The sequence below is a fragment of the Arthrobacter pascens genome, assembly GCF_030815585.1.
Taxonomy (GTDB): Bacteria; Actinomycetota; Actinomycetes; order Actinomycetales; family Micrococcaceae; genus Arthrobacter; species Arthrobacter pascens_A.
Genome location: NZ_JAUSWY010000001.1, coordinates 3,319,606 through 3,374,254, shown reverse-complemented (window position 1 = coordinate 3,374,254; position 54,649 = coordinate 3,319,606). Strand labels below are relative to the sequence as shown.

General features: G+C 62.8%; 57 protein-coding genes and 4 pseudogenes (2 of these 61 running past the window's edge). 28 read left to right on the top strand and 33 right to left on the bottom strand.

The window, feature by feature from the left end; genetic code table 11:
• The 4 genes and pseudogenes from QFZ30_RS15585 to QFZ30_RS15570 all read left to right on the top strand — a co-directional run.
• Positions 1–135: the end of a DUF2182 domain-containing protein gene (locus tag QFZ30_RS15585; protein ID WP_307077710.1), read on the top strand. The gene continues 699 nt to the left of window position 1, outside the view; the window shows 135 of its 834 coding nt (coding positions 700–834); its start codon lies beyond the left edge, outside the window; its stop codon occupies positions 133–135.
• A gap of 73 nt (positions 136–208) precedes the next feature.
• Positions 209–625, top strand: a complete 417-nt coding sequence (locus tag QFZ30_RS15580; RefSeq protein ID WP_307077708.1) for an ester cyclase — start codon at positions 209–211, stop codon at positions 623–625.
• Positions 626–1,172: 547 nt separating this feature from the next.
• Entirely contained in the window at positions 1,173–1,892 is a 720-nt protein-coding gene (locus QFZ30_RS15575) for a serine hydrolase (RefSeq protein ID WP_307077706.1), read from the top strand.
• Between the two features lie 85 nt (positions 1,893–1,977).
• Positions 1,978–2,301, top strand: a pseudogene (locus QFZ30_RS15570) (cupin domain-containing protein); the annotation flags it as partial.
• 237 nt (positions 2,302–2,538) lie between these two features.
• On the opposite strand, the gene QFZ30_RS15565 reads toward QFZ30_RS15570, so the two are convergent.
• Complete coding sequence (locus QFZ30_RS15565; RefSeq protein ID WP_307080297.1) at positions 2,539–2,784, bottom strand: GNAT family N-acetyltransferase; 246 nt, start codon at positions 2,782–2,784, stop codon at positions 2,539–2,541.
• 298 nt (positions 2,785–3,082) lie between these two features.
• Between QFZ30_RS15565 and QFZ30_RS15560 the strand changes: the two genes are divergently transcribed.
• Positions 3,083–3,901, top strand: coding sequence for a universal stress protein (locus QFZ30_RS15560; RefSeq protein ID WP_307077704.1), 819 nt, complete (start codon positions 3,083–3,085; stop codon positions 3,899–3,901).
• Positions 3,902–4,017: 116 nt separating this feature from the next.
• Here the strand turns inward: QFZ30_RS15560 and QFZ30_RS15555 are convergent, their stop codons facing one another.
• The 3 genes from QFZ30_RS15555 to QFZ30_RS15545 all read right to left on the bottom strand — a co-directional run bounded on the left by QFZ30_RS15555 (position 4,018) and on the right by QFZ30_RS15545 (position 6,161).
• A complete protein-coding gene (locus QFZ30_RS15555) occupies positions 4,018–5,199 on the bottom strand; it encodes a TerC family protein (protein ID WP_307080294.1) in 1,182 nt (393 codons plus the stop codon).
• A 197-nt stretch (positions 5,200–5,396) separates the two neighbouring features.
• On the bottom strand, positions 5,397–5,621 hold the full coding sequence (locus tag QFZ30_RS15550; protein WP_307077702.1) for a hypothetical protein: 225 nt from the start codon (positions 5,619–5,621) through the stop codon (positions 5,397–5,399).
• 321 nt (positions 5,622–5,942) lie between these two features.
• A complete protein-coding gene (locus QFZ30_RS15545; RefSeq protein ID WP_307077700.1) occupies positions 5,943–6,161 on the bottom strand; it encodes a hypothetical protein in 219 nt (72 codons plus the stop codon).
• Positions 6,162–6,513: 352 nt separating this feature from the next.
• Between QFZ30_RS15545 and QFZ30_RS15540 the strand changes: the two genes are divergently transcribed.
• Positions 6,514–7,020, top strand: coding sequence for a GNAT family N-acetyltransferase (locus QFZ30_RS15540; protein WP_307077698.1), 507 nt, complete (start codon positions 6,514–6,516; stop codon positions 7,018–7,020).
• Positions 7,021–7,154: 134 nt separating this feature from the next.
• On the opposite strand, the gene QFZ30_RS15535 is transcribed toward QFZ30_RS15540, so the two are convergent.
• Entirely contained in the window at positions 7,155–7,811 is a 657-nt protein-coding gene (locus QFZ30_RS15535; RefSeq protein ID WP_307077696.1) for a VOC family protein, read from the bottom strand.
• A gap of 361 nt (positions 7,812–8,172) precedes the next feature.
• Between QFZ30_RS15535 and QFZ30_RS15530 the strand changes: the two genes are divergently transcribed.
• Positions 8,173–8,742, top strand: a complete 570-nt coding sequence (locus tag QFZ30_RS15530; protein WP_307077694.1) for a hypothetical protein — start codon at positions 8,173–8,175, stop codon at positions 8,740–8,742.
• A gap of 16 nt (positions 8,743–8,758) precedes the next feature.
• Here QFZ30_RS15530 and QFZ30_RS15525 read toward each other — a convergent pair whose 3' ends face one another.
• From QFZ30_RS15525 to QFZ30_RS15510, 4 genes are all read right to left on the bottom strand, one after another.
• Entirely contained in the window at positions 8,759–9,184 is a 426-nt protein-coding gene (locus QFZ30_RS15525) for a DMT family transporter (RefSeq protein ID WP_307077693.1), read from the bottom strand.
• Positions 9,185–9,220: 36 nt separating this feature from the next.
• Positions 9,221–9,541 carry a DMT family transporter gene (locus tag QFZ30_RS15520; RefSeq protein WP_307077691.1) on the bottom strand — a complete coding sequence of 107 codons (321 nt, stop codon included), beginning with the start codon at positions 9,539–9,541 and terminating at the stop codon, positions 9,221–9,223.
• A 72-nt stretch (positions 9,542–9,613) separates the two neighbouring features.
• Complete coding sequence (locus QFZ30_RS15515) at positions 9,614–10,060, bottom strand: MarR family winged helix-turn-helix transcriptional regulator (protein ID WP_307077689.1); 447 nt, start codon at positions 10,058–10,060, stop codon at positions 9,614–9,616.
• 52 nt (positions 10,061–10,112) lie between these two features.
• Complete coding sequence (locus tag QFZ30_RS15510; RefSeq protein WP_307077687.1) at positions 10,113–10,694, bottom strand: TetR/AcrR family transcriptional regulator; 582 nt, start codon at positions 10,692–10,694, stop codon at positions 10,113–10,115.
• A 54-nt stretch (positions 10,695–10,748) separates the two neighbouring features.
• Between QFZ30_RS15510 and QFZ30_RS15505 the strand changes: the two genes are divergently transcribed.
• Positions 10,749–11,474 carry an SDR family oxidoreductase gene (locus QFZ30_RS15505; protein ID WP_307077685.1) on the top strand — a complete coding sequence of 242 codons (726 nt, stop codon included), beginning with the start codon at positions 10,749–10,751 and terminating at the stop codon, positions 11,472–11,474.
• Positions 11,475–11,499: 25 nt separating this feature from the next.
• Here QFZ30_RS15505 and QFZ30_RS15500 read toward each other — a convergent pair whose 3' ends face one another.
• The 3 genes from QFZ30_RS15500 to QFZ30_RS15490 all read right to left on the bottom strand — a co-directional run bounded on the left by QFZ30_RS15500 (position 11,500) and on the right by QFZ30_RS15490 (position 14,607).
• Positions 11,500–12,642: a GmrSD restriction endonuclease domain-containing protein gene (locus QFZ30_RS15500; RefSeq protein ID WP_307077683.1), complete on the bottom strand. Its 1,143-nt coding sequence runs from the start codon at positions 12,640–12,642 to the stop codon at positions 11,500–11,502.
• A 247-nt stretch (positions 12,643–12,889) separates the two neighbouring features.
• On the bottom strand, positions 12,890–14,149 hold the full coding sequence (locus tag QFZ30_RS15495; RefSeq protein WP_307077681.1) for an MFS transporter: 1,260 nt from the start codon (positions 14,147–14,149) through the stop codon (positions 12,890–12,892).
• Positions 14,146–14,607: a MarR family winged helix-turn-helix transcriptional regulator gene (locus QFZ30_RS15490; protein ID WP_307077679.1), complete on the bottom strand. Its 462-nt coding sequence runs from the start codon at positions 14,605–14,607 to the stop codon at positions 14,146–14,148. Before QFZ30_RS15490 ends, QFZ30_RS15495 begins: the two co-directional genes overlap by 4 nt.
• Positions 14,608–14,956: 349 nt before the next feature.
• On the opposite strand from QFZ30_RS15490, the gene QFZ30_RS15485 reads away from it, so the two are divergent.
• The 3 genes from QFZ30_RS15485 to QFZ30_RS15475 are packed head-to-tail and all read left to right on the top strand — an operon-like array spanning position 14,957 to position 17,627.
• Positions 14,957–15,859 carry an ABC transporter substrate-binding protein gene (locus tag QFZ30_RS15485; protein ID WP_307077677.1) on the top strand — a complete coding sequence of 301 codons (903 nt, stop codon included), beginning with the start codon at positions 14,957–14,959 and terminating at the stop codon, positions 15,857–15,859.
• 5 nt (positions 15,860–15,864) lie between these two features.
• The gene (locus QFZ30_RS15480) at positions 15,865–16,848 is read left to right on the top strand and encodes an amino acid ABC transporter permease (RefSeq protein ID WP_307077675.1); all 984 of its coding nucleotides are present in this window, start codon (positions 15,865–15,867) and stop codon (positions 16,846–16,848) included.
• Positions 16,845–17,627: an amino acid ABC transporter ATP-binding protein gene (locus QFZ30_RS15475; protein WP_307077673.1), complete on the top strand. Its 783-nt coding sequence runs from the start codon at positions 16,845–16,847 to the stop codon at positions 17,625–17,627. Before QFZ30_RS15480 ends, QFZ30_RS15475 begins: the two co-directional genes overlap by 4 nt.
• A 154-nt stretch (positions 17,628–17,781) precedes the next feature.
• On the opposite strand, the gene QFZ30_RS15470 is transcribed toward QFZ30_RS15475, so the two are convergent.
• Positions 17,782–18,549 (bottom strand): zinc ribbon domain-containing protein, encoded by a 768-nt coding sequence (locus tag QFZ30_RS15470; protein WP_307077671.1) that lies wholly within the window; start codon positions 18,547–18,549, stop codon positions 17,782–17,784.
• A 261-nt stretch (positions 18,550–18,810) separates the two neighbouring features.
• Positions 18,811–19,281 carry a hypothetical protein gene (locus QFZ30_RS15465; RefSeq protein WP_307077669.1) on the bottom strand — a complete coding sequence of 157 codons (471 nt, stop codon included), beginning with the start codon at positions 19,279–19,281 and terminating at the stop codon, positions 18,811–18,813.
• Between the two features lie 310 nt (positions 19,282–19,591).
• Between QFZ30_RS15465 and QFZ30_RS15460 the strand changes: the two are divergent.
• The 3 genes and pseudogenes from QFZ30_RS15460 to QFZ30_RS15450 form a co-directional block, all read left to right on the top strand.
• Positions 19,592–19,764, top strand: a pseudogene (locus QFZ30_RS15460) (amino acid ABC transporter ATP-binding protein); the annotation flags it as partial.
• 78 nt (positions 19,765–19,842) lie between these two features.
• Positions 19,843–20,550, top strand: a complete 708-nt coding sequence (locus QFZ30_RS15455; protein WP_307077667.1) for a hypothetical protein — start codon at positions 19,843–19,845, stop codon at positions 20,548–20,550.
• A complete protein-coding gene (locus tag QFZ30_RS15450) occupies positions 20,547–21,755 on the top strand; it encodes a virginiamycin B lyase family protein (RefSeq protein ID WP_307077665.1) in 1,209 nt (402 codons plus the stop codon). Before QFZ30_RS15455 ends, QFZ30_RS15450 begins: the two co-directional genes overlap by 4 nt.
• 191 nt (positions 21,756–21,946) lie before the next feature.
• Here the strand turns inward: QFZ30_RS15450 and QFZ30_RS15445 are convergent, their stop codons facing one another.
• The gene (locus tag QFZ30_RS15445) at positions 21,947–22,840 is read right to left on the bottom strand and encodes a potassium channel family protein (RefSeq protein ID WP_307077663.1); all 894 of its coding nucleotides are present in this window, start codon (positions 22,838–22,840) and stop codon (positions 21,947–21,949) included.
• 458 nt (positions 22,841–23,298) lie between these two features.
• Between QFZ30_RS15445 and QFZ30_RS15440 the strand changes: the two genes are divergently transcribed.
• A complete protein-coding gene (locus tag QFZ30_RS15440; RefSeq protein WP_307077661.1) occupies positions 23,299–24,813 on the top strand; it encodes an MFS transporter in 1,515 nt (504 codons plus the stop codon).
• Positions 24,814–25,088: 275 nt separating this feature from the next.
• Positions 25,089–26,300, top strand: a complete 1,212-nt coding sequence (gene fdhA / locus QFZ30_RS15435; RefSeq protein ID WP_307077659.1) for a formaldehyde dehydrogenase, glutathione-independent — start codon at positions 25,089–25,091, stop codon at positions 26,298–26,300.
• A 157-nt stretch (positions 26,301–26,457) separates the two neighbouring features.
• Here fdhA and QFZ30_RS15430 read toward each other — a convergent pair.
• Positions 26,458–26,799 (bottom strand): annotated as a pseudogene (locus QFZ30_RS15430) (SRPBCC domain-containing protein); the annotation flags it as partial.
• Positions 26,800–27,430: 631 nt separating this feature from the next.
• Between QFZ30_RS15430 and QFZ30_RS15425 the strand changes: the two are divergent.
• Entirely contained in the window at positions 27,431–28,045 is a 615-nt protein-coding gene (locus QFZ30_RS15425; protein ID WP_307077658.1) for a hypothetical protein, read from the top strand.
• 2 nt (positions 28,046–28,047) lie between these two features.
• Complete coding sequence (locus QFZ30_RS15420) at positions 28,048–28,773, top strand: hypothetical protein (RefSeq protein WP_307077656.1); 726 nt, start codon at positions 28,048–28,050, stop codon at positions 28,771–28,773.
• An 86-nt stretch (positions 28,774–28,859) separates the two neighbouring features.
• On the opposite strand, the gene QFZ30_RS15415 is transcribed toward QFZ30_RS15420, so the two are convergent.
• Positions 28,860–29,525 (bottom strand): 8-oxoguanine DNA glycosylase OGG fold protein, encoded by a 666-nt coding sequence (locus QFZ30_RS15415; RefSeq protein ID WP_307077655.1) that lies wholly within the window; start codon positions 29,523–29,525, stop codon positions 28,860–28,862.
• Between the two features lie 613 nt (positions 29,526–30,138).
• Between QFZ30_RS15415 and QFZ30_RS15410 the strand changes: the two genes are divergently transcribed.
• Positions 30,139–30,654: a hypothetical protein gene (locus tag QFZ30_RS15410; RefSeq protein ID WP_307077654.1), complete on the top strand. Its 516-nt coding sequence runs from the start codon at positions 30,139–30,141 to the stop codon at positions 30,652–30,654.
• A gap of 162 nt (positions 30,655–30,816) precedes the next feature.
• Positions 30,817–31,908, top strand: a complete 1,092-nt coding sequence (locus QFZ30_RS15405) for an endonuclease NucS domain-containing protein (RefSeq protein WP_307077652.1) — start codon at positions 30,817–30,819, stop codon at positions 31,906–31,908.
• A gap of 203 nt (positions 31,909–32,111) precedes the next feature.
• Here QFZ30_RS15405 and QFZ30_RS15400 read toward each other — a convergent pair whose 3' ends face one another.
• Positions 32,112–32,861: an ArsR/SmtB family transcription factor gene (locus tag QFZ30_RS15400; protein WP_307077650.1), complete on the bottom strand. Its 750-nt coding sequence runs from the start codon at positions 32,859–32,861 to the stop codon at positions 32,112–32,114.
• A 169-nt stretch (positions 32,862–33,030) separates the two neighbouring features.
• Between QFZ30_RS15400 and QFZ30_RS15395 the strand changes: the two genes are divergently transcribed.
• Positions 33,031–33,846, top strand: coding sequence for an oxidoreductase (locus tag QFZ30_RS15395; RefSeq protein WP_307077649.1), 816 nt, complete (start codon positions 33,031–33,033; stop codon positions 33,844–33,846).
• Positions 33,847–33,854: 8 nt separating this feature from the next.
• Positions 33,855–34,331, top strand: a complete 477-nt coding sequence (locus tag QFZ30_RS15390; protein ID WP_307077647.1) for a GNAT family N-acetyltransferase — start codon at positions 33,855–33,857, stop codon at positions 34,329–34,331.
• A 29-nt stretch (positions 34,332–34,360) separates the two neighbouring features.
• Here the strand turns inward: QFZ30_RS15390 and QFZ30_RS15385 are convergent, their stop codons facing one another.
• Entirely contained in the window at positions 34,361–34,939 is a 579-nt protein-coding gene (locus tag QFZ30_RS15385) for a TetR/AcrR family transcriptional regulator (RefSeq protein ID WP_307077645.1), read from the bottom strand.
• Positions 34,940–35,080: 141 nt separating this feature from the next.
• On the opposite strand from QFZ30_RS15385, the gene QFZ30_RS15380 reads away from it, so the two are divergent.
• The gene (locus QFZ30_RS15380) at positions 35,081–35,572 is read left to right on the top strand and encodes a PaaI family thioesterase (protein ID WP_307077643.1); all 492 of its coding nucleotides are present in this window, start codon (positions 35,081–35,083) and stop codon (positions 35,570–35,572) included.
• A 60-nt stretch (positions 35,573–35,632) separates the two neighbouring features.
• Here QFZ30_RS15380 and QFZ30_RS15375 read toward each other — a convergent pair whose 3' ends face one another.
• The 7 genes from QFZ30_RS15375 to QFZ30_RS15345 form a co-directional block, all read right to left on the bottom strand.
• Positions 35,633–36,061, bottom strand: a complete 429-nt coding sequence (locus QFZ30_RS15375; RefSeq protein ID WP_307077641.1) for a GNAT family N-acetyltransferase — start codon at positions 36,059–36,061, stop codon at positions 35,633–35,635.
• 203 nt (positions 36,062–36,264) lie between these two features.
• Positions 36,265–36,705 (bottom strand): NAD(+)--rifampin ADP-ribosyltransferase, encoded by a 441-nt coding sequence (gene arr, locus QFZ30_RS15370; RefSeq protein WP_373462849.1) that lies wholly within the window; start codon positions 36,703–36,705, stop codon positions 36,265–36,267.
• 87 nt (positions 36,706–36,792) lie between these two features.
• Positions 36,793–38,046 carry an RNA polymerase sigma factor gene (locus tag QFZ30_RS15365; protein WP_307077638.1) on the bottom strand — a complete coding sequence of 418 codons (1,254 nt, stop codon included), beginning with the start codon at positions 38,044–38,046 and terminating at the stop codon, positions 36,793–36,795.
• Entirely contained in the window at positions 38,046–38,381 is a 336-nt protein-coding gene (locus QFZ30_RS15360; protein WP_307077637.1) for a YciI family protein, read from the bottom strand. Before QFZ30_RS15360 ends, QFZ30_RS15365 begins: the two co-directional genes overlap by 1 nt.
• Before the next feature lie 358 nt (positions 38,382–38,739).
• Positions 38,740–39,036, bottom strand: coding sequence for a hypothetical protein (locus QFZ30_RS15355; RefSeq protein ID WP_307077635.1), 297 nt, complete (start codon positions 39,034–39,036; stop codon positions 38,740–38,742).
• A 285-nt stretch (positions 39,037–39,321) separates the two neighbouring features.
• Positions 39,322–39,675, bottom strand: coding sequence for a hypothetical protein (locus tag QFZ30_RS15350; RefSeq protein ID WP_307077633.1), 354 nt, complete (start codon positions 39,673–39,675; stop codon positions 39,322–39,324).
• A gap of 228 nt (positions 39,676–39,903) precedes the next feature.
• Positions 39,904–40,497, bottom strand: a complete 594-nt coding sequence (locus tag QFZ30_RS15345) for a TetR/AcrR family transcriptional regulator (protein WP_307077631.1) — start codon at positions 40,495–40,497, stop codon at positions 39,904–39,906.
• A 110-nt stretch (positions 40,498–40,607) separates the two neighbouring features.
• Between QFZ30_RS15345 and QFZ30_RS15340 the strand changes: the two genes are divergently transcribed.
• From QFZ30_RS15340 to QFZ30_RS15330, 3 genes are all read left to right on the top strand, one after another.
• Positions 40,608–41,915 (top strand): MFS transporter, encoded by a 1,308-nt coding sequence (locus tag QFZ30_RS15340; protein ID WP_307077629.1) that lies wholly within the window; start codon positions 40,608–40,610, stop codon positions 41,913–41,915.
• Complete coding sequence (locus QFZ30_RS15335) at positions 41,916–44,414, top strand: beta-glucosidase (protein ID WP_307077627.1); 2,499 nt, start codon at positions 41,916–41,918, stop codon at positions 44,412–44,414.
• Between the two features lie 207 nt (positions 44,415–44,621).
• Positions 44,622–45,578, top strand: coding sequence for an extracellular catalytic domain type 1 short-chain-length polyhydroxyalkanoate depolymerase (locus QFZ30_RS15330; RefSeq protein WP_307080292.1), 957 nt, complete (start codon positions 44,622–44,624; stop codon positions 45,576–45,578).
• Between the two features lie 230 nt (positions 45,579–45,808).
• Here the strand turns inward: QFZ30_RS15330 and QFZ30_RS15325 are convergent, their stop codons facing one another.
• Positions 45,809–47,059 carry an MFS transporter gene (locus QFZ30_RS15325; protein ID WP_307077625.1) on the bottom strand — a complete coding sequence of 417 codons (1,251 nt, stop codon included), beginning with the start codon at positions 47,057–47,059 and terminating at the stop codon, positions 45,809–45,811.
• A 137-nt stretch (positions 47,060–47,196) separates the two neighbouring features.
• Positions 47,197–47,519: pseudogene (locus QFZ30_RS15320) on the bottom strand (hypothetical protein).
• A gap of 118 nt (positions 47,520–47,637) precedes the next feature.
• Here QFZ30_RS15320 and QFZ30_RS15315 point away from each other — a divergent pair.
• Positions 47,638–49,791 (top strand): acyltransferase family protein, encoded by a 2,154-nt coding sequence (locus tag QFZ30_RS15315; protein ID WP_307077623.1) that lies wholly within the window; start codon positions 47,638–47,640, stop codon positions 49,789–49,791.
• Positions 49,792–50,151: 360 nt separating this feature from the next.
• Here the strand turns inward: QFZ30_RS15315 and QFZ30_RS15310 are convergent, their stop codons facing one another.
• The 5 genes from QFZ30_RS15310 to QFZ30_RS15290 form a co-directional block, all read right to left on the bottom strand.
• Positions 50,152–50,682: a methyltransferase family protein gene (locus tag QFZ30_RS15310; protein ID WP_307077621.1), complete on the bottom strand. Its 531-nt coding sequence runs from the start codon at positions 50,680–50,682 to the stop codon at positions 50,152–50,154.
• Positions 50,683–50,702: 20 nt separating this feature from the next.
• Positions 50,703–50,837: a hypothetical protein gene (locus tag QFZ30_RS15305; RefSeq protein ID WP_307077620.1), complete on the bottom strand. Its 135-nt coding sequence runs from the start codon at positions 50,835–50,837 to the stop codon at positions 50,703–50,705.
• Positions 50,838–50,879: 42 nt separating this feature from the next.
• On the bottom strand, positions 50,880–51,092 hold the full coding sequence (locus QFZ30_RS15300) for a glycerophosphodiester phosphodiesterase (RefSeq protein ID WP_307077618.1): 213 nt from the start codon (positions 51,090–51,092) through the stop codon (positions 50,880–50,882).
• 109 nt (positions 51,093–51,201) lie between these two features.
• Positions 51,202–52,209 carry a bile acid:sodium symporter family protein gene (locus QFZ30_RS15295; RefSeq protein WP_307077616.1) on the bottom strand — a complete coding sequence of 336 codons (1,008 nt, stop codon included), beginning with the start codon at positions 52,207–52,209 and terminating at the stop codon, positions 51,202–51,204.
• Positions 52,210–52,347: 138 nt separating this feature from the next.
• Entirely contained in the window at positions 52,348–53,088 is a 741-nt protein-coding gene (locus QFZ30_RS15290; protein ID WP_307077614.1) for a DUF4386 family protein, read from the bottom strand.
• 586 nt (positions 53,089–53,674) lie between these two features.
• On the opposite strand from QFZ30_RS15290, the gene QFZ30_RS15285 reads away from it, so the two are divergent.
• Positions 53,675–54,649: the 5' portion of an FAD-binding oxidoreductase gene (locus QFZ30_RS15285; RefSeq protein WP_307077612.1), read on the top strand. It continues 402 nt past the right edge of the window; 975 of the gene's 1,377 nt are visible here — the first part of the coding sequence; the start codon lies at positions 53,675–53,677; its stop codon lies off the right edge, out of view.

Here is a 54,649-nt window from a genome sequence, read left to right as displayed (position 1 = left end):
GTTGGGGCCTTCATCGGGGGGGAGAAGCTGCTCCCGTGGAAAGGGCTCGCAAACCGTTCAGTTGCGGTGGCGTTGGCCGTGATTGCGGTCGGCATTGCCCTGTTGCCTGTCGCGATGGACGGAATGCAGATGTAACAGTGCGGTTCCACGTATGCGGCAAATGAACCGGGGGAAATTTGGCATGGTCTCATGAATAAAGGAGTCGGAAATGTCTGACGGCAGTGGAATCATGCAGCGCTTCTACCAGGAAGTTCTTGTGGGCGGAAACGTCGCACTCGTCGACGAGCTGATAGCGGATGACTTTGTGGACCACGAGGAGCCTTTTCCCGGGCAACCGCCGGGCAAGGCAGGCGTCGTGTTTTACATAAACGCAATCCGGTCCGCATTTCCGGATCTCAAGGTCAAGACAAGCGAACCTGCATTGGCGGACGGAAATCTGGAGGCCGTTCACGGAATCCTAACCGGTACGCACCGAGGCGACTTCGTGGGAATTGCGCCAACCGGACGAAATGTTGAATTCGCCGGGATCGACATTATCCGTGTCCAGGACGGCAAGGTCGCCGAGCACTGGGGAGTTACCGATACGCTGACGCTCATGCAGCAGATCGGCGCAGTGCCGGCATAACTGGATGCCTGGCAACGATTCCCAGGCCCTCGGCGATTACCGTGCCGCTCCGACTGCGCGCTACGAGCTCGCTTATCCGGTACTTGCAAAGGGCCGCGGGCTCTACCCGCTTCACACGCCGTGATTGCGTGTCGAAAAACAGGTACCGTGATCGGCCAATATCCATGCTTTAATAAGCCTGCTTGGTATTGGCGGACGCTGGGGATGCTGATGCTGCTTCGATCACTGGTCGAGACAGGAGATCCCCATGCCCTTGGATTCGCTCGCGCGCCAGGAGGGGCGCCACTGCCGATCATCCCTGGCCCGGCGGAGGCGCCTGATTCTCTCGAGGGGAGCGGCCGCGCTGCTCATCCCGGCCACTCTCATGTTCCCCGCCGTGCGTTCGGAACCCCCGTCCTGGTCTACTTCCCCGGCTGCCCCAGCTACCATGGCTGTTCAGGCTGCGCCAGCTACCTTGGCTGCCCCGTCTGCGCCAGCTACCTTGGCTGCTCCGGCTGCGCCAGCTGCCCCGTCTGCCTTGGCTTCCTTGGCTCCAGAAACTTGGGGCATGGCGACGACTGCCATACCTGCGGGCCTGCAGGACAGCATTGACCGGATTCTCAAGGGTGCGGAGGGCTATCGCGTCGGCGTTGCCCTCGCTGCGGTTGGCGGCGGAGAGCCACGTACGTATGGGGATCAGTCGCCTTTCGTGGCGGCCAGCACGGGGAAGCTCATCACCGCCGCGGCCTACTATCACCTCGTTGAAACCGGTGAAGCCACCTTGGAACAAAAGTTGGGGAACTACAACGCCGCCTTCCAGCTCAAGTCCATGATCAATAGAAGCACCAACGACTCGTGGCACCTTTTGAGGAACGCCGTCGGGTACCCGCGCCTCATCCGGTACGCCGCCTCGATAGGCATCCCCTACGATCAACAAAACCTCCTCACACCAGCGGAAATGGCACTCTTCCTGACGCAGCTGTACTCAGGGGGCCTGCTTAACCGGGAGCACACCGAGCAGCTGCTCGGTTACATGCAGAACACCAATGTTGAAGGTCTTATCCCCGCCGCCTGCAGGCCGGACATCACAGTGCATCACAAATATGGGCTGCTCAACGGAAACCTTCACGACGTTGCGCTGCTTACCTTCCGGGAAAGGACCTATGCATTGGCGATTTACACCGAAATCGCTGACAGCACTGACGAGGCCGAACGCATCCAGATGATCCACACGCTGACAGAAACTATCGTGGACGCCGTCTTCCCGCCTTCGCAGCCGAGCGGGTAGGACGTTTTCGGATCGGCGATGCTCCGTGCTTTGGATGTGCAGCCACACCCTCCGCAGCCCGGGCAAACGTGGGTACGGTGGCCTCATGCAGAAAATATCGATAGATGCCCTGGCCCGTCAGCAAATCAAGGCCGCTGTGGCGGCACCCAGCGGGCGGGCGGCCGACACGGCCTTCGGCGGACACGAGAAGGCCCTCCGGCAAACCGTCATGGCCTTCCGTGCCGGCACTCAGCTCAGCGAACACCAGAACCCCGGCGAAGCCACGGTCTTTGTCCTGAAGGGAAGCGTCTGGCTAAAAGCCGGTGGTGAGTCGTGGCAGGGCAAGGCGGGCGACCTCCTCATTGTGCCGAATGGTCTCCACAGTCTTGAGGCGGAAGAGGACTCGGCTGTTCTCTTCACGGCGGTCAAAACCGACCGGTTCTGTGATGTGAAACAGCGGAGGCAGTCTCAATGCCCGCGTTACCGTACGTTGTGCCCGAGAAACTCCTCTTTCGTAAGTCCGAACAACGATTCGTCCAGGTATTGCCCGTTCATGTAGATAACCTGCCGGCGGACGCCTTCTTGCACGCAACCGAGTTTTTTCAGCATCTTGGCCGAGCCCTCGTTACCCTCAAGAACCTGGTCGTTGAATTTGTTGAGCCTTCGTTCAAAGAAACGCATACTTCAACAGAATGATCATGGCTCGAGTACCGTAACCCTTCCCGTGGCGCTCTTTGTTAATCACCGTGCCGATGCTGAAAGTGCCGTTCCGCTCGTCAATGCTGTTTAGGTTGATGCCACCTACGGCGTCACCGGCTGAATCTTCGATCGTGAGCATGATGCGTCCATTTGACGAGGAGAAGTCAGCGTTTTCCTCGGCGAACTTCCTCGATGCTGAGGTGGTGGGAGGCAGCTCTATGGCAGCTTCGAGGCAATGATTTCGGAAAACGATTGCCCCGTACCGGCCAGTGTGGTGGTTGCATTGGGGTCATGACAATCTCAAACAGTGTCAGAGATGTAGCCGACAAGGTCATGTACCGGGCGACGTTTGGGGCGGCGGATCATTATCTGGAGTGTTGTCCAGCAGTTACGGTCCGGACGATTTCACTTGGCCCCGGTTCCTGTTTTAATTCAAGTAGATGCAGCAATCGAGACGAAGGCCACAAGCGGCCTTCCCGTGAGCTGGCCTCTGTACTCAGGTGGCGGTAACTATGGGCATCAAAGTGGCAGTCGGTTATGACGGCTCGGACCCGTCCAAAGTGGCCCTGCACTGGGCCACGGAATATGCCGTGGCCTCGCAGGCCGGCGTTCGCATCATCCATGCCTGGATCTGGCCCCTGTTCACTCACGACGTCGCACCAGTGAAGGGCGTCGCCGACAGCGGGCTGCGGCACGCTGCCGAAGCGATTCTTTCCGAGGGCGTGGAACTTGCCCAGGAGTACTCGCACGGGCAGGAAATCGAACCGCGGATGATTGCGGGCCTGCCCGCCGACGTTTTGCGCCAGGAATCCCTCGATGCGGACCTGCTCGTGGTCGGTAACCGCGGGCTGGGGGGCTTCCTCGGAAAACTGGCCGGCTCCGTTTCCGTTGACCTCTCCGGGGCGTGCCCCTGCCCACTTGTGGTGGTCCGGGCCGAACGAGGGGAAGGAAAACCAGTGGTTGCCTGCGTCGACGGGCACCTGCGGAGCAGCAAGGTCCTGGAGCAGTCAGTCCGTGTGGCGCAGACCCTGCAGACGAAGCTGCGGATCGTCCATGTTGATCCGTCTGCGCCGGTTTGGAAGCGCCACACACCCGCACAGAAGCACGGCCATGATGTGCTGCGCAATGCCATGCTCTGGGTGCAGGATCTCGCCCCTGACATGGCCGTGACGGAGGAATTACTCTCCGGCCACTCCGTGGCTACTGCACTGGTCGAGGCGGGAGCTGACGCGGAACTGCTGGTATTGGGGGCCCACAGGCGTGAAGGCCATCCCGGAACCCTGGCCACAGTTCTGACCCACGCACATGGCAACGTCATGATCGCCAGGTAACAGCGCATTCTTCCGATCCGTGGAAACTGCTTACGACGCTGCACACACAGCCTGCCTGGCTCAACCACTGCCTTCCTTCGGCCGGTCGAAGCGACCTTCCCGAGGGGTGTCCTTGCTTAGAGTTTTTCATCATGTTTCCGGTGGGCCTGGGAGATCAGGTCCACCAGGTCCTTCTCGTCATTAGCGTGCTGGCGATGTTTTGGTCCGAGGCTGCGTATCTGTTGTTCTTCCTCGAGCAGCTTCGTGAAGATCCGGTTCCGTTCTCCGACCTCCGTGGTGTAGTCAGGGTCCAGGTAGTTGGCAGCATGACGACGGGCGGCAGACGTGACCGCTTGAACCTTTCCGCGGCGGCTGAGCAGGGACGCGAGGACAGTTACACTCAGCACTGCGATGATGACTGTGAGCGAAAGCCGTGTATCCAACTCGATTACCGGTACCGGATCGCCGTCGTTGATAAACGCCACGTTGTTTTCGTGCAGGGCGTGGAGCATGAGTTTTACGCCGATGAATGCCAGGATCAGGGCCAGCCCGTAGGAGAGGAAGATCAGACGGTTCAGGAGCCCGTCGATCAGGAAGTAGAGCTGACGGAGGCCAAGGAGCGCGAACGCGTTCGCCGTGAAGACAATGAAGACGTCCTGGGTCAGGCCAAAAATCGCAGGTATCGAGTCCACTGCGAAGAGAATGTCAGTGCCGGCGATGGCAACCATCACCACCAGCATGGGAGTCAGCGCCCGTTTGCCCTCCCGGACCGTTAACAGCTTGTCACCGTCGTAGTAGTCGGTGGTGTGAAACAGCCGTTTGGTTATCCGGATCATGACGCTGCTCGCCGATTTTCCCTCCGAACCCTCGGGTCTCAGCATGTTGCCCGCAGTCACCAGCAGGATGAGTCCGAAGACGTAAAAGACCCAGGCGAAGGTGGTGATCAGTGCAGCCCCTAGGAAGATGAAGACGGTCCGTACGACCAGCGCGAATACTATGCCGAACAGCAGCACTTTTTGCTGGTCTTCGCCGGGCACCCGAAAACTGTTAATGATCACCAGGAAGACGAACAGGTTGTCCACTGAGAGCGCCTTCTCAGTGATATAACCCGCGAAATACTCTGCGCCCGGTGATGCACCTCCGAAGGCCAAAATGACCAGCCCGAAGCACAGCGCGATCCCTACATACATTGAGGACCAGATGGCCGCTTCCTTCAGCGTGGGAATGTGCGCGTGGCGGACGTGGAAAATGAAGTCAAAGACCAGCAGCGCAACGATTCCCGCGATGGTCAGAACCCATACCAGTGAAGGAACGTCCATCATTCCCGCTTCCAGTAGCCGATGAAGGCATGGCAGGAAAACCCATGGCGCGCAAGGGGGCTGCCCCCGCTTCCCGATTCCTGCCTTGCGGTCAGGCTACGCCCGAATGACCCGCGAAAACCACACAGCCGTCCTTTTCATCTCCATCGGCGGTCTGCGCTTCCCGGGGCTGCGTCGCGTCGAAGAACCGGGATTCTTCAGGGAGCCTTGTCAGCAGCCATACCCGTTCCCTTCTCGCGGATGACATCGAGGTCTTCACGGGAAAGAATCATCTGACCGTGGCCGTCGACGTCGATGTGCCCGGCGGAATTTTGTTTGATCCGCGCGGCGACGGTGCGCGGCACCATCACGCATCCCGGATTATCCAGGAACCACTTGCGCGTCTCTGAATCAAGTCGGTCCCACTCGTCTTTGAGTGTCATCCCGTTCCTGCCGCCTTCCCCAATATTCCCTCTGAACCCCATTCGGGGGCGCACGATTCTGCTCAGAGTACGCCTCACCGCGGAAGAAAACACCGTCCTTTCAGGCGATCCGCAAACCTTCTTAGAAGGTCACTGAACATCTGCTACTACTGCTGCACGCAACCAACGGCCAGCCGGACTTCAGCAGCGTCCACGCACTGGAAGCGGCACGGTACGCCGCGCTGGTCAGCGACCAACCGGAACGAAGCCCTGCGGATCACTCGATGAGCCGGGCAAACCCGTCAAGGTGATCCCGCGGTTCGCCCGCATCAATCTCAAGCATCACTGCAGGAGCCATGTTCCATCCGATGGTGAGTCTGACTTTCCGCGCCCGCGCAGTCTGCGGATCATGACGATGAAAGGCAAGGAGATGAGCTGCAGAATGCCGGCTGTCAGCAGCAACACAGCGAACAGAACCAAGACCGGCGAGTACAACAGGAACACTCCGACGGCCGTTGCGATATACCCGCCGAGGAAGGCGAGGATCGTCTCTGTCCCCATCTGGACTCCCATCATCTGGCTATTCCAATGCTGAGTAGCGATGCCGTGAAATCCTTCTGAGCGGCCTCCCTGAAGTGGGTCCTGTCCGTTGGTACCCAGGGAGCTCTGAGCGGATTGATTCGCATGCTGCCGCTGATCAATATCGAATTTTTGCGCGCCAAAGACGTCTAATACAAAGGTAATAGCACCAGAGGGCCCGGATGACAACGGGATCCGGGCAGTCCCGGTGGCCGTGCGGTTTGAGGTTCGCCGTACTGGGAATGTTCGTTGGGTACGCGGCAGTGAGACTACCAGGCTGGGGTCGCATGGCTAGGATGCTGTCCATGGTCGGTGATGAAGTGTGGGACACAGTTTGGAACTAACCGATGGTGTTATCCGGTTGTCCCCGCTTTGCCTGGAGGACGTCGATCCCCACCTGGCGGGGGAAGACGACGAACTTGTCAGATGGCTCAGTGGGGGCATCAGCACCCGGCAGTCTGTGGAGGATTACATAGGGCGCTGCATGGATCAGTGGGAAGCCGGCGGGCCTCTGCATGCCTTTGGCGTACGGGCCGGCTCGGGTGAACTTGTGGGCACGACCGAGGTGCGGTTTGATCAGCCGTACCTACAGCCGGGAACGGTGAACATCAGCTACGGACTCCATCCTGAGTGGCGCGGCCGGGGCATCGCCACACGCGCGGTCCTCCTCGTAGGTGCCTATGCCGCGGCGGCAGGGGCAGTCCAGGCGGTCCTCAGAATCGAACCGAGGAACACCGCATCGATTGCCGTCGCCCGACGGGCCGGCTACGTTCCTTTCCGCCAGAGCGAAGAGGGTGACGGCCGACAGTTCACCTGGTACACGAAGAGCCTGTCGCCGTAGATCTCCTTGGTACTTCGTTAGTGGCCGTGCCAGGACCTTCTCGCGAGCTGGCGTGTAGTCAGCTGCACGTGTTTCCTGCAGCCACTGGACGGGTGTCCTTGATGTAGCTTCTTGGCGGAACAGCTCTTCGGTGGTCATTCCGTCTCAAGGATCACGTCGCCCAGCGGCGTGGACAGGACGGCGCGCAGCGCCGGTTCCGGGGCATAACCCACGCCCTGCAACGCCAACAGCTGGCGCACCGTCGGCGGCAGGCCGCCCAATTGCAGCTCGCGCAGCGCGACGCCGCTTGTCGCCATGTGCTCGGTGGGATGCGTGCCGTCCCACTCGATCAGAGTCGGCAGTGCACCGCCTAGCTGCAGCCTGCCGTCGTCGCGCACCAAGACCTGCCAGGCCAGACGTCCCTGCAGCGTGTCGCGAGACATGGCCACCGGAAGCCCCGGGTCGATTCCGGCGTGAACAAGGCCCCCTCGGTGCCTTTCCAGCATGCGGCTGCGCGCCACCACATGCACCAGGCGCGGTGAATGGGCGATGCGCCGCTGCAGTTCCGGGTCGTCGAGGCCGAACCAGCGCCGGCGCGGTGGCGACGGAGCATCCGGATCGATGGCGATGATCTCGAAGTATGCGCCCGGGAACTCGGCCGACGCGATGCTGAACACCCGGTTGTGCGTGCCCATCAGCGGGTGCTTGCCGCCCGGCCCTGGCGTGATGCCGAGTGTGACCTCGCACCAAGCCACGCCCTGTTCCAGGCTGGCCGCGGCGACGACGAGGTGATCGACTTCGGTGCTGCTCACAGGGCCACCTTACCGCGGACGCAGGTCACGCTCTGGGCGTCGGTCCAGGTGCCACCGCCAAGCTGTTGCGCGGCTCTTCGTCGAGTCCGGCTCAAGACGCCGACGCATGAGGCCCTGCCCGCGGTGGACCCTAGTTCGGGGTCAGGCCTGAACACTGGACTGTGTGTCAAGAATTTCTCCGGCAACGGCTTGATGCTCGCTACACCTAGGGGAACTACGGGTCGCTGACACATGCGATTTCGGTAGCCTGCGCAGTACTGGCCGCGGCATGCCCCGGTGACTGGGATAGGCTCGCTTGGACCGGAACAAGCACTGACTCCAACTGTAAGGGGCGGGGAATTCCTTGGATCTACTGGGCGGCATGAGCCGCGACGAACTCCGCATCTTTCCCTGGGTTGCGGCCACCGTCTTCGCGCTTGTGGCCGGCGTCTGGCGTCCGCGTAGGCTTCATTGGACTGGGCTTGGTTCCGTCCTGCTCTTCGCGGCCCTCAACGCGGGTGCCGGGATCTACGTCCTGAACCATTTCGGTGATCCGCGCTGGTCCGCCGGGGGAGAACCGCCGCTGAGCGCTCCGTCGTTTTCCGGGACGCCTGTCGTGGGGCAGTTTCTGGGACCCCTGGACTCCGCCCTGAACGGAGTGGTGGGCGGGGTGAACGAGTTCCTGGCATTCAAGCAGGCACTTCCAGTAGCGCTGGACTTCCTGGCCGTTTCCGGCTGGGCCCTGCTGGTGTCGTTCCCACTTGCCATTCTCGCCGTCGGCATCAGTTACGCCGTTGCTAGGCGCCGAACGGCGGACTTCGAAAAATACCGCGCCACCGTTGACCTGCTTAAAGAAGAGCTTGAGCAGGTCAAGCGGCAGATCTCTGCAGGGAATTCCGTCGACACGGCACTCCCCGCAGAGGGCGAGGTTACAGATGTGCGCCCAGACTGACGCCCAGAGGATGTGATCACCGAGTTGGTTCGGCGACCGTTGCCTCCTCAGGGTTTCGTTGCAGCTTTGCGCTGTCAGCGAGCTTGAGCCAGACGACACCGCCGATGACGACGGCCAGCCAGAGGGCGCGAATCGGGGTGAGGACCTCATCAAAGAAGACAGGTGCGAGGATGGCAGCGCCGACGGCGCCGATGCCGGCCCAAACGGCGTAGCCGATCCCCACGTCGATGGATTTGAGCGCCACGCTGAGGCAGAACAAGGTCAAGAGGAAGAAAATGAAGGCAGAGATCGACCAACCGAGGACGGTGAATCCTTTGCTGCCGGCCACGCATAGCGCGTAGCCGATCTCGAATACTCCGGCCAGCAGTAGCACAAGCCAGGATCCTGCTTTCTTACTGGTGTGCCTTGCGGGGTTGATTGTGGGGCTGATCGCAGTGGTCATCAGGTGTGTCCTTTCACGGTGATGGGGCGGAGAGGGTTATGCGGCGCCGCTGAGTTGGAGCCCGACGACGCCGCCAATGACGACAGCGATGCCGAGGACCTTCTTCCAGTTCAGACGCTGACTGAGGAAGATCGCCCCGAAAATGACGATCCCGACACCGGCGACGCTGGTCCAGATCGCGTAGCCCACGCCGACATCGAAGGTCAGCAAAGCGAGGCTGAGGAAGAGGGTGGCGATCGCGCCGCTGACAAGGGTGCCGACCGTCCACCACAGCTTGGTGAAGCCCTGTGCTTTGCTGGCGAAGATGCCGACGGCAACTTCGAAGATGACTGCGATTCCCAGATAGAACCAGCTCATGATGTTCCTTTCGATTGTATTTTTTGCATGTACATACAGGTATTGGGGCAAAAATAGTTAGCTGTACCTGGTTCAGGCGACGAGCTTCCTGATGGTGTCGAATGCACGATCCAGGCCAGCGAGGTTAAGGTGCGGGTGTTGCTGGTCTGCGTGCCGTAGCAGCTCGCCGAGCTTGGTTTCGTAGGATTCGCGAATTGTGTTTACGACATCCACGCCATGATCGGTGATGACCGCGTAGACGCCCCGCCTGTCGTCAGGGCAGGTATCCCGGGAGGCCAGCCCTTTGGCTTCAAGGCGTCCTACGAGCCGGGTCGCGGAGCTTTGGTTAAGGTGGACCCTTTGTGCAAGTTCGTTGATACGGAGCTCCCTGTCCGAGGCCTTACTCAGGTGGAGCGCCGCGTGGTAATCGGTCAGGCCGATGTTATGCGTGTCTGTCAACCACTTGCCGAGGGCCGCGTCCACCGCGCCCACCACTGCCGCGACCTGAGACCACGCCGAACTGAGGTTACTGCTGTCCAAAGGGCGATCCGGGGTCGGAACCTTCTATGTACATGCAACTAACCTACATCAGTCAGTTGGCTCCCGTGGTGATGAGGTTGGCCAGTTCATCGGCCAACGCGTCGTCGAAGTCGGTGGGCATAATCAGCAGGCGGTACCAAAGCACGCCAAAGACGACGTCCACCAGGGTGCTGACCCTGATGCCCGGGACAGACTGCGGAGGCGAGTGGCGGCTCAGGATGGTGGTGAGCGCAGCACGCCGGTGCTCGATGAAGGTGTCCCGGAACCGGCCAGCGAAAACGGGGTCCAGCTGGGCTTCGGCCGCCAGCGCACGAAGCAGGTCGGCGACCTGGGGCATCCGAGCCAGCCGCCAGGAGGCGGCCAGGAACTCGCGCACGTCGTCGTGGACCGAGCCCGTGTCAGGGACCGGGATGTGCATCTCCGCCTTGTGAAGCAGGGCCTCCATGACGACGTCGGCCTTGGTCGGCCACCACCGGTAGATCGTCTGTTTCCCCGTGCCGGACTCCCGTGCGATCCGCTCGATGGACAGCGCAGCGTATCCGTCAGCGCCGATGATTGACACTGCAGCAGCGAGGATCGCCTCTCGGCTGTCCTCGCTGCGTGTTCTCCCTCGCGGCATGCTTGGCTTTTCCATGGTCCCAGCGTATCGTAAACAAAACGAACCGTCACGTATTGGAAATGAGGTTGAATGATGGAAAAGGCAATGGGAACGGCACTGGTTGTAGGTGGGTCCTCGGGCATCGGACTGGCGACGGCGATTCAGCTGCAGGACCGTGGGTATGCGGTCCACGCCATCGGCCGTGACAAGACCAAGTTGGGCCAGGCGGCCGCGAAGGTTCCCGGCATCAGCACACACGTCGCGGATGCCGGTTCCAAGGAAGCTATGAGCGCAGTGGCCTCGGCGATCGGACCGATCGACGTCCTGGTCGTGACTGTCAGCGGGTCCGAGGGTCCGGGGCCTTTCGGTGAACTCGATCTGGCGATGCTGCGCCGCGCGTTCGATGCGAAGTTCTGGGCGCAGGTGACAACCCTGCAGGCTGTGTTGCCGCATCTGGCCGACGATGCGTCCATCACTCTCGTTGGTGCCATCACGGCGAGCGCGGGGATGCCCGGGACTGCAGGCATTGCCGCGATCAACGCCGCCGTTGAGGCACTGGTCAAGCCGCTGGCGGTCGAGTTGGCACCGCGCCGGGTCAACGCCGTGTCTCCAGGATTCGTCGACACACCGTGGTGGTCCGGGATGCCGGCCGCGGACCGTCAGGCGTACTTCCAGCACGCCGCCGGCGTTCTCCCGGCACGCCAGATCGCTCAACCCGAGGAGGTGGCCGAGGCAATCGTGCTTGCCGCGACCAACCGCAACATCACCGGCACGGTCATCGAGACGGACGCCGGCGCGCGGTTGGTCACCATGTGAACGAACGGCCCTTCGAAGTGACTCACTATTCGCAAGCTATGCCGTCGCCATCGCGGTCCAAGCTGCGGCTGTAACCCGGCTGCCCGGCGTAGATCGGAGCTGCTCCGGCTGCTCTCACCGCAGTGCAGTTTGCGTACGACACGGCCGCGGGCACGGGGGCCACAGGGACGGGCACGGGCGCGGGCGCCACGGGGACGGGCGCCGGAGCCGCAGGAGCTGGAGCAGGTGCCTGCGCGACAGCCTCGGACGGAACATTGGCGGGCGGGGATTTCTCGCTGGTCGGTGCCAGCTGGCCCGAACAATCAGCAAGGATTCGAGCCATCGCGTCATGCTCAGCCCGGGTGATCCACAGCGTGTACGTCGCCTTCACGGAAATCTGACGGGCGACGTACTCGCAGCGGAACCCCTTGTTCGGCGGCAGCCAGGTGGCGGCGTCGCCGTCGCCCTTTTTCATGTTCGTGGGTCCGTCCGTGGACTGGAGGTTCAGCGGGTCGTTGGCGAACGCCGTGCGCTGCTCGGTGGTCAGCTGCTGGGCGCCTTTCTGCCATGCGTCGCTGAGTGCCACGACGTGGTCAATCTGGACGGCGGTACTTGTGGTTGTGCCCCGCAGGAAGGCAATGTTCGTGCCGGTGTAGGGATCGGCGAGGTTCCCGCTCTGAATCTTGCAGGGCACGCTGTTCGTGAACGTCACCTCGGTCAGGTCGCGTTTGAGCATGTCATTCCGCGTATCGCAGCCGTTGCGGTCAACATCGAGCCACGCCTGGCCGAACAGTGCACGGTCGTATCCTGTCTTCGGAGCCCTGCCCTTGACCTGAAGCGTCGCGAGCAGGTCCAGTGCCTTGGTCGCGTAGGCCGGCTGGGCGTGAGGTGGCGCCACGCCGACGCCGGCTGCGAGTGCCGCAATAGTCTCAGGGTCAAGCGGCGATCCAGTCTCAGACGGCGTGGGAGTTGCTGTCGGAGACGGTGAGGCGGAGCCGGCTTCGGGAGCGGCAGGTGTGGCGGCCTTGTGGTTCTGTGCAGTCGCCGACTCAAGGTCCGCGCTCGTGCTGCGCGGCAGACTGAGGGCGCCGGCAACAAAGAGGAGAACGGATACGCCGACGACGATGGCGCCTGTTTTGCGCCCGCCCGGCCGAGAGGTATCCCTAATGACGTGACCGGTAGCGGACAATTCCGGCAGAAAGTCCCAGGACGGCTGCCAAGGAACCGAGGATGATGGCTAGACCTGAGAGGTATTCAAAAATAGTCATTTCAGTGCACCTTCCATCTCGCTGATGCACCAAAGCTAGCCACCCCAAATCAGCGTCAGCCGAAGATGGGTGAAGTATTGGCTCAAGATTCGGGACGGGCTCTCCGCGCCGACCCGCGGCGCGGGCCGTGCCCTGGAACACTGGCCGATGGGTCCCGCGAGGCGGTCCCTAGACGGCCGTTTCCCGGTGCCCGCTGAATGCAACCCGAAGGGCGTCCCGGAAGGTCAGCCGGCTCCTCCGGCTGACCACGATCACGGCGGACAGGCCGGTCAGCAGGACGACGGTGCCGCCGGCGGCCACGGACCAGCGCGCGCCGAATTCTGTGCCGATCCACCCCATCAGGGGCGCCCCCAGGGCAGTCCCGCCCTGAAGCACGGCCAGGTACAGGGCCAATACGCGCCCCCGGAACTGCGGCTCCACCGACAGCTGGATGCTGGTATTGCAGCTGTTCAGGAAGGTGATGGATGCCAGGCCCACAGGTATCAGGACGGCCGCATACAGCCAAAAGGACGGCGACACGCTGCCAACCAGCGTGAAGAACCCCAACCCCAGCGCCCCGCTGAGCAGGAACCGCAGCCGCGGCCCCGACCTGCGCGCTGCGAGCAGCGCACCGGCCAGTGTCCCGACCGCCATGATGGAGCCCAAAAGCCCGAACTCGCCCGGCCCCATCCCGAATTCGGTCGTGGACATCAGGGCATTCGTGATGGGGAAGTTCATGCCGAAAGCTCCCAGGATGCCCACCAGGACAAGGATCAGCACCAGGTCCGGGCGGCGGCGCACGTAGCCCACGCCCTCAACAACCTGATGCTTGCCCTGGACCGCGGGTGAGGCCGGTGCCAGCTCTGAGGTGCGGATCCGGAACAGCGAGATGACGACGGCGGCGAAGCTGGCCGCGTTCAGGAGGAAGACGGGCCCGGTGCCAACCCAGGCGATCAGCACGCCGGCGATGGCAGGACCGGTGAGCCTGGCGGTGTTGAAGGATGCTGAGTTAAGGGCCACCGCATTGGCGACGTTGTCCTGCCCCACCAGTTCGGAGACGAAAGCCTGGCGCGCGGGTGCGTCAATGGCGCTGGCAATTCCGAGGCAGAATGCGGCGACGTAAGCGTGCCACAGTTGGGCGCTGCCAGTCACCACCAGGAGTCCAACGGCCAGCCCGCACAGGCCCATGGCCAGCTGCGTCCACAGCAGGATCGTGCGCTTGCGGTACCGGTCAGCCAGCACACCCCCGTACGGTCCAAGCAGCAGCATGGGAAGGAACTGCAGGCCCGTGGTAATGCCGACGGCGGCGCCCGAATAGTTGGTGAGCACCGTCAGGACCAGCCAGTCCTGCGCCACCCGCTGCATCCAGGTGCCGATGTTGGACACCAGCGCCCCGCTGGCCCAGATGCGGTAGTTGCGGTTCTCCAGGGCACGGAACATGGCGCTCATTTGCCGGCCATCTCCTGCATGATGTGCGCCGCGCGGCTCAGGACGAGCCGGTCCGCATCGCTGAGGCCGGCCACCCGTTGCGCCAGCCACGCCGTCCGCTGGTTTCGGGCCTGCTCCAGCACGGCCCTGCCGGCAGGGGTGATGTCCACCTGGACCTGGCGGCCGTCGTCGGGACGGGCTGACCTGCCCACGAACCCTTGGTCGGCAAGTGCGTTGACAATCCGGGTCATGGACGGTGCCTGCACGTGCTCGCGTTCGGCCAGTTCCCGGAGCGTACGGGGGCCGTTGCCGTGCAGTTGGGCCAATACTGTGTATTGCCCCGGCGTGATGACGTCACCCGTTGCTTCGACGCGGAGCCGGCGGGATGTGCGCATCACTGCCGTCCGAAGGTCGATGGCCAGGTTGTCCGGCTCGATGGGGTTCGACGCCTCCCGGTTCGCCGTTTCGGTGGTGCTCATGATGCCGCTGCTCCTCCTGGCCATAAATGCTTAGCAATGCTAATTAGCTACGCTAACAATTATGCTCCGGGTATGACAGGGCGGCAACTGCCCGAGTTCCTGGGGGCAGCCGCGTTTTGGGCATCCTCGCGGACCTACTGAGGCGTACAGTGACGCTGGTAGGCGTATCCACTAGCTCCGAGTTGAAGGCCAGAGGCCCGGAAGTCATCCGCGACTTACGGAATGCCGCCCCACCCGACGGACGCCACAATTCCCCCCTGATTTCCTGCCTGATTTTGCAGTCCAGAGGAATCTCGCACCCAGGAGCATCGCGGTGCCGGACCCACAGCGTCAACCAACTAAGGATCCAATGCGCAACCGATACGTAATTCCAGCCCTTACCGCGGCCACAGCGCTTCTGCTTTCAGGCTGCGTGGACAACAGCGCCCCGGCCGCCACGGATAAAACATCCTCCTCCGCGGACGCCCCGGTGCAGAAGAATGAGGCCATTGCGGCGCTGCTGCCGGAAAAGATGAAAAGTGCCGGCGTCCTGAATGTGGGAATGGCCAACAATTACCCGCCCAATGAATTCAAGAATGCCGACGGCGCCCCGGCCGGCTGGGCGGTGGACCTCACCAATGCGTTGGGCGAGTCGCTCGGGCTGAAGGTCAACTTTGATATCGGCACGTTCGACAACATTCTCCCGTCCGTCAAGGCGGGCAAGGATGACATGGGGGTGTCGTCGTTCACCGACACGCTGGAACGCGAAAAGCAGGTGGACTTCGTTAATTACTACTCGGCGGGCATCCAGTGGGCCGCTCCGAAGGGGAAGGCCGTGGACCCGGACAACGCATGCGGGCTCAAGGTCGCCGTCCAGGCCACCACGTATGAGGACACCCATGAGGTGCCGGCCAAGTCCAAGGCCTGCACAGAGGCGGGCAAGCCCGCCATCGAGATCTTCAAGTACGACGCCCAGGACCAGGCCACCAACGCCCTGGTTGTCGGCCAGGTGGACGCGATGAGTGCGGACTCGCCCGTCACCCTGTATGCGATCTCCCAGACGAAGGAGAAGCTGCAGACTGCAGGGGACGCCTTCGAAGTGGCGCCGTACGGCATTCCGGTGGACAAGGGGAGCGAGTTCACCCCGGTGCTGCAGAAGGCACTGCAGGCCCTGATCGACGACGGCACCTACACCAGGATCCTGTCCAAATGGGGCGTGGAAAGCGGCGGCGTGAAGACGGCGGCGCTCAACGTGGCGTCGTCGAACGGGTAACCACCATGACTGTTTCCAAGCCTGCCGAGGCGACCCGGCCCAATCCCGCCGCCAGCGGAACTGAAACGCAGGGAGATGCCATTGTGGCCGTTCCCCTGCGCCACCCCTGGCGGATCTCGATCGCCGTCGTGCTGGTGTTGATGCTGGCGCTGTTCATTGTGGATGCCTCGCAGCGGCCCGACTACGGCTGGGCGGACGTGGGCAAGTATCTCTTCGACCGCAGGATCAGCCAGGCGGCGTGGGTGACCCTGTCGCTCACCGTCTATTCCATGGCCGGTGCCATCGTCCTGGGGCTGCTCCTGGCCATCATGCGGCTCTCACCCAACCCGGTGGTCAAGAGCATCGCCTGGCTGTATCTGTGGATCTTCCGCGGGACCCCTGTTTACGTCCAGCTGGTGTTCTGGGGCATCGTGGCGCTGATCTACCCCGTGTTCACCATCGGGATTCCGTTCATGGATCCGTGGATCACCATTCCGAACGGGGTGTTCACCAACCTCTTCATCACCGCGGTGATCGGACTGGCGCTGAACGAGGCCGCCTACATGTCCGAGATCGTCCGCGCGGGGCTGTTGTCCGTGGACGAAGGCCAGGAGGAGGCGTCGACGGCGCTCGCGATGTCGTGGGGCCAGACCATGCGCTACGTGGTGGTGCCGCAGGCCATGAAGATCATCATTCCGCCCACCGGCAACGAGGTGATCTCCATGCTGAAGACCACGTCGCTGGTGGCGGCCATTCCGCTCAGCATCGACCTGTACGGGGTGTCGCGCGGGATCTCCGCGGTGACCTTCACGCCGGTCCCGCTGCTGATCGTGGCGTCCATCTGGTACCTGCTGTTCACCTCCGTCCTCATGGTGGGCCAGCACTTCATCGAAAAGCGCTTCTCCCGCGGCACCGGGCGGCGGCAGGCGGGTCCGACGTCGGACATGGATCCAGCGGTGGCCGCTGTCACTGCGGCGCCGCGGGGCAATGAATTGGGAGGCAAGGGATGAGCACTACAGCAATGGCTAATACGGCAATGGTCCGCGCGGACCGAGTGTCCAAGAGCTTCGGTTCCAACAACGTTCTGCGCAGCATCAGCCTGGAAGTCCAGGCAGGCGAGGTGCTGTGCGTGGTGGGGCCCAGCGGCTCCGGCAAGTCCACCTTTTTGCGCTGCATCAACCACCTTGAAAAGATCGACGCCGGCCGCCTCTTCGTGGAGGGGCAGCTGGTGGGATACCGGCAAAAGGGGGACAAGCTCCATGAGCTCCGCCCCAAGGAGGCAGCGCTGCAGCGCCGGGATATCGGGATGGTGTTCCAGCGCTTCAACCTGTTTCCGCACATGACGGCGTTGGAGAACATCATCCAGGCGCCGATGCGGGTGAAACGCATTCCGAAGGCAAAGGCCTCCCTGCGGGCCAGGGAGCTTATGGAGCGCGTCGGGCTGGCGGACAAGGCGGACCACTACCCGGCGCACTTGTCCGGCGGGCAGCAGCAGCGCGTGGCCATCGCCCGCGCGCTGGCGATGGACCCCAAGCTGATGCTCTTCGATGAACCCACCAGTGCCCTGGACCCGGAGCTGGTGGGTGAGGTGCTGGACGTCATGAAGGAACTGGCCACCAGCGGAATGACCATGATCGTGGTGACCCACGAGATGGGCTTCGCCCGCGAAGTGGCGGACTCCATTGCCTTTATGGACGGCGGCGTGGTGGTGGAGTCAGGCGCGCCGCGTGAGCTGCTGGGCAACCCGCAGCAGGAACGGACCAAGGAGTTCCTGTCCAAGGTGCTGTGAGGGTTTGGCCATAGGCGGACATGAGGGGCGGAAACGCTACGCCGATAGCCTCCGGCGTCCGCTGCTTCCGATTCCAGACGTTTCCAGGAGAGCGGGTTAATCCACTCAGAACCGAACTAGCTTCGGCAGCGAGGTTGGTCACCGTTTCGTTGAGTTAGCTGCCCAAGTGCCAGGTATAGCTGGTGTCGTTCCAATTGACGGTTGCTGAGAACCGGTAACCGGAGGATGAACCGTCGGGGTTAGTCTTGTTGACCGCGATGCACTGGAAGGTGCCAGTGATGGCCGTCAGGTCATCCGACGAACCGCCGCCGAGTGGGGTGCATGATGCAAGGGTGATCGGGCCCGTGAGACGTCCAGTCGTGACACGCTCTTGAGCGTCTTTGAGAACGGAATCCTCAAGGGCGGTGACAATCGCATTCCGCTGCTTTCGTTTGGAGGCATCGGCAGCTTGCTTCGCTGCGGTCGCTCTGGCCGCCGCCGCAGCGGCCTCAGATTCACGCTTCTTCTCGGCCTCGGCGGCCTCAGATTCACGCTTCTTCTCGGCTTCGGAAGCCGTCGCTGCTGCTGCCTGTTCGGCGTTGACCTGATTTGTATGCTGAATACTTAGAACGACTCCGGTTCCCGCAATCAGAACAATCAGAGCGGCCGCGACGATAAGAAAAACTCGCTTGTTGACTTTGGCGCGTAGTCGCTGGGCATTGTAGGGTGCACCGCAATTCGGACAGAATTTTCCAATTGTCTGGTTTTGAACGCTGCATTTAGGACAAACCTTTGTCGGCGGACCTTCAGGATTTTGTTCAGGATCTGCGGCCGTCGTGTCGGAGGTGGCCGAATTTTGCGGGCCGCTGCGGCTGTCCCTCCGTGGTCCATAAGTTGGCTCGATGTTGTCTTCCGACGAATCGTTCACCGTTGGAATATTCATTGTTTGAATCTCCTTACCAATTTCTATAAACCACGCGGAACTCAACTCCAGGGCTCAGCATGTGGCTGCCGACTGACATTTTCTTTTGGTGAACCGAGTGGGGTGCTACGTATGTGGCAGGGGCCCATCGCTACGGCCTCGATCAGGAGACGGAAGTGGTCCCGGTACAAAGAGTGCGCGCCCACCTCAGCACACCTACCGCACCCGAGCCAATCAAGAGGGCGGGAAACTTCGGTGATCTGTCCACCGAGAAGGAGGTGTCTATTTGGTCACGTGGACCACGACAGCTCGATCGACAGATTGCTCGCTGCCAGGCCCATCTATCCCCGTGACGGTCCAGTTGCTGAGCAGCAGAACTGTCTTACCTGTGTCGGAATTGTAAATGACCTTTTTGAACCCCAGGGCGGTTAGATCGTCGTCGAGGGCTTCGGCATTCATCCCCGCCACGTTTGCAGGAATGAGAGCGGTTGTTGGCGCAACTGGTACGGGTGCCGCGGGAACGACCGGGGCAGGTTCAGGTGCTGCGGGAACCACCGCGGCCGGGGCAGGTGTGGCTGTCACGGTTGCTGTCGCTGTCTGCGTCACCACGTGGGTAACTGCAGGAGCCGATTGCGTTGTACCGCCTCCGCCGCAGCCGGCGAGAACCACACACAGGAAGACTCCAGCAGCCAATGCTTTCTTCATTTCCAATTTTCTCTTTTCATTGTCGATCGCTGCCTCCGTTGAAAACATCAAGGCGACGCTTACCTGATCACGCTGAAGGCGAGGGCAAGAATTGTGGATAGTCCGTGTAATGAGAATTTTTGCTGAATTCTCGCTGCACTCATGAGCCTCAACATTGGCTATCAAGTCAGGCTACGACCATTTTTTCCACAATTCGACAAGTCTGTTCTTATTGGCTATTTCCTGAGGCAATAATGCGGAAATACGTGGGAGAAGTTGACGGCGTGCCCGCTTTCCTGCGCAAATCCTCCGGCGGCCGCCTAACGCGGTTGGCCGCGCCTAACGTGAGGCCTCCGCGGGGACTTTGTGCCGGGTTCGGACCATGATTGTGGTGACCCACAAGGTGGGCTTGGCCCGGGGAGTGGCGGACTCCATCGTATTCATGGACGGCGGCGTTGTGGTCGAATCAGGCCCGCCCCGCGAGCTGCTCGGCAACCCCGGCAAGAACGGACCAAGGCGTTCCTGTCAAGGTGCTCTGAGGGACTGGCTTAGGTGTACACGTGGGAGCCGGGAGTGCAGGTAGGATCGGAGCATTGCCGCAGGCCGGCCACAGTTTTGGGGGAAACAATCGTGAGAATCATGCCACTGCGGCGCGCTGCCGGCATAGCCCTGCTGGCCGGGGTTGCGGTGCTGCTGGCACCAGCCCCGGCGCACGCCGAGTTTATCTGCTGGATGTCTGACGACATCCGATATTGCTACGACGACGGCCAGGTCCCCGGAGCCCCTGATCCGGTTCCGGTGGAGGAGCCTCCGGTTGATCCCGCTCCCGTCCCGGACCCTGTTCTGGTGATTGAGCGACCTGTTCAGCCGGCACCGGTTCAGCCGGTGCCTGTCCAACCTGATCAACCGGCGACACCCCAACCCGCAACCGTCCAACTTGCCCCGGCGCCGGTATACCCGGTTCCGGTGCAGGCCTATGTCCCGCGGCAGTACGGCGGACACCAGGCTGCCGATGTCCCGCCCGCCGCGCAGCCTGTCGCCGAAGTGCCGGCGGAAGCTGCACCGGCGGAAGTCCCGCCGTCGGCGGACGCCGCCGCGCCAGTGGCGGACACGGCAGCGGTCCCCACCATCTCAGCGAGCCCGACGGCGGCAGTGTCACCGCCGTCGTCGGCCTCCGGGACTGCCTTGGTAGCCCGCGGGCAGGCCACCAGCACCGAAACCTTAGACGCACTGCCGCTTCTCCTGACCCTCGGCGGGGTGCTCCTTACAGCCAGCCTGGCCTGGTACGTGCTGCCCGTACGCTCGGCGCTGGCACGCTTGGTCGGGGGCCGGCGATGAGCACTCTGCGCGCCGCTGTGACGGCGCTGCTCGCGGTGGCCGCGCTCCTTCTCGCCCCCGTGGTCGGGGCGGTTCCGGCGTCCGCGGACGAAGGGACCATGATCGGCATCGGCATCCAGCCACTGGGCGTAGTGGAAGGGCCGGACGGCACCCTCTATGTCAGCGATTACGACTGGGCGGGCGGCATCAGTGTCTACCCACCAGGGGAGACGCTGCCGTCCCGCACCATCAAAGTGGGGCGCTTCCCGTCGTCGCTGGCCATCACCCCGGACGGCACGCTCTACGTGACTCAGGCCGGCGATTCCGGGCAGGCTGAAATCGGTGTGGTGGCCCTCGGCGCGAACGAGGCGGCCCTGGCGATCAAGGTTTCCTCGGGCCCGCACTGGCTGACGGTGGGACCGGACGGATCGTTGTACGTGGCCAATCCGTCCGAGGACAGCGTGTCGGTGGTCCTGCCGGGGGACGCCTGGATTGAGCGCATCATCCAGGCGGGTCCTTCTCCGGTGGAGGTGACCGTGGCGAAGGACGGGACCGCCTACGCCACCAACGAGCTTGCGGGCACGGTCACGGTGGTGCCCGCCGGCGTGCCCAGCCCCTCACACACCATCGACATCGGTGGGAAGGCCCATCCGCACGGGATTGCGGCCGCGCCCGACGGAACCGTCTATGTGGCAAACATCCTTACGAACGACGTGGCGGTCATCGAGCCCGGCGGCACCACGGTGGCACGGCGGATCCCCGTGGGCAGTGCGCCGCAGGAAGTGGTGGCCGCTGCGGACGGGACGGTGTACGTGACGAACAGTTCGGACAACACGGTCTCGGTCATTCCTGCTGGCGCGGTGGCTGCCTCGGAGGCGGTTCGGACCGGCGAGGATCCCGGCCGGATGGCTGTCCGGGCCGATGGCACAGTGGTGGTGGTGAACAGGGGCGGGAGGTCACTGACGGTGATACCGGCGGCGGCGTCGGCCGGTTCCGGTGCCTCGGCGGCCTCGCCCGGCGCGGAGTTGGGGGCGGCGCCCGGAGCCGAGCCCCCTCTGTCTGCCGCAGACCCCGCAGCGGGCGCTTTCGATTCGGCTGTTCCTTTGGTGGCTGCCGGGGCGGCGGCATTGCTGCTTGGCGGCGCAGTCGCCGTCGTCGTACTGCTGGGCCGGCGGAGGAGGCAGGGCCAAGACATCGTCCCGGCAACCGTCGGGACGATTACTTAGTTAGCCCCGTGGAACAGGTGCGGCTCCTGGGGGAGCACGAGCCCACTTAAATACCGACTTGCCACAGCGCAGCATCCAGATCGCCGGCGCGCCACCCTCGCGAGTCTGCGGCGGCGCGGATCACGGCCGACGATCACCCGAAGCACCGTGTCAAACGCAGGGATTCCGTCTCCCTGGGTGCGAGACGAGACCTATTCCTTGTCCTGTTCCCGTGGCTGTCGGTGTCTGTGGTGCAGCGCGTAGCTGTCAAACACCTCCGACGACGTCGTCCCTGGATGACCGAATTTGCCGCGAAGGACCTCCGCGAGATCGTTTAGCGCTGCATGAAGCATCCGTCCGGCAAACCGGAGTTCCGGGTTTTCACTGTGTTGGGCCTCCGACGCCAGCTGGTGGGCATAGGCAATGGTTGCTGGCAGGGAACCCCTCGGCTCGACTTCGCGGAAGTAGTACGTTTCATGGAACGACAGCAAATCTATGCTGACGGATGCCACGTTTCTGGCCAGTGATTCGAGCAGCCCGGCGGCATGCCGTGGATCCAGCGACGTTACGCCCTCCGGACCTGCCGCTTCCTTGAACAGGTTCAGGTGGTGGGCAACGGCCCGGCGGCGGCTAAGGGCCGGGTATGTTTGCAGGATCCAGGTGACCGTGGCCGTCAGCAACCCGAAACCTGTGACGGCTTGGAAGGCCGCGACGAGTCTGAGCAGTGGATGCGCTGCCACAATTTCGCCGAATCCCACGGTGGAAAGAGTGACCATCGAGATGTAGACCGCTTCGGCGAAGTCGCCCCGCTGTGGCACGCCCTGTTCGTAAACGAAGCCTTGCGGCAGATGTGGCAGGTACAGCAGGGCCCACCCTATGGCTGCCAGGCCTGCCCAGGCGCCGATGACGGCAGCCATTGCCAGGGGTGCCGCGATGGTGGAGGCCCGGCCCCTGGACCTTCTCGACAGGAGCCAGAATCCGCGCATGATCGTCCGGCCCACAGGACCCGAGCCATGCGGATAGAGGAGTGTGTGAAAGACGTCTGCGAGCATCAGCAGAATCAGCCCGGCGCCCACCACTGTCCAGAGCGCGTCCTCGAAGTCCATGCCTCATCTTAGAGGCGCAGTTCTTTGTTCATGCTTTGCGCCGGAGGCCGCCCACATCCGCTTCCGCGTCCGCTGCTGAGCCGGCCGCGGGCTTGAACCCGCCGATGACTATCGGACTCACGTCTTGGGCCATTGGCTGTGCCATCCGTAATGCCAGCATCCCGCCGTTGATGTGCGCCGGGCAGCAGTGCCAAAATGATCGGAGCACCGCAACCGAGTCTCAATGCCGCATGGGACAGGACTGAACGCAGGGTTCTTTCCGCGCAATGTCCTCTACGGACATCGGACTCCTCTCGACAGTCCGGCACGATTGCCGGGCACTTGGGTTCGGCCGTTTCGCTGCCCCAAGCAAAAGACGGCGCCACGTGGGGGCGGCGCGTGACCTCCAGTGGAGGAATGAAAATGCAACAAAGCCAGTGCCGGGACCACCTGAACGTTGTTGCGGGAGGGCCGCAGCTATGACCGCACAGCCCCCGAAGATCCGCCGCCTCCGCGTGCCGGACATCAACGTCGTTAACCACCGGACGCTGAAGAAAGCGCTCGGCGGCACCATCGTCGGCAACACCATGGAGTGGTACGACGTCGGTGTGTTCGGCTACCTGATCACCACCATGGGCCCGGTGTTCCTGCCCGAAGCGGACAAAGCCGTACAGAACCTGTTCCTGTTGGGAACCTTCGGTGCCACGTTTATTGCCCGCCCTTTGGGCGGGGTGTTCTTCGGCTGGCTGGGTGACAAGATCGGCCGCCAGAAGGTGCTGGCCATGACCCTGATGCTCATGGCGGCGGCGACGTTCGCCGTCGGCCTCCTGCCGGGCTACGCAGTGCTGGGCATCTGGGCCGCCATACTTCTCGTGGTCACCAAGCTGATCCAGGGGTTTTCCACCGGCGGTGAGTACGCCGGCGCCACCACGTTCGTCTGTGAACATTCGCCGGACAGGCGCCGGGGCTTCTTCGTCAGTTTCCTGGACATGGGCAGCTACCTTGGCTTCGCCCTTGGCGCGGCTCTGGTCTCCGTTCTTCAGCTGACGCTGGGACAGGACCAGATGGAGGCGTGGGGCTGGCGCATTCCGTTCCTGGTGGCCGGTCCGCTCGGCATCATCGCCATCTACTTCCGGCTGAAGATTGAGGAGTCACCAACGTTCCAGGCAACCCTGGAACAGGAAGAGGAAGCCGCCCGCCATCCTGAGACCGGCGAGGTGATCGGGCCCGTGGGGCCGGTGGGCATTTTCAAGGAGCACTGGCGCAGGATCGTGCTGGCCATGATCCTGGTGGCTGCTGCCAACACGGTGGGCTACGCCCTCACGTCGTATATGCCGACGTACCTGACCACCAACAAGGGATACGACGAGATCCACGGCACGCTGCTGACCATCCCCGTCCTGGTGGTGATGTCTTTGTGCATCCCCTTCACCGGACACCTTTCGGACAAGATCGGGCGACGTCCCGTGCTCTGGATCGGTGCAGTCAGCACGGTGGTTTTTGCGATCCCAGCGTTCCTTCTGCTCTCGATAGGAACCGTTCCGGCCACCCTGACCGGCCTGGCCCTTGTCGCATTCCCGGTCACGTTCTTCGTTGCCAACCTCGCCTCGGCGCTGCCGGCGATCTTCCCCACGGCCCACCGCTACGCGGCCATGGGCATCGCCTACAACTTTGCCGTCGCCATCTTCGGCGGCACCACCCCGTTCATCATCGCCTCGCTCATCCAGGCGACGGGCAACGACATGATGCCCGCGTACTACCTGATGGCCACGTCGGCGATCGCTGCAGTCACCATTTACTTCCTGCCGGAATCCGCCCGGCGGCACCTGCCCGGGTCAATGCCCAGCGTGGACTCGGATGAAGCGGCCCGCGAACTGGTGGCGACGCAGGACGATAACCCTCTTCTGGAAATGGACTCGTTGCCGTTCGACAGCAGCTATGAGGCCGCGAGGGCGGCGCACGCGGAACCTCAGGGGAGGCCGGGGGAGCGCTGACGGAGGAGCGCGCAAGCCGCGGGACGGCGTCGGTGTGGTGACCGCCCAGTGGGGTGCCGCCGTCGTCACGGATGTGCTGGACATAGGGGAGTAGAGAGGGGGTGCCGGCTATGGCCCCCTCCGGACCGGCGCGCCTAGACTGGCTATACCCCAACGCCAGTAAGCCATCCGGCAGTTTGTTCCGCGGGACGAGTCCCTGACCGGGGTCCATCGCAACACTTCACGATTCACGGCGGCTCCTCGGGGCGTGCCGTGGTGGCAAGAGGAGAGCAAGGATGACTGGGAACAAAGCCGTTGCCTACAAGGAACCAGGCAAGGTTGAGCTGATCGATATCGACTACCCAAGTTTCGATTTGAAGGACGGTCCGGGCGTTAACCCGGCGAACGTGGGGCGTTCGGTACCTCACGGGGTCATCCTCAAAACAGTGGCCACCAACATCTGCGGTTCGGACCAGCACATGGTCCGCGGGCGCACCACCGCCCCGCCCAACCTGGTTCTGGGGCACGAGATCACCGGCGAGGTGGTGGAGGTGGGGCCCGGCGTCGAGTTCATCAAAGAGGGAGACATCTGTTCGGTCCCCTTCAACATCGCCTGCGGCCGGTGCCGGAACTGCAAGGAACGCAAGACCGGCATCTGCCTGAACGTTAATCCGGACCGGCCGGGCAGTGCCTACGGCTACGTGGACATGGGCGGCTGGGTGGGCGGCCAGGCCAACTACGTGCTGGTTCCCTACGCGGACTGGAACCTGCTGAAGTTTCCGGACAAGGATCAGGCCCTGGAGAAGATCTTGGACTTGGCCATGCTCTCGGACATCTTCCCCACGGGCTTCCACGGCGCCGTCTCGGCCGGGGTGGGCGTGGGTTCCACGGTGTACGTGGCGGGCGCCGGTCCTGTTGGACTGGCCGCGGCCACCAGCGCGCACCTGCTGGGTGCCGCCGTCGTGATTGTGGGGGACCTGAACGGGGACCGGCTGGCGAAGGCGCGCAGCTTTGGCTGCGAAACCGTTGACCTGACCATGGGCGGGCCGGCGGAGCAGATCGAGCAGATCCTGGGCGTCCCGGAAGTGGATTGCGGCGTGGACGCGGTGGGCTTCGAAGCGCGCGGCCACGGCCACGACGCCAAGGAGGCACCTGCCACCGTGCTGAACTCGCTGATGGAAATCACCGCGGCCGGCGGTGCGCTGGGCATTCCCGGGCTTTACGTCACGGGTGATCCCGGCGGCGTGGACGAAGCCGCCAAGAAGGGCGCGCTGAGCCTGAGCCTGGGCACCGGCTGGGCCAAGTCGCTCAGCTTCACCACCGGACAATGCCCGGTCATGAAGTACAACCGGCAACTGATGATGGCCATCCTGCATGACAAGGTGAGCATCGCCAAGAACGTGAACGCGAAGGCGATCACTTTGGAGGAGGCGCCCCAGGGCTATGCCGAGTTCGACGCCGGCGCGGCCACCAAGTACGTCCTCAACCCCAACGGGTATCTCAGCTGAGCCCCTGCCGGGCCGGGTGCCCGGGCCAGAGGCAGAACGCTGATGAGTCCTCTGCGTCGCGGTCCGGGCACTCCTACAGAACCATGTGGCCTGCGTCGGGGACCCCTGCCCGGACGACGGCGACGGCGGCGCCCGGGTTCCGCCGCGGCGGTCGCCTTTAGGTGTACATGAGGGAGCCGGGGGTGGTGAGGACCTCGCCGGTTTCCAGCCAGGTCTTCAGGCCGGAGAGGATCATCGGCCAGCCGCCGTAAAGCTCCTCGTTGGCTCCTTCGCGGAACTGGTCGTGGGTGACGGTGAGGTGGCAGGAATCGCCCACCGGTTCGATCTCCCACGTGATGCGGGAGGTGCCCTCAGCTTTGACGTTTTCGCCCCAGAGCGCGCGCATGGTCTGGACGAGCTTACGGGGCGGGTCCACCTCCAGGTTCTCGCCTTCGCCGAGGGGGTCCCCGCCGTCGGGAGCCAGCTCAAAACGGCCGCCCGGCGTCCAGTCCGAGTTGACCTTCAGTCGAAGCGGGCCTTAAGCGCGTGCAGGGTCTGGCCGTCCTCCCGGAAGAGCTCGTCGAGGTTTCCACATGTTAAGTACTGAACTCACGGTGCGATAAACGCCCTCAAAGACCGGCTCAAGACTGAATCAAAGTTGTGGCAGGATCGGCGCAATTTCGGTTCCAACGACCACAAGAGAAATAGGATCGTCATCGACACTGTTGCCGGAAGCGAAAGCACACGCTAATTGACGTCCCCTATTTAGCCGATTGTAGTGTCAGTAGGTTTCAGAGAAAGCGAATTGAGAATCGAATGCAGGCAAGAAGTGGCGAAAGTGCGGACGTGGCTACTCAGCGCTGATTGTCGGAGCTTTGACTGCAATTTTCGCGGCTCGAGGTGCGTATGTTTATGGTCTCGTCGGGGCTCTGACAGGCCTTGCGCTTTCCGTGATCTTGACGGGTCTTTACGTGGTAATCACGGGACGCCAGTCCTGGGCCCGGGTCAAGGGAGGGCGCAAGATGGGGGCGGTTCGTCATAGCTCCTTAATGGCATGTCTTTATCGGTGTCATGAGGACCACTTGACTGCTGGCCGGTTCTACGCGAGTTGGGGCTGCCTTGATCCTTCATCGGGGTGCACGGATCAAGGTATGAAGCAATGGGAGGCGCCCGAGTTGGAGCTCAGCAAACTAGTAAATAAATTCTCAAGGGGCAGTGACGTTAGTGTTCCCAAAGATAACTATGGCGAATTCCTTGTTCGCCTTGACGAAGCCACGGAAGCCCTCATTCGTCGACGTGAATCGTTAGGCACCACGATTGACGTTATTACCAGGCTGTATGAGCACAACCTAACTGGGGTGGATTGCTGGACCAAAAGACGGTCGGACCTCCATGAACTGCTCTCCGAAGGAGAGGAGACCGAACTCGACAAGGCGCGGGCTGAGCTCGAAGATGTGGTGCTCAAGATGGAGTCGGCATTCAACGAGCGGACCCAGCGGCTCTTCGCGAAAATCCGACAGATGAATGGCCAGTACCTGGAGATTGAGAAGTCGCTCCTCGAACTCCAAAAAAGTAGCGTAAAACTGCATTCATCGCGGACACTCTCGCAAGAACGAGGGAATCTCAATAAAGCAGTTGCTGGTCTTTCAGGGAACTTTTCTGGATCACCTTCCGTGAACCATGATATTGGCCTGCGTGACGATCTGACGGAAGCACGCGAAGCGATAATTCTCGCGGAAGCCCTCATAGAAGTGAAAGGCGGTTAGTCGTGAACAGCCCTACACAAGAGCCATGGATAATCACGGGCTTCAACTCAGAGCAGTGGCATGAAAGACCACGAGTTTTCAGCGTTTTCCTCGTGACCGCGTTTATTGGATTCTTCGTCTCCCTGTTCCTTCTGCTTCTCATCCCAGGATTTAGAAGCCCTGCTGCAGTACTTCTGTTCGTTTCTACATGTGCCACTATCTGTACTCCGCTCCTGATAGCCGCTCAACTCTCCGTTGAGGAAGCGTTCCTTAGCAGATTCACAGAGAAGGTCAACGGGACGATACTCGAGCTGACGGGAAGCCGAAGCGACTCGCTCACTGCCCGCCAGGTGAGAGCCTTGATCGAGAACGGCGAGGCACTCCCTCTGCTCGTCAATGGGGTTCCCGGATTGGATCTGCGGTTCATTCGGGAACAAGCTTGGGACAAGCGCAAAGCCGATGACCCCCAGCCAATCAGAACAATGTTTACGGTCGAACGGCTTCGTGCAGTGCTTCGGAGCGGCGGGCGTCAGTTGCTGATGGAAATGGCGGGGCGGCTCTCTGTGCTCCTGGGTAACGTTCCCCGCCGTATGTTTCAGGAGTTCCGAGCGAAGGAAATGTTCTCAAATACGAAGGCGGCCAGCCTGGGAACCTATCTTGTCATAACCACAGTTTCCCCGGATTACGGCACGACAAGCTTCGACAGGCTGGTATCGGCTTTGACCGACGCTGGCCGGGCGAAAGGCTAAGATCCCTCGCGGAGATGCCGACGATGGATGCCCCGAAAGAATGCGTCGTGATGGCAACCGCCAGACGGGAGATGTCGAAGAATCTGTCAGGTTCTGCCCGGTGTGAAGATCAATTGCTCGACTTCGTCGGAAGTTATCTCGAGTTCATTCGCCCACTGTTTGACGCATGTGAGGTAGTGCTTGTAGCTTTCCGCGCTGTGCCAATCGAGGCGAAGAGCTGATCCGGGGACGTGCTTCCTGAACCACGTGGCGACAATCTTGTCCATGACGGGGGATGTTTCCACGTCGGGTGCAGCTTTGGTTGTGAAGTAGATGAACTTCGTGGCGAAGGCCGGGCCATACCCCCTGAAGTAATTGCGCGTCGCCCTGCGGCCGTTCACTGCATGTTCGAAGGCTGCGAGCCCACCCAGCGTTTGCGCGACCTTCGCGAATTGCAGGAGATCGCGGGCGAAACTCGGGTTGTTGTCCAAGATGGCTCGTGTTCGGTAGGGCCCGTATCCGGCATCGCCAAAGCCCCATATGGACGCTGCCAGGAAGCCGTGCATGGCGGCGTGTTCATCTGATACGCCTGAACAGAGTTTCGTGACACCTGATCGCCCCAGGGGATTCTGGAGCGATTCGATGGCATTTGAGTGTTCCGGCAACCATCGTTTCCAGCCGCCACCTTTCCAAGGGAACGACCGTTGGGCAGGCCTGCCTTCTCCGTCCCACTCGTCGAACAGGCGCTGAAGCTGCGGCGGGACTGACGGCATGCTCTACCCCTAGTGGTTTCCTAGTAAGAACTAGGTGCGGAAGCGATTGCCCTCACCTTACATGCGGATCTTCGCAGTAACCGACGCTGCACTCATTTTCGCTGATGATCAAGAGCCGGGCACCGTGTTCGTGCATAGGCGGCCGCTCCTGCGTGAACGAGAGAATGTACACAGGGGACGTTCCGCGGCATGGAACGGAGGGTGCCAGTCCTCGCGCCGCCGTGTCTTTACGATTCGCGGCGACTGTGGCTCACATATTGTCGATCCATGGGCATGAAACAGATCGTCGCGCTGGAAGGGCAGACCTCCATCAACGACCTGCTCGAGGAGCCGATCGGAGCTACACACATTTAGCTAGTGTTGCCGATCCTTGTCCAGCTCCAGTTAGGGGAATTCCGCCGCGTTTCCTTATGCCGCGAACCGAACCCTGAATACGGTGTGTGCTCGTAGACCCCGCCAACTGCGAGGGCCGCCTCCCCGGGAGGCGTACCGCAGGGACGGCGGCGCCTGGCTTCGGTGCGCTGCTTGCGTCGATCGAATCTTTCCCTTGACTGTACAAGTGGGGCCCTGGCTGGGTTAGCGTCAAAGGGCTTATACAAACTAGGGGGATATTTTGGCTGAATGGATCACTGCGTTATGCAGTTTGTTTGCATTACTGGCAGCAAGTTGGGCCGCGTGGACGGCGTCGCGAGTGCATAGAATCGAGAGCAACCGGGACCGGACGGCGGAGGAGAACCGCCTGCGCTCACATGCCAGCACTGTCACCGCATGGAGCGCGGTCCATCTCGATACTGACGGAAACGCTTCGGCCTATGGTGTAGTTCTGAACAACGGATCAACTAAGCCGATCTTTGACGTTGTTATTGATGCTCAGGATCTTCGGGGAAAGCTCAGGACTCTCAACCTACAACTGCTGCCGCCGGGCCAGTATTTTGTCGAGGCGTTCAAGGATCGCACCGGATGGGCTCTGCCGGAACACGCGAACGCCCTTGTTGGGTTTACTCGCCCCATCACTCGGAAGCCCGAATGGTGCGTAACCTACTTGGAGTTCAGGGATGCTCAGAACGAGACCTGGTGCCGCAGTAACACTGGGTTCCTGGACAGGGTCCAATTGCAGGAGGCCGTGTAGATGCTCTGAAATGCGTCGTCTTCGTGATCAGAAATTCGTTGAGTAGCGGTCATCATGCCCTGACATCGTCCAGACATATAGGTTGGGACGCCATATCCGACAAGGGGATAGTCTTTTGACGAAGCAGTGCGAGGCTGCTTCTTGTTCCGGGCTGGAGAATTCGTGGCAATAGAAGTAGGGCTGTGGCGGGTCGATGACATTCCGCGGAGAATTCCAACGACCGCCATGCCGCTGGAGTCGAAACTCGAGAGACTCATCCTCCAAGATCCGGAGATCCTGGAAACCAAGCTGCTTCTAATCGGCAGCCAGGTACCAACAGGATACGGAAAGTTCATCGACATTCTTGGTGTGGACTCAGAAGGAACCCTCCACATTCTGGAGTTGAAGAGGGACCGAACTCCGAGGGAGGTAGTTGCGCAGACTCTTGACTACGCCTCGTGGGTAGAAGGACTCGGCAACGAAGAAGTTCGAAACATCTTTGAAAGTGGGCAACCTGGAAAGAACTTTGACGAGGAGTTTGCGAATCGCTTCGACGGCGCTCCTGTTCCTGACGAATTGAATCTGACTCACGTCATGACCATCGTGGCCAGCGACTTGGATCCCAGCACTGAGCGAATCGTTTCGTACCTCAATCGCTCCCACGGTGTTCCGATAAACGCAATGATTTTTCGCTACTTCGTTGACGGCGGCCATGAGTACCTAGCGAGGACTTGGTTGATTGACGAAACGGCCACAGTCCCTGCAGGTGCAGGGACGAAAGGATCGACGCGGGCAGCCTGGAACGGCCAAGATTGGTATGTAGCTTTCGGGATTGATGGGGGCTCACGATCCTGGGCGGATGCGTCGAGGTTCGGATTTGTCTCCGCTGGTGGCGCAGATTGGTACTCCCGGACTTTGAAGAGCCTCCCTGTGGGGGCACGCGTCTTCGTTCATGTTCCAAAGAGGGGGTACGTCGGCGTGGGTACCGTTGTGGGGCTGGCAAAGCCCGCAGACGATGCTGAACTACAAATCCAAGGGGAGATGCGGCCCTTTCGCTCGCTCAGCCTCGATGCCGAGTATTCGCACCCGGATGCAGGCGAAGGTATAGACACGGCTGAGTACGTGGTCCCAGTCGAGTGGGTCCACACCGTGTCCCTCGAGAGCGCCTGCTGGCGCGAGGGTATGTTCGCCAACCAGAACAGCGCGTGCAAACTCCGCAATCAGTTCACTATTGATGAGCTGTCAAGGCAGTTTGGGTTAGCGGCGTCCGGCTAGGAGGCAGTGGAACTGCGGCGAATCCCTCCCAACTTGGTCTTCTTGGCTTAGCAGCCCGGACAAAGCCGGGACCTGCTCGGACCGGCTACACCCGGTAGGCCCAGTACGGCCGGCCGGACACCCTCTGTACCAGGTGCACAGGGCGCAGGAAGGTACGGCGGCGCCCGGGTTGCGCCGCGCGCGGCCGTCTTTAGGTGTGCATCTTAGGTGTACATGAGAGAGCCGGGCGTGGTGAGGACCTCGCCGGTTTCCAGCCAGGTCTTCAGGCCGGAGAGGATCATCGGCCAGCCGCCGTATAGCTCCTCGTTGGCTCCTTCGCGGAGCTGGTCGTGGGTGACGGTGAGGTGGCAGGAATCGCCCACCGGTTCGATCTCCCACGTGATGCGGGAGGTGCCCTCAGCTTTGACGTCCTCGCCCCAGAGCGCGCGCATGGTCTGGACGAGCTTACGGGGCGGGTCCACCTCCAGGTTCTCGCCTTCGCCGAGGGGATCCCCGCCGTCGGGAGCCAGTTCAAAACGGCCGCCCGGCGTCCAGTCCGAGTTGACCTTCAAGCCGAACTGGTACTTGCTGCGGATCCCGCTGTCGGTGATGGCCTCCCAGAGCCGCTCCGGGGTGGTCTTGATGTAGATTTCGAAGATTTTTTCCATGGGACTTTCCAATCTGGTTTTGAGGTCGCTGAGGGCAGCGGCCCATGGTTCTGCGTATTTGCCGACCCAGCGGTCGTGGACCAGGCGGATGGGCACCGGATTGAGGAAGTGCAGTTTCTCCCGGCCCCGACGGCGGGTGACCACCAGGCCGGCATCCTCCAGCTGCTTGAGGTGCTTCATGACCCCGTAGCGGGTCATCTCGAAGCGGGCCTCGAGCGCGTGCAGGGTCTGCCCGTCCTCCCGGAAGAGCTCATCGAGCAGGTCACGGCGAGTGGGGTCGGCGAGGGCCTTGAATACGGCGTCCACAATTCAAGGATAGGTGACTAAATGGTCACATGTCTAGGGTTATCGCGAGGATATCGCCGTCGGAATTGCCATTCAAGAGAAACATTACTGGCGCAATTTAACAACGAAATGCTACAGTCGTGTAGCAGGTAGTCGGTCAGGTTGACTGGCTCGAACTTTGGAGGCGGACATGGCATCAACGAAAAAAGTAGCCCTCGTGACGGGAGCGTCAACAGGCATTGGCAAAGCGGTCGCCGTCGGGCTCGTGGGGGCAGGTTTCACGGTCATCGGAACCAGCCGCAACGCGGCGAAAGCACAGCCGGTCCCGGGAGTGCGCTTCGTTGATCTCGACGTGGCGAGCGACTCGTCGGTCGAAAAAGTGATCGCCGACGTTATCGAGGCGCACGGGCGCATCGACGTCCTGGTTAACAACGCGGGTATCGGATCTTCGGGTGCGGCAGAGGAGAGTTCTGCGGAGCAGGCCCAGCAGATCTTCGACGTCAATGTGTTCGGCGTGATCCGCCTGACCAACGCCGTCCTTCCGATCATGCGGGCCCAGAAGAACGGCCGAATTGTGAATCTGTCGTCGATCCTCGGGGTGGTGCCGCAGCCGTATATGGCCGTGTACGCGGCAACGAAGCATGCTGTTGAGGGGTACTCGGAGTCTCTGGATCACGAACTCCGCGAGTTCGGCGTGCGGGTCACGCTCGTCCAGCCTGCATGGACCAACACCTCCTTTGAGGCCAACAGCGTCAGGCCGGACCGGCCGCTGCCGGTGTACGCCGAGCGACGCAGGGTGTTCGAGGAGTTCATGAACGGCGCGGTCAAGGATGGCGACGACGCTGCCACCGTTGCAAAGGCGATTGTCGCCGCCGCCACGGACGAGAAGCCCAAGGTGCGATACTCCGGCAGCTCACGCAGCGCCAGCCTGTCGGCGATGCGCCGTTTTGTGCCCGTGCGGATGTTCGACCGGCAGCTCCGGAAGCTCAACAAGCTTCCCGCCTGATATCGGCTGTGAAGTTCGAACAGGTCCTCTGGACAGATGAGCGCGCTGTGGCGCTGCAACGGGTCCTGGAGGAGGACCTCCACGGCAGGTATGCCGGCCGCCTGCAGCCCGGTCCCGGGAGGGACGCTGCCCTCAGCGCCTTGGCTGTTGACCCGGATGACGTGCTCGCGACCGTCCTGGCGATATCGGGCGACTCCGGTCCGGTGGCCCACGCTGCCCTGCGGTCCTTGAAGGGGGAATGGGAAGTCAAGCGGATGGTGGTGCTTGAGAGTGAACGGGGCCGGGGTATTGCCAGCATGCTGATGAAGGAGATCGAAGCGATCGCTGCACGCGGGGGAGCCTCGCGGGTCATTCTCCAGACCGGGGATCAGCAGCCGGAAGCTGTCGCCCTGTACTTGAAGCTGGGCTACTCGCGCATCCCGGTGTATGAGCCATATGCAACTGCCATTCCCTTCTCCATGTGCTTTGAAAAGCGTCTGAAGTAGGGCAGTCCACGCCGCTCGGTCGGGAAATGTCAGTTTCGTCTGCCGGTGCCGTACAGCAAGGTGTCGATGACCAGAGTGGTGAGTGCATCAGTAGTGCTTGCGTCCGGATCTTCACCTTCGGGGAATCTCTGCAAAGCCTCGCTCATGAGCGCGTAATACACCTGCCGTGTCCATTCCAGGTCTGCGTCGGGATGGAGCAGCCCGTCACGTTGGGCACGGGTGAGGAGATCCAGGCAGCGGGCATTGATCCGGTCCCAGATTTCGGCGGCGGCGCTCGTGTCTGCCAACGGGCTGCCCAGGGTGAATCTCCACGCGTTTTTGGTCTTCAAGACATTCGCTGTCACACGGTGGAGCGCAACGAGTGGAGGGGCCGAGTCGGGGTTGCCGGCTTCGATGGCGTCGGCAAGCTGTTGCTTGGCGGAGATCGCGAGAGCATCCATGAGGGATTTTCGGTTAGCGAACCTACGATGGACCGTAGTCCTGGTCAGCCCCGCCACCTCGCCGATCTGTTCCATGGAAGCGCCAGGGTCATCGGCCAGAACTTGCTCGGCTGCTTCCAAAATGGCGCGGACACTGCGCTCAGCGTCCGCCCGCAACGCTCGACCCATTGGTTTCTCCATCCTTAGCCTCATCCCCATCCTAATAGATACTCAGTAGAAACAGATTCCAGCATAGAAGTAACAGTTATGTTGCTGATCTACGCATAGCCGATACACTGTGGGTGCCGATAAGCCGTATAGGAGCAGCAAATGACAGAGCGCGAACGACTCATCACCTGGGATGACCCCGCCGTCGGCGTGGCAGCCATGCCGAGCATGAGCGGCCTGGACTATCTGCATTCAATGATGGGCAAAAAGCTCCCGGCTCCACCCATGGGAGAACTGCTGAACATGACCTTGGTTGAGGCCGAGCCGGGAACGGCCACCTTCACCTGCAGCCCGGACGAATCCCATTACAACCCCATTGGCGCAGTTCACGGCGGGCTGGTGTGCACCCTGCTCGATTCGGCCCTGGGCTGCGCCGTACAGACCACCCTTCCCCAGGGTGTGGGCTACACGTCCATAGAAATCAAAGTGAACTATCTGCGCCCAGTCCGGGCCGGCAGCGGCCCGTTGACCTGTGTGGGCGTGGTCTCGAAGGCCGGCAGCCGCGTTGCCTTCGCAGAGGGCACGGTCACCGACGCCAGCGGCAAATTGGTGGCCACCGCCAGCGGGTCCCTGCTCGTCTTTCCCATCGGCTGACGTCAGGGGACATTGACGTGTCGTCTTCGCTGGTTTCCAGGAAGGCCGGTCAGGCAGTCCTTACATTGCAGTAGCTGGGTCCAGTCCCAGCTCGTAGTGGATGCATGGGCGTCCCGAATCCTCAAAGAACCCACGTCCGGTGGCCTGCCAGCCCGCATCTTCGTAAATTTTGCGAGCCGCCAGGTTTTCCTCCAAGACCCCGAGCGTCACCTCCGTAAATCCTTCCCTCACGAGTGTGTTGGTGATGCTGGCAAGCAGGGAACGGCCCAGCCCGTGGGATTGATAAGCGGCGTCTACGGCAAGCAGGGCAAGGTGAGCTTTCGTGGCCGTTCCCGGCGAGGTCTTTTCCATGGCCAACGCGAATCCGTGGATACTCGATCCGGTTTCGGCGACTGAAAGGATACTTCCTGGGACCGTCAGTTTGGCCAACGCTCTTTGCTTCAACTGTGGATCGCTTTGTTTGCCGTCACGAAGGGCGACGGCGTTCATCCAAAGCTCAGCGCACTGTGGGAAATCTGCATCCGCTCCCGCACGGAATGTCCAAGGCAGGAGGTGCTTATGTCTGTTCGAGTTCTCCATTGTTTCTTTCGACTGGAAGGCCGCCGCTGACGGCCATCAAGCCAGCAGCGGGGCATATCGGGCCGTAGGTGACCAGCTTAACCATGACGGCGCGGCTGCCGCGGCGCGGTAGCTCAGTCGTTGATTGCGTCGATGCCTAGCCGCTTGAGTTCTTCAAGGTGGTTCCGCATCTCCTGAAGCATCTTGGGGGAGTGTGGCTCCCACTCCAAGATCTCGTGAACGACTCGCAGTGGCTCCCGGGTACGGTAGGACCTCGTCGGGTTGCCCGGGAACTTCTTGTCCGTCAGATTGGGGTCATCCTCAAAGGGGCCGGTGGGTTCCACACGGTAGATTCTGCCTGGTCCCTCGCCCACCCCGAGTTCCGCTCCCCAAGTTGCCGCATCAAGAGTCGCAGTCAGGTAGATGTAGTTCGCCTGCCTTCGCTCCCCGTAATTCGAGCTATGACCGGCTTCCAGCAAGTCCCCAGGCTTCAGGTCAGCCTTGGTGCCGTGATAGAAAGGCCCGGGATCATTGCCCTCGGACGGCGTCGGTTCGTTCTCCATACAGACCCCCATCGAAGTTGGGCTCCCACTCTAGCTCGCCGGCCGCCGGCCGCGGGCCTCCACGAACTTCTGATCTGCTGTCGCCGTGAACCGGGACGTTCAACCCGTCAATTCGCTCAGACGGCTCTGCAGGTAGCGGCGTTCGGTGTCGTTTTCGGTCAGGATCAGCGCCTCCTCGAAGGCGACCCGAACGTCGTCGAAACGGCCCAACCGGGCCAGGAAGTTGGCCCGTGCGGCAGCAAGATACGGGTAGCGGGCCAGTTGGGGTTCGGCGCCAAGCGCATCCAGTTCAGCCAGACCTTCCGCATGGCCCACCGCGAAGCCGACGGCGATTGCCCGGTTGAGCTTGACGACGGGAGACGGCCACTTCTCCAGCAGCAGGTCGTAGAGGCCGAGGATCTCCTGCCAGTCAGTGTCGGACCACGAATTGCTCTCATCATGGACGGCCGCAATTGCCGCCATGAGGGCGAAGCGGCTTGGCGGCCGGAGGTTCAAAGCCTCGCGCAGGAGAGCCACTCCTTCAGTTATGGCCGACCGGTCCCATTTTGATCGGTCCTGGTTCTCCATCAACACGAGTTCACGGTGTTCGTCCAGCCTGGCGCTGCTGCGAGCGTCGGTGAGTAGTACGAGGGCAAGAAGCCCGGCGACGTCGCCGTCGCCCGGCAGCAGGACGCGCAGCATCCTCGCGAGCTCATGGCCCCGTTCCGCGAGATCCCGGCGCATCAGATTCTCTCCCGATGGGGCGGTATGTCCGGTGGTATACACCAGGTAAACGACGGACAGGACGCCGTCCAGACGATCCCGAAGCTCCGACGCCGCCGGAACGCGGTAAGGGATGCGGGCGGCCGCGATCTTCTTTTTCGCCCGGGTAATCCGCGCCGCTATTGTCGCCTCCGGTACGAGAAACGCCCGCGCCACATCAGCCGTGGACAGCCCACAGAGGAGCCGTAGCGTCAGGGCGACCTGAGCGTCAGGGGCGAGGGCGGGATGGCAGCACGTGAAGATCAACCGAAGCCGGTCATCGGTGATGTCTTCGCCGTCCCGGCCCGGGGCGTCGGGTAGATACTCGCCCGGGCCGAGAAGCTTGGGGAGCGCCCGCTGCGCCGTGGCGGCGCGGCGGTGCATGTCCAGGGCCCGCCGCCGCGCGGTCACGGTGAGCCACGCCCCGGGGTTCTTCGGGATGCCACGCGGACCCCACGTCGACAATGCGCTGGCGTACGCGTCCTGGACGGCTTCTTCGGCTGTGTCGATATCGCCGGTAACACGCAGGGTGGCCGCCAGCACGAACGCCCACTCCCGACGGTGCGCTTCCGCAACCGCGGCAGCGACCTCCGAGCTGGCGGCCTGCGGCATCAGCTGACCACTCGCACGCGGCGGACCTCAACCCCGACGCCGGCGGGAACCTCCTTGGCGATCTCCAGCGCCTCGTCGAGGTCAGCGGCCTCGATCAGGAAGTAGCCGCCCAGCGTCTCCTTCGACTCGGCGAACGGACCATCCGTCACCGTGAATCCGCCCGATCCGTGGCGCCGGATGGACGTCGCCGTCGAGGCTGGCTGCAGTGCGGCCCCGCTGAGGAGGGACCCGTTACGACGCTGCATGAACTCTTGGTAGGCGGCGCTGATCGACTCGCCGTCGGCCTGTTGTGTCACCGCATCATCCTGGAAGATCAAGATTAAATACTTGGACATTCGAAATCTCCTCATCTCTTCTCTGTAAGCCCTTCCGTTCGGGGCCTTACTTATCCGACGCCGAGAGATGTTCAGATCGACAGTTGCGACGCAATTTCTCACGGCAGGGCTCCGCGGTCCTCCGGAATGAAGTCGGGAGGGGCAACCTTGACTGGCGGGAGATGACCGTCGGGGGGTGGTGCGGGCGTCACTGTCCTCAGGGGAGGCCTGGCGGCTATGGTCCTCGGCGCCGGTGCGGGTGTGACTGTCTGCCGGGGAGGCCGACGGCGAACTTTCTCCGGGCGGTTGGGAAAGGATGATGCCGCCGAGACGTGATTTGTCCGTCTGTTGAACCCCTCGGCGGCGCCCTCCCGAATCGCTAGCGAATGATCTTGTACAGATCGATGACGGTCTCTTCGGGCGGCGATGCGAACCCGCCCTCGATGCCCTGCTGCATTCGGGGAAGGAGGATGCTGTCACGGAATTTCTCCCAGCTCTCCTTCGACTCGTGGACACCTATGATCGTCCAACCACCGGCAGAAGCGCCTCCGGCGTGGAAGATCTGACCGTCGGGCAGGCGCCCCTCACCTGGGTGAGTGACGGCAATTGAGGCCTCGTACTGGTCCTTGGTGCCTCCTGGGAAGAAGTGCACGACTCCGTAGGGCGTGGCTTCCATATCTGCTCCTTGAATGGGCTGGATGTGTTGGACATGCCAACCATCGACCCCGTCATTCGTGATGTCAAGCAGTTGGCGTACGCTCGGCCCAAGACCGCCGTCACCACTGGATGCTCGCGGTTCGCCTCGCACCACACGCCCCCTCTTGAACAGCATCAACACGCTCATTCAACAGGGAATTGACTACAACACGGTTGTCGCAACCCCACGATGTGGGAGTTGCAACAACCGCAAGAACCCCGCAGCGCTAAGCACTGCGGGGTTCTTCGCTAACTGGATGGAGCGTTACTCCGATTCGGTCTTCTGTTCCCGGTCCTTGAGGTTCTTCTTGATCTCGTCGAACTTTTCCTTGATGACCCGTTCCGCCTCGGAGAGGGTTTTGCTGGCGCTGCTCAGTGGATCCAGCTGAACGTAGACGTCCTGGCCGGCAGGCAGGTCGTACTCGTCCTTCAGATGGGTGCCGCCGCCCACTCCTTCGAGGGACAGGTAGACCTGGGCTTCCGTCCGGGCAATGCCGGCGAGCGTTCCGAAGACAACCGTGAAGTCGTTCGACTGGAAGCTCACAGTCTGGCCGATATGGCTGCGGTCAAGGTCACCGGCTGGTACTGGCTTCTCGGACGGACTTCCGTTGTAGTTCATGAACTTCTCCTAAGTAAGTCGAGGGGCACGTACTCCAGCAGTCTATAAGCGGAGCCGAGAAGAGCTTGAGGTTGCGCGTTGTGCCTCTACTTGCGTGTGCCCTCGCGTTGCTGAGTATGCCGTAGGTGTTGAGTTCTTCGACATGAACCTGCGAGGAGCCGGGTTCGTCCGTAGGGATTTGTCGTCCGGTGAGGGACCTATTGAAAGGTAAGGACGCTCTTAGTCCGGCTAGGTTTGCGCCTGCGGTTTCAGGAGCGCATCGATGAACTCTGACAGGCCGTCAGCCACGTCCACGTCCTTGTCGTAGAGCCACTGCAGCTGCAGGCCGTCGGAGACGGCCACTACCAGCCGGGCCAAATTCCTGGCGGGCAGGTCCGAGCGGGTTTCTCCGGTGGTCTGGCGACGTTCGATGTCCGCGGCGAGGGCGTCAACCACTTCGGCGTAGCGTTCCTTGAAGTAGCCGTGCGAGTCGTGTCCGGGGTCATTTGCGGTGGCTGACGCCACGGCGTACAAGGTGGTGAGCCCTGGCTCCCGGCGGTTCCGCTCGGCGGACCGGACCATCAGCGACAGACCGACCTCTTTCTCTTCTATGGCTGCAAGACTGCGGCGGTCCCTTTCAGCCAGCACCGCCGTCAGGAGCTCCTGCTTGCCGCGGAAGTAGTGGAACAGTGTTGCTTCCTTGACCCCCACCAGTTCGGCCACCCGCTTGAGGGCGGCGCCTTCAAAGCCTTCCGTGGCGAAGACGTCAGTTGCCATTTGGATGATCTGCTCGCGGCGCTCAGCCCCTTTTGCGTACTGCCCGCGCGGCTTTGATGAAGACATCAAGCCAGTGTATTTCACGCTCTCCTAAAGAAAATCTAGTCACACTCGGTTTTTATCTGTACGATCTTTTGCAGGACCCAATGGAGGGTCACTTTTCGTCAGGAGGCACCGTGGCCGTCAAGACCATCACCGAGGATTCCGCAGGGCAGCCTGCCCGCAGAACCCTATCGAGCACCACCGTTCTATCTGCTCCCGCTCCGGGAGCGCCCACCAGAACACCCCGTGCCTACGTCATCGGCATGCCCATTGCCAGCGCCGGCCTGTGGATGGCCGTCCTCGCCCCTGCCCTGGTGGTGCTGGCCATCAAGGTTTCGGAGATCACCACTCCGGAAACCCGCGCCGGGGCACTCAGTCTTGTAGCCGGCGTCGGCGCCTTGATCGCGCTTCTGGCCAACCCGTTCTTCGGCCGGTTGAGCGACCGCACCACCTCCCGGTTCGGCATGCGCAAGCCCTGGATCATCGGCGGCTCCATCGTGGGTATGGGCTCGCTGATCTTGCTCGGATCAGCCACGGACGTCGCCGGCGTGCTGGTGGCCTGGATCCTTGTCCAGCTCAGCTTCAACGCGGCGCTGGCAGCGCTGGTGGCAACCCTCCCGGACCAGACAGCACCCGCTGAGCGTGGGCGCCTGTCCGGACTGATCGGAATGACCCTTCCGGTTGGCCTGGTTGCCGCAGCGTATTTCGCCCAGCTCTTCGACAGCGCCTTTCAGATGGCCGTGGTTCCGGGCGCGGTTGGCACAGCACTTGCAATTGGCTTTGCCTTCACCTTCAAGGACCGCGTCCTCACCGAGAAGCCGGCACCGCTGAGCCTCAGGGAAATCGCAGGGTCCTTCTATTTCAACCCCCGCACCTACCCGGGACTCGGCTGGGCCTGGTTCACCAAGTTCCTGGTGTACATGGGCTACTGCGCCGGCCTGCTCTACCTGCCCTACTTCTTCATCGACCACCTCAACGTTCCTGAAGCCGATGTCACGGGGCTGGTCTTCCAGGCCACCCTGGTCAGCGCTGCGGGTACGGTGCTCAGCAGCCTCGCCGGTGGCTGGATCAGCGACCGGATCGGCAAGCGCAAGGGAATGGTCATTGCATCAGCCATCATCATGATGGCCGGCCTCATCGTCATTGCCACGAGCACCACCACCGACCAGGTCTTGGTGGGACAGGCAATCGCCGGCCTCGGCCTCGGCTGCTTCGGAGCTGTTGACGTTGCCCTCATCGCCGACCTCCTACCTGCCAGCCAGAGCGAGAACGCCAAGACGTTCGGCGTCTTCAACATCGCCCAGGCGCTGCCCCAGTCGCTCGTTCCCGCTATCGCGTTCCCCGTCATCACCCTCGGCGGCTACCCCGCCCTCTTCATCGGCGGGGCCGTCGTCGGCATCATCGGCGCCGTCCTCGTCACCCGCATCAAAGGAGTCAAGTAAATGAACCCCACCCTTTCTCCAGCCGTGACGGCGCTCCCGTCAGGTTCGCCCGACGCCGAAGCGCTGATCCGCGAACTTGCCGAGAACCTTCCCCTCGAACAGCAGATTCAACTGCTGACGGGCGCCGACGTATGGGCCACCCACGAACTTCCTTCCATCGGCCTCTCCCGCGTGGTCCTCTCCGACGGCCCGTCGGGCGTCCGCGGCGAGGACTTCGACGAGCGGCATGACTCAGTCTCCTTGCCGTCGTCGTCAGCGCTGTCCGCCACGTGGAGCGTGGAAACGGCCCGCCGCTATGGCCAGGTCCTGGGCCAGGAAGCCCGCCGCAAGGGCGTCCACGCCGTGCTGGGACCCACTATCAACCTGCACCGCTCCCCGCTGGGCGGCCGGCACTTTGAGTGCATGAGCGAAGATCCCCGCCTCACTGCCACGCTGGCTGCCGGCTACGTGGCCGGCGTACAGTCCATGGGCGTCGGGGCCACCCCCAAGCACTACCTCGCCAACGAGGCGGAGACGGACCGCTTCACCGCCGATTCCGTCGTGGACGAGCGTCCGCTGCGCGAGCTGTACCTCGCCGCTTTCGAGGACGCCATTACGGAGGCCCGTGCCTGGCTGGTGATGAGCTCCTACAACTCCATCAACGGCACCACCGCCAGCGAAAACGAGCTCCTGAAAACGCCGCTGTCCACGGAATGGGGCTTTGACGGCGTGGTGGTCTCGGACTGGACCGGCGTCCGCTCCGTGGAGGCGGCGAACGCCAACCAGGACCTGGAAATGCCCGGCCCGGTAGGCCATTGGGGACCGAAGCTGCTCGCCGCCGTGAACGAAGGCCGCGTCAGCCGGACCGCCATCCTCGAAAAGGTCATCCGCATCCTCCGCCTCGCCGCCCGTGTCGGTTCCCTCGAAGGCGTCGCCCCCGCAGTGGCAGAGCTTCCGGCAGCCCTGGACGCCGCCGCCGTGGCACGTGAAGTGGCAGTCCGCGGCGCGGTCCTGGTCCGCAACAAAGACGGGATCCTGCCCCTGAACCCGGCCGCGCTTGCCAGCGTCGCGGTCAGCGGGCACAACGCCGAGGAAGCGCGCACGCAGGGCGGCGGCAGCGCCACCGTCATGCCCAAGTACACGGTCTCACCCCTTGAAGGCCTCCGTGAAGCCCTGCCCGAGGGCGTCAGCGTGAGCTACGCCCGCGGCGCCAAGGTAGCCGAAGGCCTGCAGGCCTTCCCGCGCACCTCCCTGCACAACCCGGTCACGAACGTGCCGGGCATGCGGGTGACCTTCCTGGCTGAAGACGGCTCGGAAATCTCAGGCGAGGACCGTCTCGCGTCCCACCTGATCTGGTTCGGCGTCGGGATCCCGGATGGCGCTGCCGCCATCCGCATGGAAGCTGACTGGACCGCCCCGACGGCGGGCATCCACCACCTGGGCGTCGGAACCGTGGGCCACATCCAACTGTCCCTGCAGGGCGAAGAGGTGTTCAACGGGGACATCGAGGACGACACCGACGTGCTCGGCGCGGCGCTCTTCGACCCGCCCAAGACCGTCCACCGCTTGGAAACCGTTGCCGGCGAACCAGTGCGCATCGAGGCGGTCTACCAACTGCCAAAGCAGCAGGTCATTCCTTTCACCGCCATCCTCCTTGGCGAGGAAACCGTCGTGGACGATCCGCAGGCCGAAATTGACGCAGCAGTGGAAGCGGCAAAGGCTGCCGACGTGGCAATCGTGGTGGTCGGGACCAGCGCCGCTATTGAATCCGAAGGCTTCGACCGCAAGGACCTGGACCTCCCCGGCCACCAAAACCAGCTGGTGGAGGCAGTGGCCGCGGTCAACCCGCGCACCATTGTTGTGGTCAACTCCGGCTCACCGGTCCTGATGCCGTGGCTCGACAAGGTAGGAGCAGTCCTGCTGGGCTGGTTTGGCGGCCAGGAATTCGGCCGTGCCATCGCCGACATCCTGCTTGGTGCCGAGGAACCCGGCGGCCGCCTGCCCACCACCTGGCCCGCCGCCCTCCAGGACGTGCCGGTGCTCAACACCACCCCCGTAGACGGCAAGGTCGTTTACTCCGAGGGCATCCACGTGGGCTACCGGGCATGGCTCAAGCAGCAGGCCGAAGGCGGCGCCGCCCCGGCCCTGCCATTTGGCTATGGGCTGGGCTACACCACCTTCGACCTCGGCGCGCCGCACGCACCGCAGTCAGTCCCTGCCGGCAACGACGTGGTCGTCCACGTGCCGGTCCGCAACACCGGTAGCCGCACCGGCCGCGAAGTGGTCCAGGTGTATCTTGAGCGCCCGGATTCCGCAGTGGAACGCCCCGTCCGCTGGCTCGCGGGCTATGCGGGAACACACCTGGCCCCCGCCGGTACCGAAAGCGTGGAGATCCGCATTCCGGCCCGGTCATTCGCCCACTACGACGGCGGCTGGCAGTTTGAGCGCGGAACCTTCCGGATCCTCGTGGGCCGCCACGCAGCCGATGCTTTTGAGGCGCTGGAAGTCGAAGTCCGCTAGCGCCAGAACCGACCACGGCCGGACCGGATCCCTTTGGGAACCGGTCCGGCCGCTTTGGGTCCGGATGCCCGGCCAACGGATTGTCCCAGGAAAAAATGATGCGCTTGCGTGTCGCTGAAACGATCGGGCGCACGTCCGATGCCGCCTCAATGAAGAGAAGAGAGCCCTTTGCTCCGTCGAATAACCACACTTGGCCTTGCCGGGCTTATGCTCGCTGCGCCGCTCGCCGTCGCTCCATCGGTCAGCGCCGTACCAAGGGATGAGCCTGGCCCTCATGAGAGCCGGTCTCAATGCGGCCTTGGCCCCGGACGCACCACAATCACAATTACATCGGGCAGTCGCGACCGTACGGTCGTTGTGCACGTCCCCTCGACCGGCGAAGATGCCCGCGCCTTACCCCTCGTCCTTGACCTGCACGGTAGCAACAGCACGCCCAACGAGGAATTGATGAGGACCAGGCTCGATCAGACGGCGCAGCGCGAAGGGTTCATCGTCGCAGCGCCTCAAGGCGCGATTCCAGCACCAGCCGGGTTCGTATGGAATGTGCCCTTCACCGGCACTGACGTCGCTGGCGCACCCGACGATGTGGCCTTCCTGCAAGACCTCATCGGCACGCTTGTTGACGGTGGTTGTGTGGACGGAAGTCGCGTGTACGCCGCGGGCTATTCGGGCGGCGGGCGCATGGTGTCCCAGTTCGCCTGCGAACATCCGGAACTCGTTGCAGCAATCGCACCTGTCGCAGGTTTGCGCGCAGGAGCCCCGCTCACGGCGGGCAGCGCCGTCCCCGACCCGGCCACCTGTATACCCAGCCGGGGAGTTCGAGTGATCACGTTTAACGGCACGGCTGACCCGGTCAACCCGTTCGCCGGAGGGGGAGCGCCCTACTGGGGCTACGGTGCACTCGCTGCCTCGCAGCGATGGGCCGAGATCAACGGCTGCCACACAACAAAGGACACGCGAGTCAGTCCCAACGTCTCGCTGGTGACCCACCGCGGTTGCCCACAGAACGCGGTGGTGCAGCAGTACGTCGTGAATGGCGGCGGACATACATGGCCCGGCGGCAACGCCGCCGCCTTCCCGGGAGCCGGCGTAACCACCCAGGAGATCAGCGCCAATGACTTGATGTGGAGCTTCTTCGAGCAGGGCAGGTTGTCGCGCAACTGACACGCAACGAGGAAGGAGATCACCGCCAAGACCGGGCTAAAACGCACCACCCTATACCGGCCCTTCAGGTGTGCGAAGGCTGGCTGGTTCCTGCAATAGGGAAGACCCTCGCCTGGAGTGACGCTTGCCTAGGATCCGATTCCGCACCGAGCCTTCACGCCCCGCCGTGATAGCTCCCTGAAGCTGCTTACTCGGCGGGGAGCGATGCGCGTGAAGGGGGTTACTGCGGATTATCGAACTGGCAACCGCGTGCCCTCGGTTTCCTTGACAGGCCGCGGGCTCTTCCACACCGATTCGCGGGGGCCCGGCGGGTAGGCAGCCTTCCTGCCGCCGATGGTGACGAGGAGGGCGGCGATGACCGGGAGTGCCGCGGCGGCCGGTACCAGCAGCGGGCCGGCCACCACCAGGGCAGCGGAGCCGTAGAGGGCACCGATGGTGATGCCGAGCTGGATGGTCAGGACCGTCAAACCGTTGGCGGCGTCCTTGTTTTCGCGGCCGGCGCGGAGGATGGCTGACTGGTTGTAGATGCCGATCGCTCCCAGGCCGGCGCCCCACACGGTCATCAGCACCAGCGCAAAGGGAAGGCTGCCGCCCACGAACGGCAACAGGAGCATCGAGACGGCGATTGCCGCCGTCGTGATCAGGAGCGAACGGCGGGGATGCGAATCGACGGTGAGGCCCGCGATCCAGATGCCGACCAGGCCGGAGACGCCCAGGACGGTGAGGGAGAGACTGATGGCATAGTCGGGCAGGCCGGCGTCGCGGATGAACGGGGCGATGTAGGTGAAGAGCGCGAAGTGGGCCAGGATCATCAGCGGCCATGCGATGGCAACGGGCTTCACGCCGGGCTGGGCGATTGCTTTGCGCAGGGACGGGCGGGCCTCGCCCGCGGCGCGTCGGGCGGACGGCAGGAGCCAGAAGGCCAGGACGGCGAGCAGCAGGCTGAAGCCGGCGAGGAACAGGAACGCGGCGCGCCAGCCGAGGAAGCCGCCCAGGGCGGTGCCGATGGGCGCGCCGATTGCCAGGCCCAGGCTGTTGCCGCTGAAGACGACGGCAAGGGCCTTGCCTACCTTGTGGGCCGGGACCACCCGCGTGACGTAGGGGGCCATGGTGGTCCAGAGCAGTCCGTGGGCCAGGCCGCCCACCAGCCTGGCAACCATCGCTGCGGTGAAGTCGGGGGCGAGGCCCACCATTGCGTTGCTGATGGCGAACGTCAGGACGAGCGCTACGAGCAGGGGCCGCCGCGGGACCTTGCCCAGCAGCCGTGCGGCCGGCACCACCGTGATGACGATGACGGCGGCGTAGGCTGCGGCGAGGTAGCCGGCCACCGGTTCGGAGACGTTGAGGCCGGAGCTGATCTGGGGGAGCAGGCCGGAGGGGAGCAGTTCGGTGGTGATAGCGGTGAAGGCGATGGTGGCCAGGACCATCATGGCGGCCAGCGGGAAACGCTGGGTTGCCGGCGCGGAAATCGCGGAGGACATGGGGGAGTGTTCCATTTCAAGGGGGAGGAGTGGAACCGGGCTCTGGGCCGAACAATTCCTCCACCAATTTTACCCGATTAATGAGGTGTTCTCCCGCCATAGCAGCCGTGAGTAGCGACACTCGCGTCAGGTTATTTCTACCCCGCTGAGCGGCGGTTGCGTGCCTGGTTTACGAGCCGGATGAAGCCAAAGACGAAGACCGCCTCGATCAGCACCATCAGTCCGAGCAGCAGCCATTGGCCTTGGCTGATGAAGACGACGGCGCCGGTGAGGACCAGCGCGGTTCCGAGGATCAGCGCGTAGACGGCGAACCGAAGGCCACCCGTGCGCTGCGCACACCGGTCCGGAAGCCAAAGCCCTGCGGCTCTCCGCCGGGGTAGCCTGCGACGCGGTCCGGGCCGGCGGGCTTGAGCCGGTCGAACTCCTCCCAGGGGTCCCGGTCCTGATCCTGATCGGTCATGCTTCCATTATCCCGCCGACTCTGCCGCCAACATCGGGGAAATGCATTGATTCTGACCGCAAAGAGCGGTACGGTCGGCCGCACGAGCCGGTAAGAGACGTCGGGCCAAAGGGGCGACATGGTGCATCTGGCCAGTGGATTGCTCAATGGAAACCACGTTGACGCGCGTAAACGCCGACGCCGGCTGCTAACGCGTAAGCTCGCCACGAAGGGAGCCGATCGCCCTTCATCGGTTCCACGGACGTTCCGTCCGGACATAGAGGGTCTTCGCGCGATCGCAGTTCTACTGGTCGTGCTGAACCATGTAGGCGTGCCGGCGTTGCAAGGAGGCTACGTCGGTGTCGACGTCTTCTTCGTGGTCTCCGGCTTCCTCATCACCGGCCTCCTGCTCAAAGAAGCTGAACGGGGTAGGCGGATCTCCCTCTTGGGGTTCTATGCACGGCGGGCTCGGCGAATCCTGCCTGCCGCGACTCTTGTCCTCGCCGTCACAGTGGTCTCATCCTTCGTGCTGGTCGGTGGTACGAGTGCTGCTCGGACCGCCGAAGACGGGCAATGGGCCGCGCTTTTCGCCAGCAATTTTCGCGAAATCTCGCAAGGGACGGACTACTGGGCCAGCGACCTTCCTCCATCCCCGTTACAGCACTATTGGTCACTGGCCATCGAAGAGCAGTTCTACCTGTTCTGGCCCGTCTCAATGATGGCGGTCGCTGCGATCGGACGGAGAGTTCCGCTACGCACGCGACTGACGCTTCTCCTCGCTGTCACGATTGCAGTCTCCCTTACGTGGTCGGTGTACGCGACGACGGAGAACGCGAGTGCGGCCTACTTCTCTCCCTTGACGAGGACTTGGGAACTTGCGGCTGGCGCAATTCTTGCCGTGCTCACACCGACGATCATGCGGCTGCCGGTTTTTCTTGCTGCCGTTACGAGTGTGTCTGGACTCATCGCGATTGCGGCAGCAGCGCTCACGCTGGACGAGTACACCAGGTTCCCAGGATCCGCTGCTATTCTTCCGGTTGGCGGAACGGTTCTTGTGATAATCGGCGGGACAATCACACCGAATCGAGGAGCCGAAGTGGTCCTGCAGTGTCGGCCTCTGCAATGGCTTGGCAAGCTCTCTTATTCCCTGTACCTGTGGCACTGGCCCGTGCTGATCCTCGCCGCGGCATCGCTCGGGACCGAACTGGCGATGACCACCAAGCTTGCCTTTGTCGGTGTGGCGCTGGCCTTGTCTGTCGTTACCTTCAAGTATGTGGAATTGCCCGTACGGAACTCCAGTTGGCTCAAGGCCCGCCGGCCGTCACTCAGCGTGGCTTTCGGCGCCGCACTGGTGGCGCTATCACTTGGCCTCACGAGCATTCTGGTGTCGATCCTGCCCAAGCCTTCCCCCGCAGACCAATTCGGCGAGTTTGCAGTTGCCCGTGGCAGTGACCTACCGACGGCTGACGAAGTGGCAAAGGCCGTGGCTGACAGCGTAAACGTTGCAGGGTGGCCGCCGGAGCCGCCTGTTGGGAGATTCCTCTTCAATCAACATGCCTGCATAAGGGGCCTGGATGCCCCAACAGGTAAAGTCAAATGCAGCTATGGTGACGCCAGCGGCGGCGAGACAGTCGTGGTTTATGGCGACTCGCACGCTCAGATGTGGGAAAGTCCGCTCGGCGTGACAGCCACTGAACTTGGGCGGCGCTTCGAAGTCTTTTCGATGTTCTCGTGTCCGCCAGCCGACTTTTCGGTCTACAACGCGAAGCGCAAGGGTGATTATCCCGAGTGCAAGGCATTCCGTGCTGACTCGCTGGCGAAGATCGAGGCACTTCGCCCGAGCGTCGTCCTCATCTCGGGTCAGCGTCAGGGTACTTGGCTTGAGAAGGATGGGCGCCCTGACAAAGAAAACACGGAGGCGGCCTGGGAGGAGGGTCTCGCCTCGACCATAAAGTCGTTGAGCGCGATAAGTGATCGTGTGGTCGTGATCGGGGACATCGCGTACTCGGAAAAGGATCCCCAGGACTGCGTCACATCGAATTCCGACGACGTCCGTCGCTGCCACACTCAGCGGAGTTACGCGGTGGACACCGAACACAATGAGATGGAGAAGCGCGTCGCCGAGGCCGGTGGCGCGGAATACGTGGACGTAGTTCCGTGGTTGTGCGCGGAGGATGTCTGTCCCGCGGTTGTCGCGGGATATGCAACCCATGAGGATGCTCAGCACATCTCCACCAACTACGCCCTGTGGTTGCGTCGCTCTCTGGCTGAGGCGGCCGCCTTGCTTCCCTGACGCGGCATCAGCACCGTTGTGCGCGCCCCCGGTGGGTTGGCGTTTGGATGTCAAGCAGCCTCCGTAACGAAAAGGGCGGCCTGTGACCGATACATGCGCCCACACTGGCAAAAGCACGTCTCTGTAAACCAACGGTCCGCTTGCGTGGCTGATCGACACCCCGTACGGGCGGCCGTGCCTCTGCCTCCCACACTCGAGGCCCCGCGCATGTCTGACTTTCTGTCGCTGCGGCAGTGGTCTAAGCGCCCTGTGTACAGGGATGCGCTCCGGCACTTCGTGGCGCGGGAAGACCAGAGCGGTTGAAGTGCTGCGGAAACCTTCTCAAGTGAAGGTATTCGCGGCACTTGCTGCTTAATGCCCCTAGAACGCCAGCGCAGCCACTACCACCAGCCCTGGTAACCGGGCTGCCTGCGCCCGCCGGTAATCAAGGTAACGCGGAACCCGCTCCGCGTACTCAGCGTAGGACTGCCCGAAGAGCTCGGCCAGCGTGGCCTCTTCGCCGAGGATGTAGCGGTGTTCCACAAGCAATTCGGCCGGCAGCGTCGCGAGGACCCAGGATGAACCGGCCAAGGTTCCCGCGCCTAGTTGGATGAGCCACCAGCCCACGTACATGGGATGGCGGCTGATTGCGTAAGGGCCGCTGGTGACCAGTTCCTCCGGCTCCTCCAGCGCGAAAGGGCCCGCGGACCGGCGTCGACGTTCAGCCAGAGCCCAAGGATTCAGGCCGACGCCGGCGAGCACCAGTCCGGCCCCGGCCATCCGGTGGAGGGAACTGGAGCCAGGAAGCGGCATGGGGCGGAGCCGGTTAAGGAGGAGATCCATGGCCAGCGCGGCCACGGTGGGCGCAGGCAGCGGAAGGTTTTCGTAGACTTCCTTCAACCGCGTAGCCACGGAGGCTGAAGGGCGGCCCGTCACAGCGCGTCCCACGGCGTGCGAGGGTCGGCCGGGGGAGGCAGCAGCACCGGCGGAGCGTCGGCTTCGCCCTGGATCAGGCACGGCACGGTGATGCCTGTGCGGAGCCGGAGACCCCGGACTTCGGGTTCCATAGCTTCAGGGTACGCGCGTGCTGAATCAGCTGTCCCCGTAACTCAGTGCAGTGAGCGGAAGACCCTGATCCACGCTCTACACCCCGTACGACTTGGCAGCTTCAGGCCGAGGTCCTCCATGAGGGTGCGGAGGCGGGTGGGGTAGTCGGTGATGATTCCGTCCACGCCCAGGTCCATCAGGTGCTCCATGTCCGCGGTGGTGTTCCCGGTCCACGGGACGACGGGCAAGCCCAGTGTATGGGCTTCGGCGATCATCTCCGGGGCGGGTAGGAGCTTACGGCGTCATGTACGGCGGGTTCTGAGGCATCGTCTTCTCTATCTCGTGATTACCTGCAAGCGCTCGACGGCGGCGCGAAAACTAGGCCTACTCCGTGACCGCCGCCGCCGGAACCTTCTCACCGTCGCGTAAAGCAGGGGTGCTGCGGCGGCGCCAGTAAGCCGCAAGGACGGCGCCGGACACGTTGTGCCAGACGGAGAAGATGGCGCCAGGCAGGGCCGCTTCGGGAGTCAGGTACTGCCGTGCCAGCCCTGCTGCCAGGCCTGAATTCTGCATGCCCACCTCAATCGCAGTGGTGCGCCGGGACGGAATCGGCAGCCGGAACAAACGGGCCGCACCGTAGCCGAGGGCATAACCCAGGCCGTTGTGCAGAATAACAGCCACGAGAACCAGCAGTCCGGCTGCGAAGATGGCCTTGGCGCTTCCGGCCACCACCGCAACTACTACAACCGTGATAGCGAGTACCGAAATCCAAGGAAGGGCAGGCAGGGCCCTGTCGACAAGGCGCGGCAGAAAGACTCGGATGACGAGTCCCAGCAGCACAGGGAACAGCACGATCTGGACGATGGACCACGCCATGGAACCGGCGTCTACCGGCATGTACTGACCGGCCAGCCACAATGCGAGCACCGGGGTCAGCAGCGGAGCGATCAGCGTCGAAACGGTGGTCATCGCCACGGACAGGGCAACGTCACCCCTGGCCAGGTAGGACACCACGTTGGACGCCGTTCCGCCGGGGCAGCAGCCCACAAGGATGACGCCCGCGGCCAGAGCAGGCGGCAGCCCCAGCGCCGCCGCGATCAACCAACCCAGGAACGGCATGATGGCGTACTGCGCCACAACTCCGATCACCACCGGGACAGGACATTTGGCAATGACGGCGAAGTCAGGGGGCGTGAGTGTCAGCCCCATGCCGAACATGATGAGTCCCAAGAGGGGGTTGATCCAAGGGGCCAGCCCGGTGAACGCTGTTGGAGCGGCAAGCGCTACGGCGCCCCCGGCCAGGATGAGCACCGGGAAAAGAGTGACGGCGACGCGGGCGCTGCGTTCTTCCGCGGCTGATGCCGTGGTGGAAGATTCGGATAAGGAAGACATACCTACCGGATTATCACACTGCGGGTTGGGTTCCAGAATTAGCGTGTGATGATGACGGCGGGGGCGGATGCACCGACGGTCTCGACGTTGGACGCGAACACCGGCGGACCCGGCAAGTGGTTCCGGGCCTTCGTGCCGTTATAGACCGGCCGGCTGCCGGCCGGGCCGGAGCAGCAGCACGACGCTCGTGGACAGGACCCAGACCAAGAAGATCAGGAAGCCGACGAAACCGACGATGCCGACCACGCCTCCCTCTGTGGTGGTCTGGAATACGCCCAAGAGAGAAATGAGCAGCAGCAGGGCCGTGGCGGCTGCCAGCCAGCCCAGCCACTGAGGTAGCGCCCGGGTGGTCAGGATGGCCACCGCCGCCCCGAGGAACATTGCGACACCGGCGGGCAGAAGGGCACCACCCACCCATTCGTTGAGGACGGTGAGGGCGTGAAGCACCGCCGGGTCGGGCTGGCCAGCGGAGGCGTACTGGAGGAGCGCCATGTACAGGCCCCCCGCAACCAGCATGAGCGCCACCAAGGCAGCGCCGGCGGCGAGGACCAGCGCGGCGAACATCCCGGCCGGGTCCTCCCATCGGCGCAGTCTGCTCCAGAGGCCGGCCAGGAATACGAGGAAGGCCACGTCGGCGAGGAATCCCAGCAGCAGCGAAAGCCGGTGGGCGGTGCTGTCCGCGGCAAGCTCGGCTGCGATGTCCTCCGCCGGGCTGTCGCTGCTGGGTACGTCGGGCGTGAAGATGCTGGCCACAACCAGGGCGGTGAACACCAGACCAGCCACCGCGGCCCAGCGGTCCGGCCTCCCCGTCGCCCCGCCCGGTCTGACCTGGCCGGGCGTCGGGCCGTCCTGCGGCTCGGGATTCTCTCTGGCATCCATGGCGTTCCCTCCCCGGAGCTGCGCCCTGAGCGTACTGGGAGCACGAAGGGTGCAAACCTACGATCAGTGTAGACCGGTGGGGGATGGTTGGCGCCCTTCCGCGTTGACCCATTAAAGATGCCCGCGACGGGGGACATCGGAAGCCAGTGACGAAGCGGATCGGTTATGCACATCCAGGCGAATTGGTAGATTTGCCGAGGCAGCGGCTCCAGTGTGCGGTAGGACGTGCACCTGTTTTACCCCGGCAACTGGACGGTAGAGGACACCGCCTTCTAACCGCTTCTTGACCTTGGAAACGGGCGGGCGTACGTTACGGTTAGTCGTCGATCCATGGGTGTGCTCGCCAGCTTCGCCTAGCAGGTTCGCCGGCAGGAGTATGTTCGCGAATCACGCCGGTAACTGCATGCCAAGCCGCATGCAGCACAGGCGCATCCGGTCTCCGCCGCTGGATCAGGCCTGACGGTCTGTTCCGGGGCTCTTTCCCGGGCCCGCAGTGGCTGCTTCATGAATGTCCCGCACGGCCCGGGGGATGGCTGTGCCAAAGTCCCTGATCGTGAACGCATGCTCGGGGGCGAATGGAGTCACCATGGACAACAACGGATTTCAGGCCCTGCAGGAAAAAGTACGAGGCCAGGTCATCACTTCTGACCACCCCCACTATGACGCATCACGGACCGTCTATAACGGCATGATTGACAAACATCCCGCGGCCATACTGCGTGTTTCGCAAGTCGCAGACGTCATCGCAGGAGTCAACTTTGCCCGCGACCAGGGCCTGGACCTCGCGCTTAGAGGCGGGGGGCACAGTGCGCCCGGATTCGGGACCTGCGACGGAGGCCTCGTGCTGGACTTCGCCGACCGCACGGGCGTACGGGTAGATCCTGCTGCTTCAACGGCCCGGGCTGAGGCAGGCACCACCTGGGCGGACTTCAACCATGCAACAAACGCGTTCGGGCTGGCAACAACCGGCGGCATTATCGGATCCACAGGTGTTGCTGGACTAACGCTCGGTGGCGGCATCGGCTACCTCGCCCGTAAGCACGGCCTGTCCTGCGACAACCTCATATCCGCGGATGTGGTTACCGCAGACGGGAAGTTCGTCACAGCCAGCGCAACCGAGAATGACGATCTCTTCTGGGCGTTACGTGGCGGCACAGGAAACTTCGGCGTCGTCACTTCCCTGGAATTCGGCCTGCATCCCGTTGATGTGGTGTACGGAGGTGTAGTGATCTATCTGCTCGAGCACGCTGAGGCTGTTGGGCAGCTGTACCGGGACTATATCGCCACAGCCCCCGAAGACATGGGTATCTTCCTCGGATTCCACCAAGGCCCGCCGGTCCCCTTCCTTCCGGAGGAGCACCACGGCAAGCCAGTGGTGGTTGTGGTAGGTGGCTGGACCGGTCCCCACGATGAAGGCGAGAGGCAGTGGCAGCAATTCCTGGGTGTCGCCCCAGTTGCCGGATCGTTTGTCGGCCCGCTCCCGTACCCGATGCTCAACACTTTGTTCGACCCGCTTCTCCCGAAAGGCCTTCAGGCGTATTGGAAGGCGGAGTTCCTTCCA

Coding starts and splice junctions, on each gene's coding strand:
- QFZ30_RS15580 (WP_307077708.1), top strand. CDS start 209: ATGTCTGACGGCAGTGGAATCATGCAGCGCTTCTACCAGGAAGTTCTT.
- QFZ30_RS15575 (WP_307077706.1), top strand. CDS start 1,173: ATGGCGACGACTGCCATACCTGCGGGCCTGCAGGACAGCATTGACCGG.
- QFZ30_RS15560 (WP_307077704.1), top strand. CDS start 3,083: ATGGGCATCAAAGTGGCAGTCGGTTATGACGGCTCGGACCCGTCCAAA.
- QFZ30_RS15555 (WP_307080294.1), bottom strand. CDS start 5,199: ATGGACGTTCCTTCACTGGTATGGGTTCTGACCATCGCGGGAATCGTT.
- QFZ30_RS15550 (WP_307077702.1), bottom strand. CDS start 5,621: ATGACACTCAAAGACGAGTGGGACCGACTTGATTCAGAGACGCGCAAG.
- QFZ30_RS15545 (WP_307077700.1), bottom strand. CDS start 6,161: ATGGGGACAGAGACGATCCTCGCCTTCCTCGGCGGGTATATCGCAACG.
- QFZ30_RS15530 (WP_307077694.1), top strand. CDS start 8,173: ATGAGCCGCGACGAACTCCGCATCTTTCCCTGGGTTGCGGCCACCGTC.
- QFZ30_RS15525 (WP_307077693.1), bottom strand. CDS start 9,184: ATGACCACTGCGATCAGCCCCACAATCAACCCCGCAAGGCACACCAGT.
- QFZ30_RS15520 (WP_307077691.1), bottom strand. CDS start 9,541: ATGAGCTGGTTCTATCTGGGAATCGCAGTCATCTTCGAAGTTGCCGTC.
- QFZ30_RS15510 (WP_307077687.1), bottom strand. CDS start 10,694: ATGGAAAAGCCAAGCATGCCGCGAGGGAGAACACGCAGCGAGGACAGC.
- QFZ30_RS15505 (WP_307077685.1), top strand. CDS start 10,749: ATGATGGAAAAGGCAATGGGAACGGCACTGGTTGTAGGTGGGTCCTCG.
- QFZ30_RS15495 (WP_307077681.1), bottom strand. CDS start 14,149: ATGAGCGCCATGTTCCGTGCCCTGGAGAACCGCAACTACCGCATCTGG.
- QFZ30_RS15490 (WP_307077679.1), bottom strand. CDS start 14,607: ATGAGCACCACCGAAACGGCGAACCGGGAGGCGTCGAACCCCATCGAG.
- QFZ30_RS15485 (WP_307077677.1), top strand. CDS start 14,957: ATGCGCAACCGATACGTAATTCCAGCCCTTACCGCGGCCACAGCGCTT.
- QFZ30_RS15480 (WP_307077675.1), top strand. CDS start 15,865: ATGACTGTTTCCAAGCCTGCCGAGGCGACCCGGCCCAATCCCGCCGCC.
- QFZ30_RS15475 (WP_307077673.1), top strand. CDS start 16,845: ATGAGCACTACAGCAATGGCTAATACGGCAATGGTCCGCGCGGACCGA.
- QFZ30_RS15470 (WP_307077671.1), bottom strand. CDS start 18,549: ATGAATATTCCAACGGTGAACGATTCGTCGGAAGACAACATCGAGCCA.
- QFZ30_RS15465 (WP_307077669.1), bottom strand. CDS start 19,281: ATGTTTTCAACGGAGGCAGCGATCGACAATGAAAAGAGAAAATTGGAA.
- QFZ30_RS15450 (WP_307077665.1), top strand. CDS start 20,547: ATGAGCACTCTGCGCGCCGCTGTGACGGCGCTGCTCGCGGTGGCCGCG.
- QFZ30_RS15445 (WP_307077663.1), bottom strand. CDS start 22,840: ATGGACTTCGAGGACGCGCTCTGGACAGTGGTGGGCGCCGGGCTGATT.
- QFZ30_RS15440 (WP_307077661.1), top strand. CDS start 23,299: ATGACCGCACAGCCCCCGAAGATCCGCCGCCTCCGCGTGCCGGACATC.
- fdhA (WP_307077659.1), top strand. CDS start 25,089: ATGACTGGGAACAAAGCCGTTGCCTACAAGGAACCAGGCAAGGTTGAG.
- QFZ30_RS15425 (WP_307077658.1), top strand. CDS start 27,431: ATGAAGCAATGGGAGGCGCCCGAGTTGGAGCTCAGCAAACTAGTAAAT.
- QFZ30_RS15415 (WP_307077655.1), bottom strand. CDS start 29,525: ATGCCGTCAGTCCCGCCGCAGCTTCAGCGCCTGTTCGACGAGTGGGAC.
- QFZ30_RS15395 (WP_307077649.1), top strand. CDS start 33,031: ATGGCATCAACGAAAAAAGTAGCCCTCGTGACGGGAGCGTCAACAGGC.
- QFZ30_RS15385 (WP_307077645.1), bottom strand. CDS start 34,939: ATGGGTCGAGCGTTGCGGGCGGACGCTGAGCGCAGTGTCCGCGCCATT.
- QFZ30_RS15380 (WP_307077643.1), top strand. CDS start 35,081: ATGACAGAGCGCGAACGACTCATCACCTGGGATGACCCCGCCGTCGGC.
- QFZ30_RS15375 (WP_307077641.1), bottom strand. CDS start 36,061: ATGAACGCCGTCGCCCTTCGTGACGGCAAACAAAGCGATCCACAGTTG.
- arr (WP_373462849.1), bottom strand. CDS start 36,705: ATGGGGGTCTGTATGGAGAACGAACCGACGCCGTCCGAGGGCAATGAT.
- QFZ30_RS15365 (WP_307077638.1), bottom strand. CDS start 38,046: ATGCCGCAGGCCGCCAGCTCGGAGGTCGCTGCCGCGGTTGCGGAAGCG.
- QFZ30_RS15360 (WP_307077637.1), bottom strand. CDS start 38,381: ATGTCCAAGTATTTAATCTTGATCTTCCAGGATGATGCGGTGACACAA.
- QFZ30_RS15355 (WP_307077635.1), bottom strand. CDS start 39,036: ATGGAAGCCACGCCCTACGGAGTCGTGCACTTCTTCCCAGGAGGCACC.
- QFZ30_RS15350 (WP_307077633.1), bottom strand. CDS start 39,675: ATGAACTACAACGGAAGTCCGTCCGAGAAGCCAGTACCAGCCGGTGAC.
- QFZ30_RS15345 (WP_307077631.1), bottom strand. CDS start 40,497: ATGTCTTCATCAAAGCCGCGCGGGCAGTACGCAAAAGGGGCTGAGCGC.
- QFZ30_RS15335 (WP_307077627.1), top strand. CDS start 41,916: ATGAACCCCACCCTTTCTCCAGCCGTGACGGCGCTCCCGTCAGGTTCG.
- QFZ30_RS15330 (WP_307080292.1), top strand. CDS start 44,622: ATGCTCGCTGCGCCGCTCGCCGTCGCTCCATCGGTCAGCGCCGTACCA.
- QFZ30_RS15325 (WP_307077625.1), bottom strand. CDS start 47,059: ATGTCCTCCGCGATTTCCGCGCCGGCAACCCAGCGTTTCCCGCTGGCC.
- QFZ30_RS15315 (WP_307077623.1), top strand. CDS start 47,638: ATGGTGCATCTGGCCAGTGGATTGCTCAATGGAAACCACGTTGACGCG.
- QFZ30_RS15305 (WP_307077620.1), bottom strand. CDS start 50,837: ATGGAACCCGAAGTCCGGGGTCTCCGGCTCCGCACAGGCATCACCGTG.
- QFZ30_RS15300 (WP_307077618.1), bottom strand. CDS start 51,092: ATGATCGCCGAAGCCCATACACTGGGCTTGCCCGTCGTCCCGTGGACC.
- QFZ30_RS15295 (WP_307077616.1), bottom strand. CDS start 52,209: ATGTCTTCCTTATCCGAATCTTCCACCACGGCATCAGCCGCGGAAGAA.
- QFZ30_RS15290 (WP_307077614.1), bottom strand. CDS start 53,088: ATGGATGCCAGAGAGAATCCCGAGCCGCAGGACGGCCCGACGCCCGGC.